The organism is Terribacillus sp. FSL K6-0262 (genome assembly GCF_037977385.1).
GTDB lineage: Bacteria > Bacillota > Bacilli > Bacillales > Amphibacillaceae > Terribacillus.
Genome location: NZ_CP150277.1, coordinates 3,282,134 through 3,339,804 on the forward strand (window position 1 = coordinate 3,282,134; position 57,671 = coordinate 3,339,804).

The 57,671-nt window shown below is 46.4% G+C and carries 59 protein-coding genes and 1 other RNA gene (2 of these 60 running past the window's edge); 44 read left to right on the top strand and 16 right to left on the bottom strand.

What is annotated here, in order from left to right:
* The 3 genes from asnS to nth all read left to right on the top strand — a co-directional run.
* A protein-coding gene (gene asnS / locus MHI54_RS16880) for an asparagine--tRNA ligase (RefSeq protein WP_095215235.1) crosses the window boundary here: on the top strand, nucleotides 1-158 show its end. 1,135 nt of this gene lie to the left of the window's left edge; the window shows 158 of its 1,293 coding nt (coding positions 1,136-1,293); its start codon lies off the left edge, out of view; its stop codon occupies nucleotides 156-158.
* 69 nt (nucleotides 159-227) lie between these two features.
* Nucleotides 228-932, top strand: a complete 705-nt coding sequence (locus MHI54_RS16885; RefSeq protein ID WP_095215234.1) for a DnaD domain-containing protein — start codon at nucleotides 228-230, stop codon at nucleotides 930-932.
* Nucleotides 933-947: 15 nt separating this feature from the next.
* Nucleotides 948-1,601, top strand: coding sequence for an endonuclease III (gene nth, locus MHI54_RS16890; protein WP_095215233.1), 654 nt, complete (start codon nucleotides 948-950; stop codon nucleotides 1,599-1,601).
* A gap of 45 nt (nucleotides 1,602-1,646) precedes the next feature.
* Here nth and MHI54_RS16895 read toward each other — a convergent pair whose 3' ends face one another.
* Together MHI54_RS16895 and recU are read right to left on the bottom strand one after the other, a co-directional pair.
* Nucleotides 1,647-4,310: a penicillin-binding protein 1A gene (locus tag MHI54_RS16895; protein WP_095215232.1), complete on the bottom strand. Its 2,664-nt coding sequence runs from the start codon at nucleotides 4,308-4,310 to the stop codon at nucleotides 1,647-1,649.
* Nucleotides 4,310-4,891: a Holliday junction resolvase RecU gene (gene recU, locus MHI54_RS16900; protein WP_233134912.1), complete on the bottom strand. Its 582-nt coding sequence runs from the start codon at nucleotides 4,889-4,891 to the stop codon at nucleotides 4,310-4,312. The genes MHI54_RS16895 and recU overlap by 1 nt, the downstream gene beginning before the upstream one ends.
* A 118-nt stretch (nucleotides 4,892-5,009) precedes the next feature.
* Between recU and MHI54_RS16905 the strand changes: the two genes are divergently transcribed.
* Complete coding sequence (locus tag MHI54_RS16905; RefSeq protein WP_340082060.1) at nucleotides 5,010-5,972, top strand: DUF2515 family protein; 963 nt, start codon at nucleotides 5,010-5,012, stop codon at nucleotides 5,970-5,972.
* A gap of 17 nt (nucleotides 5,973-5,989) precedes the next feature.
* Here the strand turns inward: MHI54_RS16905 and MHI54_RS16910 are convergent, their stop codons facing one another.
* Complete coding sequence (locus tag MHI54_RS16910) at nucleotides 5,990-6,100, bottom strand: spore protein (protein WP_143588940.1); 111 nt, start codon at nucleotides 6,098-6,100, stop codon at nucleotides 5,990-5,992.
* A 137-nt stretch (nucleotides 6,101-6,237) separates the two neighbouring features.
* Here MHI54_RS16910 and MHI54_RS16915 point away from each other — a divergent pair, with 137 nt between their 5' ends.
* From MHI54_RS16915 to MHI54_RS16960, 10 genes are all read left to right on the top strand, one after another.
* Nucleotides 6,238-6,453, top strand: coding sequence for a hypothetical protein (locus tag MHI54_RS16915; protein ID WP_340082061.1), 216 nt, complete (start codon nucleotides 6,238-6,240; stop codon nucleotides 6,451-6,453).
* A gap of 45 nt (nucleotides 6,454-6,498) precedes the next feature.
* Complete coding sequence (locus tag MHI54_RS16920) at nucleotides 6,499-6,882, top strand: DUF1798 family protein (RefSeq protein ID WP_233134877.1); 384 nt, start codon at nucleotides 6,499-6,501, stop codon at nucleotides 6,880-6,882.
* Between the two features lies 1 nt (nucleotide 6,883).
* Nucleotides 6,884-7,300 carry a cytidine deaminase gene (locus tag MHI54_RS16925; protein WP_340082062.1) on the top strand — a complete coding sequence of 139 codons (417 nt, stop codon included), beginning with the start codon at nucleotides 6,884-6,886 and terminating at the stop codon, nucleotides 7,298-7,300.
* Nucleotides 7,301-8,015: 715 nt separating this feature from the next.
* Nucleotides 8,016-9,056, top strand: coding sequence for a type 2 isopentenyl-diphosphate Delta-isomerase (gene fni / locus MHI54_RS16930; RefSeq protein WP_340082063.1), 1,041 nt, complete (start codon nucleotides 8,016-8,018; stop codon nucleotides 9,054-9,056).
* A gap of 80 nt (nucleotides 9,057-9,136) precedes the next feature.
* Nucleotides 9,137-9,547 carry a CotD family spore coat protein gene (locus tag MHI54_RS16935; protein WP_340082064.1) on the top strand — a complete coding sequence of 137 codons (411 nt, stop codon included), beginning with the start codon at nucleotides 9,137-9,139 and terminating at the stop codon, nucleotides 9,545-9,547.
* Nucleotides 9,548-9,623: 76 nt separating this feature from the next.
* Nucleotides 9,624-10,193, top strand: a complete 570-nt coding sequence (locus tag MHI54_RS16940) for an SLOG family protein (RefSeq protein WP_340082065.1) — start codon at nucleotides 9,624-9,626, stop codon at nucleotides 10,191-10,193.
* A gap of 75 nt (nucleotides 10,194-10,268) precedes the next feature.
* Entirely contained in the window at nucleotides 10,269-10,631 is a 363-nt protein-coding gene (gpsB, locus tag MHI54_RS16945; protein ID WP_095215223.1) for a cell division regulator GpsB, read from the top strand.
* Nucleotides 10,632-10,692: 61 nt separating this feature from the next.
* Nucleotides 10,693-11,066, top strand: an RNA gene (gene rnpB / locus MHI54_RS16950) — RNase P RNA component class B.
* Nucleotides 11,067-11,160: 94 nt separating this feature from the next.
* On the top strand, nucleotides 11,161-12,294 hold the full coding sequence (locus MHI54_RS16955; RefSeq protein ID WP_340082972.1) for a class I SAM-dependent RNA methyltransferase: 1,134 nt from the start codon (nucleotides 11,161-11,163) through the stop codon (nucleotides 12,292-12,294).
* 15 nt (nucleotides 12,295-12,309) lie between these two features.
* A complete protein-coding gene (locus tag MHI54_RS16960) occupies nucleotides 12,310-13,800 on the top strand; it encodes a carboxypeptidase M32 (RefSeq protein WP_340082066.1) in 1,491 nt (496 codons plus the stop codon).
* 39 nt (nucleotides 13,801-13,839) lie between these two features.
* Here the strand turns inward: MHI54_RS16960 and MHI54_RS16965 are convergent, their stop codons facing one another.
* Entirely contained in the window at nucleotides 13,840-14,370 is a 531-nt protein-coding gene (locus MHI54_RS16965) for a hypothetical protein (RefSeq protein ID WP_340082067.1), read from the bottom strand.
* Between the two features lie 190 nt (nucleotides 14,371-14,560).
* Between MHI54_RS16965 and MHI54_RS16970 the strand changes: the two genes are divergently transcribed.
* Entirely contained in the window at nucleotides 14,561-14,842 is a 282-nt protein-coding gene (locus MHI54_RS16970) for a DUF6123 family protein (RefSeq protein WP_095215220.1), read from the top strand.
* On the opposite strand, the gene MHI54_RS16975 is transcribed toward MHI54_RS16970, so the two are convergent.
* From MHI54_RS16975 to MHI54_RS16985, 3 genes are all read right to left on the bottom strand, one after another.
* Nucleotides 14,829-15,227, bottom strand: a complete 399-nt coding sequence (locus MHI54_RS16975) for a ribonuclease HI family protein (RefSeq protein WP_095215219.1) — start codon at nucleotides 15,225-15,227, stop codon at nucleotides 14,829-14,831. The two genes, MHI54_RS16970 and MHI54_RS16975, sit on opposite strands and share 14 nt — an antisense overlap.
* A 12-nt stretch (nucleotides 15,228-15,239) precedes the next feature.
* Nucleotides 15,240-15,923, bottom strand: coding sequence for a queuosine precursor transporter (locus MHI54_RS16980; protein WP_340082068.1), 684 nt, complete (start codon nucleotides 15,921-15,923; stop codon nucleotides 15,240-15,242).
* Nucleotides 15,924-16,053: 130 nt separating this feature from the next.
* Nucleotides 16,054-16,254 (bottom strand): cold-shock protein, encoded by a 201-nt coding sequence (locus MHI54_RS16985; RefSeq protein ID WP_093728398.1) that lies wholly within the window; start codon nucleotides 16,252-16,254, stop codon nucleotides 16,054-16,056.
* Nucleotides 16,255-16,635: 381 nt separating this feature from the next.
* Here MHI54_RS16985 and MHI54_RS16990 point away from each other — a divergent pair, with 381 nt between their 5' ends.
* The 9 genes from MHI54_RS16990 to MHI54_RS17030 all read left to right on the top strand — a co-directional run bounded on the left by MHI54_RS16990 (nucleotide 16,636) and on the right by MHI54_RS17030 (nucleotide 25,672).
* Entirely contained in the window at nucleotides 16,636-17,487 is an 852-nt protein-coding gene (locus MHI54_RS16990; RefSeq protein WP_340082069.1) for a DUF72 domain-containing protein, read from the top strand.
* A gap of 15 nt (nucleotides 17,488-17,502) precedes the next feature.
* Entirely contained in the window at nucleotides 17,503-18,117 is a 615-nt protein-coding gene (locus MHI54_RS16995) for an HD domain-containing protein (RefSeq protein ID WP_095215216.1), read from the top strand.
* Nucleotides 18,118-18,132: 15 nt separating this feature from the next.
* Nucleotides 18,133-19,089: a thymidylate synthase gene (locus tag MHI54_RS17000; protein ID WP_095215215.1), complete on the top strand. Its 957-nt coding sequence runs from the start codon at nucleotides 18,133-18,135 to the stop codon at nucleotides 19,087-19,089.
* An 11-nt stretch (nucleotides 19,090-19,100) separates the two neighbouring features.
* The gene (locus MHI54_RS17005; protein WP_095215214.1) at nucleotides 19,101-19,595 is read left to right on the top strand and encodes a dihydrofolate reductase; all 495 of its coding nucleotides are present in this window, start codon (nucleotides 19,101-19,103) and stop codon (nucleotides 19,593-19,595) included.
* Nucleotides 19,596-19,705: 110 nt separating this feature from the next.
* Nucleotides 19,706-19,921 carry a sterile alpha motif-like domain-containing protein gene (locus MHI54_RS17010; RefSeq protein WP_095215213.1) on the top strand — a complete coding sequence of 72 codons (216 nt, stop codon included), beginning with the start codon at nucleotides 19,706-19,708 and terminating at the stop codon, nucleotides 19,919-19,921.
* A gap of 130 nt (nucleotides 19,922-20,051) precedes the next feature.
* On the top strand, nucleotides 20,052-20,648 hold the full coding sequence (gene plsY / locus MHI54_RS17015; RefSeq protein WP_095215212.1) for a glycerol-3-phosphate 1-O-acyltransferase PlsY: 597 nt from the start codon (nucleotides 20,052-20,054) through the stop codon (nucleotides 20,646-20,648).
* 6 nt (nucleotides 20,649-20,654) lie between these two features.
* Nucleotides 20,655-22,256, top strand: coding sequence for an aminotransferase class V-fold PLP-dependent enzyme (locus MHI54_RS17020; RefSeq protein ID WP_095215211.1), 1,602 nt, complete (start codon nucleotides 20,655-20,657; stop codon nucleotides 22,254-22,256).
* Nucleotides 22,256-24,091, top strand: coding sequence for an LTA synthase family protein (locus tag MHI54_RS17025; RefSeq protein WP_095215210.1), 1,836 nt, complete (start codon nucleotides 22,256-22,258; stop codon nucleotides 24,089-24,091). Before MHI54_RS17020 ends, MHI54_RS17025 begins: the two co-directional genes overlap by 1 nt.
* Before the next feature lie 180 nt (nucleotides 24,092-24,271).
* Nucleotides 24,272-25,672: an L-cystine transporter gene (locus MHI54_RS17030; RefSeq protein WP_095215209.1), complete on the top strand. Its 1,401-nt coding sequence runs from the start codon at nucleotides 24,272-24,274 to the stop codon at nucleotides 25,670-25,672.
* Between the two features lie 19 nt (nucleotides 25,673-25,691).
* Here the strand turns inward: MHI54_RS17030 and MHI54_RS17035 are convergent, their stop codons facing one another.
* Nucleotides 25,692-26,039 carry a YolD-like family protein gene (locus MHI54_RS17035; protein ID WP_095215208.1) on the bottom strand — a complete coding sequence of 116 codons (348 nt, stop codon included), beginning with the start codon at nucleotides 26,037-26,039 and terminating at the stop codon, nucleotides 25,692-25,694.
* A 114-nt stretch (nucleotides 26,040-26,153) separates the two neighbouring features.
* Between MHI54_RS17035 and MHI54_RS17040 the strand changes: the two genes are divergently transcribed.
* From MHI54_RS17040 to MHI54_RS17090, 11 genes are all read left to right on the top strand, one after another.
* Nucleotides 26,154-26,378, top strand: coding sequence for a transcriptional regulator (locus tag MHI54_RS17040; RefSeq protein WP_095215207.1), 225 nt, complete (start codon nucleotides 26,154-26,156; stop codon nucleotides 26,376-26,378).
* A 71-nt stretch (nucleotides 26,379-26,449) separates the two neighbouring features.
* Complete coding sequence (locus MHI54_RS17045) at nucleotides 26,450-27,187, top strand: YqcI/YcgG family protein (protein ID WP_095215206.1); 738 nt, start codon at nucleotides 26,450-26,452, stop codon at nucleotides 27,185-27,187.
* 70 nt (nucleotides 27,188-27,257) lie between these two features.
* A complete protein-coding gene (locus tag MHI54_RS17050) occupies nucleotides 27,258-28,409 on the top strand; it encodes an exonuclease SbcCD subunit D (protein WP_095215205.1) in 1,152 nt (383 codons plus the stop codon).
* A 1-nt stretch (nucleotide 28,410) separates the two neighbouring features.
* A complete protein-coding gene (locus MHI54_RS17055) occupies nucleotides 28,411-31,518 on the top strand; it encodes an AAA family ATPase (RefSeq protein WP_340082070.1) in 3,108 nt (1,035 codons plus the stop codon).
* A gap of 12 nt (nucleotides 31,519-31,530) precedes the next feature.
* Nucleotides 31,531-31,779: a DUF2584 family protein gene (locus tag MHI54_RS17060; protein WP_095215203.1), complete on the top strand. Its 249-nt coding sequence runs from the start codon at nucleotides 31,531-31,533 to the stop codon at nucleotides 31,777-31,779.
* A gap of 168 nt (nucleotides 31,780-31,947) precedes the next feature.
* Nucleotides 31,948-32,469, top strand: a complete 522-nt coding sequence (gene vrrA / locus MHI54_RS17065) for a VrrA/YqfQ family protein (protein ID WP_158221498.1) — start codon at nucleotides 31,948-31,950, stop codon at nucleotides 32,467-32,469.
* A gap of 67 nt (nucleotides 32,470-32,536) precedes the next feature.
* The gene (gene msrA / locus MHI54_RS17070; RefSeq protein WP_095215201.1) at nucleotides 32,537-33,490 is read left to right on the top strand and encodes a peptide-methionine (S)-S-oxide reductase MsrA; all 954 of its coding nucleotides are present in this window, start codon (nucleotides 32,537-32,539) and stop codon (nucleotides 33,488-33,490) included.
* Between the two features lie 76 nt (nucleotides 33,491-33,566).
* Nucleotides 33,567-34,325 carry a TerC family protein gene (locus tag MHI54_RS17075; RefSeq protein ID WP_095215200.1) on the top strand — a complete coding sequence of 253 codons (759 nt, stop codon included), beginning with the start codon at nucleotides 33,567-33,569 and terminating at the stop codon, nucleotides 34,323-34,325.
* Between the two features lie 4 nt (nucleotides 34,326-34,329).
* A complete protein-coding gene (locus MHI54_RS17080; RefSeq protein ID WP_340082071.1) occupies nucleotides 34,330-35,400 on the top strand; it encodes an AbrB family transcriptional regulator in 1,071 nt (356 codons plus the stop codon).
* Complete coding sequence (locus MHI54_RS17085; RefSeq protein ID WP_095215198.1) at nucleotides 35,400-35,603, top strand: DUF6501 family protein; 204 nt, start codon at nucleotides 35,400-35,402, stop codon at nucleotides 35,601-35,603. Before MHI54_RS17080 ends, MHI54_RS17085 begins: the two co-directional genes overlap by 1 nt.
* Before the next feature lie 131 nt (nucleotides 35,604-35,734).
* A complete protein-coding gene (locus tag MHI54_RS17090) occupies nucleotides 35,735-36,286 on the top strand; it encodes a histidine phosphatase family protein (protein WP_095215197.1) in 552 nt (183 codons plus the stop codon).
* On the opposite strand, the gene MHI54_RS17095 is transcribed toward MHI54_RS17090, so the two are convergent.
* Nucleotides 36,283-37,470, bottom strand: coding sequence for a M14 family metallocarboxypeptidase (locus MHI54_RS17095; protein WP_340082072.1), 1,188 nt, complete (start codon nucleotides 37,468-37,470; stop codon nucleotides 36,283-36,285). The two genes, MHI54_RS17090 and MHI54_RS17095, sit on opposite strands and share 4 nt — an antisense overlap.
* A 234-nt stretch (nucleotides 37,471-37,704) precedes the next feature.
* Between MHI54_RS17095 and MHI54_RS17100 the strand changes: the two genes are divergently transcribed.
* Complete coding sequence (locus MHI54_RS17100) at nucleotides 37,705-37,944, top strand: ferredoxin family protein (protein ID WP_095215195.1); 240 nt, start codon at nucleotides 37,705-37,707, stop codon at nucleotides 37,942-37,944.
* Between the two features lie 185 nt (nucleotides 37,945-38,129).
* Here MHI54_RS17100 and MHI54_RS17105 read toward each other — a convergent pair whose 3' ends face one another.
* Complete coding sequence (locus MHI54_RS17105) at nucleotides 38,130-38,402, bottom strand: acylphosphatase (RefSeq protein ID WP_095215194.1); 273 nt, start codon at nucleotides 38,400-38,402, stop codon at nucleotides 38,130-38,132.
* A 114-nt stretch (nucleotides 38,403-38,516) separates the two neighbouring features.
* Between MHI54_RS17105 and MHI54_RS17110 the strand changes: the two genes are divergently transcribed.
* The 6 genes from MHI54_RS17110 to MHI54_RS17135 all read left to right on the top strand — a co-directional run bounded on the left by MHI54_RS17110 (nucleotide 38,517) and on the right by MHI54_RS17135 (nucleotide 45,705).
* A complete protein-coding gene (locus MHI54_RS17110; protein ID WP_340082073.1) occupies nucleotides 38,517-40,034 on the top strand; it encodes an FAD-dependent oxidoreductase in 1,518 nt (505 codons plus the stop codon).
* A 120-nt stretch (nucleotides 40,035-40,154) separates the two neighbouring features.
* Nucleotides 40,155-41,303 (top strand): NAD-dependent epimerase/dehydratase family protein, encoded by a 1,149-nt coding sequence (locus tag MHI54_RS17115; RefSeq protein ID WP_095215192.1) that lies wholly within the window; start codon nucleotides 40,155-40,157, stop codon nucleotides 41,301-41,303.
* A gap of 9 nt (nucleotides 41,304-41,312) precedes the next feature.
* Nucleotides 41,313-42,467 carry a glycosyltransferase family 1 protein gene (locus MHI54_RS17120; protein ID WP_095215191.1) on the top strand — a complete coding sequence of 385 codons (1,155 nt, stop codon included), beginning with the start codon at nucleotides 41,313-41,315 and terminating at the stop codon, nucleotides 42,465-42,467.
* Between the two features lie 201 nt (nucleotides 42,468-42,668).
* On the top strand, nucleotides 42,669-43,640 hold the full coding sequence (locus MHI54_RS17125; protein WP_095215190.1) for an NAD(P)H-quinone oxidoreductase: 972 nt from the start codon (nucleotides 42,669-42,671) through the stop codon (nucleotides 43,638-43,640).
* A 744-nt stretch (nucleotides 43,641-44,384) separates the two neighbouring features.
* Nucleotides 44,385-44,771, top strand: a complete 387-nt coding sequence (locus MHI54_RS17130) for a MerR family transcriptional regulator (RefSeq protein ID WP_340082973.1) — start codon at nucleotides 44,385-44,387, stop codon at nucleotides 44,769-44,771.
* Nucleotides 44,772-44,790: 19 nt separating this feature from the next.
* Nucleotides 44,791-45,705, top strand: coding sequence for a DMT family transporter (locus MHI54_RS17135; RefSeq protein WP_095215388.1), 915 nt, complete (start codon nucleotides 44,791-44,793; stop codon nucleotides 45,703-45,705).
* A gap of 204 nt (nucleotides 45,706-45,909) precedes the next feature.
* Here the strand turns inward: MHI54_RS17135 and MHI54_RS17140 are convergent, their stop codons facing one another.
* The 6 genes from MHI54_RS17140 to MHI54_RS17165 all read right to left on the bottom strand — a co-directional run bounded on the left by MHI54_RS17140 (nucleotide 45,910) and on the right by MHI54_RS17165 (nucleotide 54,680).
* Nucleotides 45,910-47,127 carry a DUF1343 domain-containing protein gene (locus MHI54_RS17140; RefSeq protein ID WP_233134898.1) on the bottom strand — a complete coding sequence of 406 codons (1,218 nt, stop codon included), beginning with the start codon at nucleotides 47,125-47,127 and terminating at the stop codon, nucleotides 45,910-45,912.
* 48 nt (nucleotides 47,128-47,175) lie between these two features.
* Nucleotides 47,176-49,095 carry a glycoside hydrolase family 3 protein gene (locus tag MHI54_RS17145; RefSeq protein WP_340082074.1) on the bottom strand — a complete coding sequence of 640 codons (1,920 nt, stop codon included), beginning with the start codon at nucleotides 49,093-49,095 and terminating at the stop codon, nucleotides 47,176-47,178.
* An 814-nt stretch (nucleotides 49,096-49,909) separates the two neighbouring features.
* Nucleotides 49,910-51,541 carry an ABC-F family ATP-binding cassette domain-containing protein gene (locus tag MHI54_RS17150; RefSeq protein WP_095215386.1) on the bottom strand — a complete coding sequence of 544 codons (1,632 nt, stop codon included), beginning with the start codon at nucleotides 51,539-51,541 and terminating at the stop codon, nucleotides 49,910-49,912.
* Between the two features lie 270 nt (nucleotides 51,542-51,811).
* Complete coding sequence (locus MHI54_RS17155) at nucleotides 51,812-53,230, bottom strand: amidohydrolase (RefSeq protein ID WP_095215186.1); 1,419 nt, start codon at nucleotides 53,228-53,230, stop codon at nucleotides 51,812-51,814.
* Nucleotides 53,223-53,957 (bottom strand): small-conductance mechanosensitive channel, encoded by a 735-nt coding sequence (locus MHI54_RS17160; RefSeq protein ID WP_095215185.1) that lies wholly within the window; start codon nucleotides 53,955-53,957, stop codon nucleotides 53,223-53,225. Before MHI54_RS17160 ends, MHI54_RS17155 begins: the two co-directional genes overlap by 8 nt.
* A gap of 18 nt (nucleotides 53,958-53,975) precedes the next feature.
* Complete coding sequence (locus MHI54_RS17165; RefSeq protein ID WP_233134876.1) at nucleotides 53,976-54,680, bottom strand: DUF5058 family protein; 705 nt, start codon at nucleotides 54,678-54,680, stop codon at nucleotides 53,976-53,978.
* Between the two features lie 371 nt (nucleotides 54,681-55,051).
* Between MHI54_RS17165 and spoVB the strand changes: the two genes are divergently transcribed.
* On the top strand, nucleotides 55,052-56,578 hold the full coding sequence (spoVB, locus tag MHI54_RS17170) for a stage V sporulation protein B (RefSeq protein ID WP_340082075.1): 1,527 nt from the start codon (nucleotides 55,052-55,054) through the stop codon (nucleotides 56,576-56,578).
* A 65-nt stretch (nucleotides 56,579-56,643) separates the two neighbouring features.
* Nucleotides 56,644-57,671, top strand: the 5' portion of a protein-coding gene (locus MHI54_RS17175) for a DHHA1 domain-containing protein (protein ID WP_095215183.1). Its footprint extends 193 nt past the window's final position; only the first 1,028 of its 1,221 coding nucleotides appear in the window; it begins with the start codon at nucleotides 56,644-56,646; the stop codon falls past the right edge of the window.

The following is a 57,671-nucleotide window of genomic DNA, read 5'->3' on the forward strand; positions in this document are numbered from 1 at the left end:
ATGCGTACAATTGGTACTTGGAATTGCGCAAATACGGCAGTGTGCCGCATTCAGGTTTCGGACTGGGACTTGAACGGACAGTAGCATGGCTATCCGGCGTGGAGCATGTTCGTGAAACGATTCCATTCCCGCGTCTTTTGAACCGTCTATACCCATAATATAATGATTATCTGACGATCCCTTGTCGAATGACGAGGGATTGTCCTATTAAAGGAAGGAGAACCCAGATGAATAACGATTTAAACTACCAAAGAATGCTGGGAAATCCATTTTCCTTTCCCGGTATGCTGATGGAACGTTATGCTGCGCTCGGCTTGAATGAGACAGAAATGATGGTCATTTTGCATATCTGCTTTTTCCAGCAGCAGGGTACGATGTTTCCGACTACAGATGAATTGGCAGCAAGAGTGACACTGTCAGAAAGGGAAGTAGCTCTTGTTTTGCGTAAGCTGGTCCAGCGGAATATGCTTCAGATCGAAGATGTCCAGGAAGAGGATGTGCGCAGCCAAGCGTACAGTCTGAATGGATTATGGCACTTGGTGTTTGCCGAAACCGTCTACCCAGAACCTGAAAAGAACACAGACAAAGAAGAAGAGGCAGCCATATTCATACTCTTTGAGCAGGAATTCGGCCGGCCTTTATCACCTTTTGAAATCGAAACGATCACCCTATGGCTGGATGAGGATATGCAGCCGCCGTCACTGATCAAAGCAGCATTACGAGAAGCGGTATTGATGAGCAAATTGAATTTCCGCTATATCGATCGTATCCTGCGGGAATGGAAACGCAAAGGCATACGAACAGTGGATCAGGCTCGTAAACACAGTAAATCATTCCATGAGAACCAGAGGCCTGCTGCTGCAGTGCAAGCAGATCAGCAAGCACCAGCCCGTGATGTGAGTATTTATTACAACTGGCTGGAAGAGGACTGAGGAGGAAAGCAGACGATGCTGAACAAAACACAGATACGGCGGGCGTTGGACGTCATGCGGGATATGTTCCCGGAGGCAGCCTGTGAGCTGGTCCACAAAAATCCATTTGAGCTTGTCATCGCCGTCCTGCTATCAGCGCAATGTACCGATAATCTTGTCAATAAAGTGACGAAGGATTTATTCCAAAAATATAAGACTCCGGAAGATTATTTGGCTGTATCCCTCGAGGAGCTGCAGCATGACATCCGTTCCATCGGTCTTTACCGCAATAAAGCAAAGAATATCCAAAAGCTGTGTCAGACATTGATCGATCAATACGATGGCATCGTTCCTGACACACGTGATGAACTGGTCAAGCTGGCTGGAGTGGGGCGCAAGACAGCCAATGTCGTGGCATCTGTTGCATTCAATGAACCAGCTATCGCAGTGGACACCCATGTCGAAAGAGTCTCCAAGCGGCTTGGTTTTTGCCGATGGAAAGATAATGTCACTGAAGTAGAAAATACCTTGATGAAAAAGGTTCCGCGTGATGAGTGGAGCGATACACACCACCGGATGATCTTTTTCGGCCGATATCATTGCAAGGCAAGAAACCCAAACTGCCTGGCATGCCCATTAAACGATATATGCCGGGAAGGGAAGAAGCGCCTCAAAGCAGAAGCAAAATAAAAAGGCAGTCACTCCAATTTGAAGTGACTGCCTTTTATAGTTTCATCATTGCTGAGACTCTGAATCGTCAGGGCTTGTACCATTTTCAGCATCTTGATTGGATTCGTCGCCCTGATCACCTTGATCGGTTTCACCTTCCGTGCTGCCAGAATCCCCAGTCTGACCAGAGTCTTCATTACCATTACCGTTACCATTTTCATTGCCATTGCCATTACTATTGCCATTATTACCATTATTGTTGGCATTGTCGTTATTCTGTCCGCTGTTTTCATCGGCATTTTGATCTTGGTTTTGGTTTTGGTCTTGGTTCTGATCATCGTTTTGATCCTGATCCTGCTCGTCCTCATTCTGCTGATCTTCTTCCGTCTGATCCTGTTGATCCTCGGCATTTTCATCCGGATTTTCTTCTTCTTCCGCGTTTTCATCTTCGCCAGGAACAGTGACGGAAGTCGTTTTCGCTTCACTGGTTTCCCCATCGACGGAAGCCGTAACCGAAATGCTATAGGTTTGTCCAGCTTCGACGTTCTCAATCACAGCCGAAGTATCCGAAGTAGTCTGGGAGCCGTTTGGATCGGCGCTTACACTGAAGCTTGCATCACCGTCATAATTCCAGCTGACATTGATGCTGTTGCTTGCTTCGTCATAGCTTGCAGAAAGTCCGGTCACCGGATCGATTTCTTCTTCATATCTTTCGGAAGTGGCACCAGGCAAGTGGCCCTTCAGGAATAACTCCGTCAAAATCTCGGAAGCGGGGGTTCCGCTGCTAGGGGAAGCAGCGGGGCGAGAGCCTTTTTCGACTTTCGCCTCCACTACGCTGCTGGGTTTTTTGAAACTTTCCGTATCCTTGCCTTCATGCACTTCAGTCATGATTTGCTTGAACAGGTATTTGGCGACATTTGTACCGATGACACCATTTCCATCCTGAATTACCTTATTACCTTTATCGTAACCAGTCCAGACGGATAGGGTGTAGTTTGTCGTCAGGCCATTCATCCAGGAATCCGGGCTGCCTTCTTGATTTTCCAGATTCGTCGTACCGGTTTTACCGGCAATATCCAATCCAGGTACATTAGCCAATGTTCCAGTACCTTCTGTCATGACAGAGCGCATCATGTCAGTGACCATATAAGCTGTGGAATCACTCATTGCAGCTTCGGAATCTGGTTTCATATCCAAAGTGCTTCCGTCGCTGAACTCGATTTTTGTAATGGCATAGGGTTCTGTATAAATTCCTTCGTTACCAAATGCCGCATATGCACCAGCCATATCGATAGTATGGAATTGAGCTGCTCCGCCTATACTATCTCCGTTCTTGATGCCATCCTTGAATTCCAGACCCAAACCATTTGCAAATTGTTCTGCGTTTTCAGCTCCAACAGCTTGGAATGTCTTGATTGCTGGAATATTATAAGATTTTGCCAATGCAGTCCTTGCACTCATCCAGCCATGGAACTGGTCGTCATAGTTGCCCGGACTCCAGTTGCCGATCGTAATAGGTTCATCATGGATTTGTTCATACGTTGATGTATAGATTCCGTTTTCAAATGCCGGGGCGTAATCCAAAATGGGCTTCATACCCGATCCTGGCTGACGTCCATCACCTTGGATAGCATAGTTGAATCCGCCGAGTTCGTTGTTCCGGTTGCCGCCGATTGCACGAATTGCTCCGCTCTTCGTATCAAGCAGGGTGATACCAGCTTGTAATTCCTCATCCGGCCAAACGATGCCGCTGTCCTCACTTAGTGCATTTTCGACTGTCTCCTGTGCATCGGGATCCAAAGTCGTATAAATCTTCATGCCGTCTAGGTTAAGATCTGTGTCATCAAATCGTTCACTAAGTTCCTTTTGCACTTGATCAAGGAAAGCACCGTATTTGTTCTGCTGCGGCTGCTTTTCAGTAAGCAAATCTTCGACTTTCGTCTTTTTCGCTTCATCGGCTTCTGCCTGTGTGATCTTTTCATGCTGCACCATCAAGTCAAGTACGGTATTCATGCGCTCCTGAGCCAAATCAGGATTTTCGAATGGGTTATATGCCGTAGGGCGCTGCGGTAATCCAGCCAGCAAAGCTATTTCCGGAAGGGTAAGATCGTTTAGATCGTCCTTGCCGAAGTACGTTTCCGCTGCCGTGGCGACTCCATATGCATACTGACCGTAGAATACTTTGTTTAAATACATTTCCAGAATTTCTTCTTTTGAATATTTACGGTCGAGCTGGAAGGCAAGCCACCATTCCTGCATTTTTCGTTTAATGGTTTTCTCGGGTGATAGGAAGGAGCGTTTGATGACCTGCTGGTCGATTGTGCTTCCGCCTTCTGCACCGAAGCCATTTTTAATGTTCGAGATCAATGCGCCGCCGGTACGGATGATATCAATTCCATTATGCTCGAAGAAGCGGGAATCCTCCGTTGCCGTGACAGCATCGATCAGCTGCTGAGGCAGCTCATCATAGTTTACTTTTCGCCTGGATTCCGATCCCAGTTCTGCAAATTCATCGCCATTCATGTCATAGACGATGTTTGAAGCAGGGTCGGATAATTTCTCTTCGTCCAATTTAGGCGCTGTTGCAGCATAGTAGGCGAACACGCTTCCGCCAGCTATGACGCATAATACACCTATCAAGACAATCGTAAGCAATATTTTCTTCCAAATAGGTCTTTTTTTCTTTTTCTGTTTTCGTCTTGATGCACGAGATTGGCCCTTTTCTGCCATTACTCCTCTTCCTCCGTTCTAAAATGAAGCTGGTCGATGATGTGCAGATAATCGACCTTTGCCTGATACTTCATCGGAATCAGAAAACCTTCCTTACAAATGATATCATAAGGGATGGATTTTCTTCCTCCATCATATTGACGTTTCCACCACGGAAAAAGTTTCTCTGCTTCGAAAAAAAATGTTTGATCATGTGCGGTGAAACGCATGATCACGAAGCAAATTCCACCATGGCTGCAGACATGCTGCATGTGGGTGATTTGGTGCTCGTGAAAATTGGAGAGAGGGAAACTGGTCTTGTTTTTCGTGACCTTCGCTTCAAAATCCACATATTTTCCACGATAGATGCCATTATAATCCGTAGTGGATGCTTGTTTGAAATACGCTTCTTTTATGACCGCTGCACTTCGTTTTGGATAATCGACTTGTACAATTTGCACAGGGGTCGGTTTTTTGTGAATGACAGCTTTTTGCCGGGCAAGATAATATTCGTTTGTTTCATTGATATCTTGCTCTAAAGTCATCCCCCTGTTGCCAAAGTCGATATGCTGTGAAAGCCTTGATGCAGCAGTCTGTCTGATGGTCTTTTTCCCATTAGGATATTGCACGTTTTTCCCCCCGCTATAGGAATGATCATACCATAATCCTTAGAATACTTCACTTTGCGTCTGTAACTCAACTAATAAAAGGGGCAATTCGATGACATTTACTGACAGAGCGAACTTGCTTGCTTCCATCGAAGAGAAAACAGCTGCTGCAAATTTAGATAATATCCGAAGAACGATGGCTTATCAAGCTTTTTATGAAGCAAATCCAGAGATACGATGGGCGTTTTTAGCCTCGATGGTTTCCAGGAATGCGGGTTGGAACATGACCGATCTGCAGCTGGATATGTACAGATGCTTATTGTCTGCCCGTATCAGAAAACAACTCTTTTCCCTATATGAGCGCGCCAATTGGCTGATATTCTCCGATGCCTATCCGCAGCTGCTGCTTTATGAGGCTCATAAGCAAGGAAAAATCGACATGATCTGCCATCTGCAGCATTTTCATGTATCCGCCTTTATGAGGGAAGCATGGCGGCAGTACCTGGATGAAAACGACGGTCAGCGTTTGCTTTACAGTTTGATCATCAATGAACAACATGTCATTGGATCGCCTGTCATCGTCCAGTCCTTTTATCAAGAGCACATCTTCAGGAGATGGCCGTATCGGCTGCAGGATTTTTTTCGTTTGAATGCAGTGTTTTTCCCGACTTTGGATGGGAGATTATATGGATTATATGCACATCATTTTACGAGTGTGGATGATCGGATACGGATGGGCAAGGAGCTGAGCCAGCTGCTCTTTCATGACCGTCTTCATCCGGAATTTCTTCAGTTTGCCAGGAAGACGCCCCATACTGCATCTCGAGATGATTATGAGCGTTACAGCCGTTTTAGAACAGCTGGCAGCAGCTCTTTAAGTCAATGCTATCCAGTCATTTCACACAAGGATATTATTCGCAAGGACTGGTACAGGAATGGGGGCATCAAGCAAAGTTGGATGATGACTCCGGCGGATAAGGATTTTCGGCCGACAGGCACCGTATTTTATTGGAAGCGGAAAGTGATGGCTTTCGCTGCTATCTTCTTCAAGAAAAAAAGCAAAGCGGTCTGGTGATCGCTTTGCTTTTGCTCTTATATGGAAGGACGATTCGGTCCATCAAGCTTTTTATCGTATCCGTCACCGGCAGTGCGGGCTGTCGGGCGTTTCTGGCCAGTCGATGTCTTCTTTTCCTGCTTTTTCATCATTCACCCTCCTTTACTGTTAGGATGGGCGAAAGAGCTCTGAATCATGCGGATGCACGCGTATTTTTTGTTGTTTTGTCAGTTGTGCAGGAGAACGCTTCCCGTGGCAGAAACCTAAAGAAAAAGGGGGCATACGGATGAACAAGCAAAATGGTGTGACGAAGGAAGAAGTGCAGCTGGCCTTGTTCCAGCTCGCCGGCACTTACAGAAGATTGGATCAAAGACTCACCGTACAGGCAAACCGTTCCAGGATGGCATGGAAGCAGCCTTTGATAGAAAGAGTGCTTGAAGTCGAGTCATATCTGGATAGAAAGCAGGTTAAATGGAGTCATGAGCATGGTAAATTAGCCTGACTGCTTGTATAATAGAACAACACGATAAGCAGAGAAGGGATTTCATTGACGACATTACGCATATATAACAAGCAGCTTTCCGGCATGCTGACCCGTCTGAAAAATCGGTTTCTTACGGAGGAGCCGCCAAGTGATAAGCATGATAGAGCCTTCTTCGATTTGGTGAAGAGGGAAACAGAACCGATGTATGAGCTGCTGCAAAAATGGCATCACTCTGCAGCAGATTTTGTCCAGCAGCGCGATGTGAGTGTGCATCCGCAGCAAATCCAATCAACAGAAGAGAATGTCCATCTGATCATCCTGCATAGCTACTACATAGATATCCGTTCCGAACGATATATGGATTATCACCAATCGATCGGTTACGTCATCCAATTGCTTGATGAAGATCTGGACAGATTAGAAGGAAACGACGGAGAGGAAGAATGACATGACGAAAGAGGAATTGATCGAATTAGCGAAGGAAGCAAGGGAAAGGGCATATATACCTTATTCCAAGTTCGGAGTGGGGGCGGCTGTCCTGACAAAGTCGGGGAATGTGTATCAGGGCTGCAATATCGAGAATGCGGCTTATCCAGTGACATGCTGTGCCGAAAGAACCGCTATTTTCCAAGCAATCGCAAATGGGGAACGGGAATTCTCGGAGATTGCCGTGGTAGCGAATACCGAGCGGCCAGTCCCGCCATGCGGTTCGTGCAGACAGGTGATGGCCGAATTCTTCCCTCATGATGCCGTTATCCACATCGCAAATATGAACGGAATTTCAAAAACAATTACAATGGAAGAATTGCTTCCGTTCTCTTTTCAGCCAGAAGATTTGTTCTCGGACGAAAAAGCGGCAAAATGACACTCGCCCAAAAGATCTAAAGCGCACAAGCTTTAGATCTTTTTTATCGAAAGCGCATAGCATCTTGAGGGATTTCAAGCATGGAGATCTGCTTTAACCTGCCATGCAACGGGCTCTGCCGGCTCTCCTTGACAGTCTCTGCAGCAAGGAGACATTAAAGGAAGCTCTTGTTGGAGAGGAAATTCCGTCTTGGCAGGCTCAATGAGGAACGGGTCCGCGTGTCTGCTCCGTCCATGAATGAAAGGGCAGGATATATTGCGATTGACGCTTTTCATCTTGAGCAGAGGAGTGACGGGGAATGGAGGGCAGAAGCTTGACGCGGGAAATTTCAGCGACCTAATATTGACTATCAATGGTGATTATGCCTGTGATACGCTTATCGAGATGGAGCTGTCAGGATCCTATACAGCTGGCTTAACATAGTTTTCTTATTCCTGTCCATTATAATAAGGCATTCACCTTGAATTTTTTGAAAAGCGTTATGGGATATAGTCGATAATTTTTTGTGCTTTCCCAGATGCGGATGCTGTGATACTTGCTCCTGCCAGCGGTATGAGTCAAACGATAAGCTTTCCACATTTCCCAATCAGGACACGCATCATATGCTGGTATTTTGCGGTTCATACGAGGCAGTGCACGGATGGGTACTATTGATGGGAATTTGACAGCCCAAACAAATCATAAGGATAGCTCCAGGAACCAGGGGGATAACAGGATGACAGAAAGATCCATACATAGCCGTAAGGATGAACATATACATATTACGTTGAACGAACAAGTGCAGGGAAAAGGGATCTCGACTGGTTTTGAGTATTACCGATTCGAGCATCAGGCTCTTCCTGGAATCAGCTTTGCATCGATTGATACTTCCACTAAGTTTCTGGATAAACAGGTGAAAGTGCCTTTTCTGATCAGCAGTATGACAGGCGGTACACCGCGTGCACATGAAATCAACAGGAATTTAGCCTTGGCAGCTGAACAAAAGGGATGGGCTTTAGGCCTTGGCTCCAGTCGGGTGGCACTGGAGAATAAAACCGCTGCTGCCAGTTTCCAGATTCGGGAACAAGCTCCGACCATCCCTATTTTTGCGAATATCGGCGCTGTGCAGCTGAATTATGGTTATGGGGCGGAAGAATGCAGTGAAATCGTTCGTTTGACAGGTGCAGACGCCATCGTTCTTCATCTCAACAGCATGCAGGAAGTTTTCCAGGATGAAGGAGATACTGATTTCAGCGGTTTATTGACAAAAATCGCAAAAGTGGCAGAAAAACTGGATATACCAATCGGGGTGAAAGAAGTTGGCTTCGGGATTGCGCCGGACACTTGCAGACAGCTGATCGAAGCAGGTGTGCAATTCATCGATACCGCTGGTGCTGGCGGTACTTCATGGATCGAGGTGGAAAAATACCGTTCCCGGAATCCGATCAAACAACGAGCTGCTTCAGCTTTCCTTGATTGGGGCATCCCTACAGCTCAAAGCGTCGAGCAGCTCAGCGGATTGTCACAGCCGCCAGAATGCCTCATCGCAAGCGGCGGAATCACCAATGGCGTGGATGCTGCCAAAGCCATCGCATTAGGTGCTGATATGGCAGGATACGGACGTTCGATACTTCCTGAAGCTGTCGATTCTGCAGAGGCGCTGATCGAGCGTTTCGAGCAGCTGGAGCTGGAGCTTCGGATCAGTATGTTCGGCATCGGTGTACAGGACTTGGAAGCTTTAAAAAATACGGACAGGTTAATCAGGGTAAACACCTGAAAATTAGGTTGTTGTCATAGTACATGTTCTTTCGCCCTTTCATATGTTATAGGGAATCCAATACAGAAAGGGGAAAGAACATGCGTAAAAGACATTGCTGTCCGCAGATGCAGCCGCAGCATACTGTACACTGCGGTACGAAGACATTTGTCGAACCTGTCATGAATAATGTACAACACACATATTCCGAAGAGGTCATTGAGCATATACACCCAGTCCACACAACAGTGGTCAACCATCATAAAGTAAAGAATGTCCATGCATATCCGCATACGACTTCTTTTGCGAATGAGCAATCAGTGGAAGAAACTCATCTCAGCCCGACTCATAACTCTCCGCCTCGTCCGAATCCATGCCATAATTGCGGACCTATGAAGCATATGCAGATGCACATGCCGCAGCAAGTGAGCCCGCAAACGTATCAGCCAATGCCGGAGCAGCAGCCGCAAATGGCACCTAAACCAAAACCATCTCAGAAAAAGTGGTATTGATCGTTATCGAGCTGGCGTATGCCGGCTCTTTTATGTTTAGATAGAAACAGCAAAAGAAAAGGAGAGCATGTCCCGGATGAAGAATTTATACGTCACAGGATACAAGCACTATGAAATGGGAATCTTTAAAATGAGTGATCCGCGTGTGCATTATATCAAGCAAACCATACGGGACAAGCTGATCGGTCTCATCGAATCCGGATTGCAATGGGTGCTGCTGTCGGGCCAGACGGGTGTGGAGCTGTGGGCAGCGCAGATCGTGCTTGATTTGAAGGAAGAGGGGTATGACATCCGGTTGGCTGTCATACCGCCCTTTGATAATCAAGATGCGCGATGGTCGGAGGAACTGCAGGAAGACTACCAGGAAGTGATCATGCTTGCTGACTTTTACCAGCCCATATATGATGGGGACTATAAAGGCCCCTATCAGTTCAAGGCACGAGATAAATGGATGCTGTCGAAAACCGAGGCGGCACTTGTCATGTATGACGAGAACCAGACAGGCAGCGTGGATTTCTTCCTCAAAGAAGCGCAGAGCTATCAGGAAGCCCATGATTATGAGCTTTACTATATAACTGCCCTGGATTTGCAGGACACGGTCGAGCGGGAACAAATGAACGATCCATCCTATTGGGATCAGACTTGAGAAGAAAATTGACAATCCCGGTTGATTTTGAAAGAATGTACTTATATACAATCGTATAAATGAGGTGACTTGTGTATGGCATTGGCAAATATCCAACTGACACAAAAAGATATCTTTGAAAAGAACTTTAAAACCGCTATGCGCGGTTATAATCAAGATGAAGTCGATGAATACCTGGATAAAATCATCCAGGATTATGAAACATTCCAAAAAGAAATCGATCGATTGAAAAGTGAAAATGAGCGATTGAAGCAGCAGCTCTCAAACGAAAGCAGACCGCAATCGAGAGCGGCACAGCAGCCGAAGGAACAGGCAGCACAGCCTGCAGCTGTACGGGAGACACAAACGAACCATCAGGTGAATTATGATATACTGAAACGCTTGTCCAATCTGGAAAAGGCCGTTTTCGGCAAAAAGTTCGCCGAGAATGATGTTTGATGCCGGATGGTCTTGACTATTGTCGCCTAACCTCGTACAATAGGAAAGCAACTTAAAATGAATGTTTGAGTAATCGCTGCAGCAATGCAGAGGAAAGTCCATGCTCACACAAGCTGAGATGCTTGTAGTGTTCGTGCTTGGCGAATTCATAAGCCAAGGTAGCAGCAATGCTAACGGCAGGCAGAACGCCTAAGTCTTCGGATATGGCCGACATGTCTTGAAAGTGCCACAGTGACGTAGTCAGCTTGGAAACTTGCTGAGTGGAACGAGGTAAACCCCGCGAGTGAGCAACCCAAATGTTGGTAGGGGCACCCTTGATTATGGGAATTCAACCTAAAAAGGGACAGGCGATGAGCTTGTAGATAGATGATTACTGCCGTTGTACGAGGCTGACCACCGCTCGCAGTGCATCGGTACAGAACATGGCTTACAGAACATTCATTTGGTCCACTGTATACAACGAACAGCCCTTTCTAACTGGTTTCAGCTAGAGAGGGCTTTTTAATACATAAAAGCGAGGTTTTACATGATGAACAGGCAAGTGACCCTGATCGCCACTGCTGCGATGGGATTGGAAGCTGTCGTTGCACGTGAAGTGAAGCAGCTGGGCTATGAAGAAGTGCAAGTCGACAATGGGAAGGTTTTATTCAAGGCAGATCCATCTGCCATTGCCCGTTGTAATCTTTGGCTGCGCACTGCCGACCGCATCAAAGTGCTCGTCGGTGAATTCAAGGCAACTACTTTCGATGAACTTTTTGAACAGACAAAGGCGCTGCCGTGGGAGGAATACATACAGGAAGATGGGGAGTTCCCAGTCATCGGCAAGAGTGTCAAGTCAACGCTTTACAGCGTACCCGATTGTCAGCGCATCGTGAAGAAGGCCGTAGTGGAACGATTGAAACGGAAATACGGCATTGCTTCCTGGCTGGAGGAATCCGGTCCAAGACACCGAATCGAAGTAGCTATCTTGAAGGATACTGTTAGCTTGACATTGGATACGAGCGGTACCGGTTTGCATAAACGCGGCTATCGCGTTGGACAAGGTGAAGCACCAATCAAGGAAACCCTTGCAGCTGCGATGGTGCTTTTGACGAATTGGCGTCCGGAATTCCCGCTGCATGATCCATTCTGCGGCAGCGGCACGATTGCTATCGAAGCCGCACTGATCGGTCAGAATATCGCACCTGGTTTCAACCGCGAATTTGATGCTGAAAATTGGCATTGGGTGAAATCCGATCTTTGGGAAAAGGCCCTTGAAGAAGCAGAGGATTTGGCCAATTATGACCAGCAGCTCCAAATTTCCGGTTCGGATATCGATCATAAAATGGTGGAAATCGCGAAGGCAAATAGTATCGAAGCAGGCCTTGGGGAATTAATCAACTGGAGACAGATGCAAGTGGCAGATTGGAATCCGAAGCAGGACAATGGCTATATGATAACGAATCCGCCATATGGGGAAAGATTGGGAGATCGCCCGCAGGTGGAAAAAGCCTATAAAGAGCTTGGCGGTATCATGCAGGATAACCCGTCCTGGAGCGGCTATATCTTAACCTCGCATGAAGGCTTCGAATCCTTCTATGGCAAGAAGGCAACTAAGAAACGCAAGCTTTTCAATGGTTTCATCAAAACCGATTATTATCAGTATTTCGGTAAACATATGTAAAAGGGAGCGGATGGTATGTCAGATGCAACACAGCAATATTGGGACTTGATCAAGGAACAAAAAGCATATGAAGAGGCGATAGCCCTCATGCATTGGGATTTACGGACAAAAGCACCGAAAGCCGGCATGGAATACCGTGCCGAGGCGATCAGCTATTTATCGCAGCAGGCGCATCGACTTTCCACATCTGACAAACTAAAGGACCTGATCGACGAGCTGAAGCAAAGTGCAGAGGATGAGATTCTCATCAAATCCCTGGCTGAGAGCGAAAAGGAATACAACCGCAACAGGAAGATCCCTGAAGAAGAGTATAAGGCTTATATCATGCTTCAATCCAAAGCTGAAACTGTATGGGGAGAAGCAAGAGAGAAGGGGGATTTCCGGTTGCTCCAGCCGTATTTGGAGGAACTGATTGCCTATAAGAAGAAATTTGCCTCCTATTGGAATGCCGATCAGCATCCTTATGATGTCCTGCTGGACTTATATGAACCAGGCGTGACAATGGAAACATTGGATGAAGTGTTCCCGGCATTGCGGAAATCACTGACGAATTTGCTCGGACGAATCAAGCAATCTGAAGTGAAACCCGATGTGAGCGTCCTCCAGACACATTTTTCGAAGGAACAGCAGAAGGCATTCACCCTCTCCGTCCTGGAAAAAATGGGCTATGATTTCGAGGCGGGAAGATTGGATGATACCATTCACCCGTTTGAAATCACGCTGAATCCAAAAGATGTCCGCATCACGACACGTTATGATGAAGAAGATTTCCGAATGGCAGTCTTCGGTACGATCCATGAAGGCGGACATGCACTCTATGAGCAGAATATAGCCGAAAAACTAGCTGCCACTCCTTTGGCAGGTGGTACGAGCATGGGAATCCATGAATCACAGTCATTATTCTGGGAGAATTTCGTTGCCCGCAGCGAGGCATTCTGGAAAGGTCATTTCGAGGAATTCAAGACGTATGCACCTGCTTCTTTGCAAGGAATCGATTTTGATACCTTCTATCAGGCAGTCAACGAGGTGAAGGCATCCTTTATCCGTATCGAGGCTGACGAATTGACATATGCTTTGCATATCATGATTCGTTATGAATTGGAGAAGGCTTTATTCAAGGATGAGATTACGGTTGCCGAGCTGCCGGCAATCTGGAACAGGAAAATGGAGGAATACCTCGGTATCGTTCCGGAAAGTGATTCCCAAGGCGTACTTCAGGACATTCACTGGTCCGGCGGTGATTTCGGCTATTTCCCATCCTATGCATTGGGTTATATGTATGCGGCGCAATTCCATGCGAAGATGCAGGAAACCTTGGATACCGATCAATTGATTGAACAAGGCGAGTTTGCGCCGATCAAGCAATGGCTGACGGAAAAAATCCATCAATACGGGAAAGCGAAGAAACCGTTGGAACTGCTGCAGGATGTGACAGGCGAGGGTTTGAATGCCGATTATCTCGTATCCTATCTGACGGAGAAATACAGCAAAATCTACCAGCTATGAAAAAACGATGCAGAGTCTATCTGCATCGTTTTTCCTTTATTAGCTTAAAGCAGCGGCCATGTCTGGTACTTGCAGACCGGCATCTTTATAGATACCTTCCAAGTCGGACTGGAAGGTATCGAAGTGCTTCTGAGCTGCATCGAAGTTCGGCTCTGTTTCAGAAGCGTCGATTGCTTTGCTCACTTCCTCGAAATAAGCTTTCAGCGAATCCAAAGATTTGGTGAATGTTTCTTTCTGTTCATCCGGAAGATTGCTTTCCAGATCATAATCAGCAAGCTTTGCTGCACCTTCATCTGCTGCTTTCTTAGCTGCTTCAGCAGAAGTCTTGATTACATCGTCTGTGGAAGCTTCATCAGCCAGAGCAGTCTGATAAGCTGCAATCGGTGCGTAATAAGCACTGAAATCTGCTGTGAAATCCATTTGTGTACGAAGAAGTTCTTTTTTGACATCGGTCGTTTCTGTTTTTTCTGAACCGCTGTCAGATTCGCTTTGTGATCCGGCACTTGAACAACCTGTTGCAAAGATGGCTACGATAGCCGTTAACGCAAGCAAGTACATGAGCTTTTTCACGCTAACATCCCCTTTCTGATTGGCTTTATTAGTTTAATGCTAACTTTTTGAATTGTAAATACTTAGTAGAAATGTTCAAAGAATAGGAAGAATCTGATAAATGGAGAAAAAGGGAATTTTCAAGATTCGGTTGAAACCGGAAACAAGAATGCTATAATTAAAAACGGATTCTGATAAAGGGGTTTTGCACTTGAAGAAACAAAGCTTGGCGTATTTTTTGGATGATTTATGGGCGAAAGGCTTTAAACTGACAGATGAAGATGTACAGTTCATCTATTTCGGAAAAAACTATGCAAATGCGCCTGATTGGAAAGTGGTAGTCGCACTTCAGGTCACACTTAGATTCCAGCATGCATTTGACGGCAGCTTCTACTTAAGTGTACTGGATTTGATCGGGGAAGAAGGGGTGCAGACAAAAAAACAAGCAGAAGATCTGCTTGCGAGAAAAGGGTTCCAGCTTACTTATCAATGAGTCTGCGGATTGCTTCCCGTGCAAGCTGATCGGCTGCTTTGTTTTGTTTTTCCGGTATCCATTTGATGAAAAAATAAGGAAATACCCGGCTCAGCTCCATTATTTGTTCTAATAATGGACGGAATTCTTTGTTCTTTGTGTATTCCTTATCGATTGCCTGTACGGCTGCCTGGGAATCCGAACGTAAGGAAATGATGGCTTCAGGGTGCTCTTCACGACAGATTTCCAAAGCCTTGATGATGGCCCAGAATTCAGCTTGATGATTCGACATCATCCCTAGCGGAATGCTGTATGTCTTGCGGACACCTTCTTTTATGACCACGATCCCAGCTCCGCTTTCCCCTGGATTGCCGCTGGAAGCACCATCGGTATAGACCTCGATCAATCCCCATCCCTCCTAATCGTTGATATTCCTGTACATTCTTTTTGCTCCGTAAAGGAACGGTGTAGAGATGATGCTGACCACAAATTTCAGCACATACGTCGAAATGAAGATTTCCAGCCAAACGGAGCCTTCATAAGCCCCGGCGAAAGCAATTGTGCAGAAGACGAGTGTGTCAAGCAGCTGACTGAGCATCGTGCTTCCATTATTTCGCACCCAAAGGAATTTATCATCAGGGAGCATACGTTTGACCAGTGCATACAGCCAAACATCGACATATTGACTGATGGCAAATGCAATCAGGCTTCCCAGTGCAACTCGGGGGATGAATCCGAATATCGTACGGAGGGATGATTGGGCAAAGTCGCTTGGCGCTGGATCAAACAATAGCACAAACTGCATGATGACAGTCATGATGATCAAGGTAGCGAAGCCGAGGCCCACAGCTTTCCTGGCGATTTTCTTCCCATAGTTTTCGTTCAGTATATCTGAAGCCAAGAAGATGGTTCCATATATGATGTTACCCATTGTTGCAGTCAAACCGAACAGCTCGATTGTCTTCGTCACCTGTATATTTGCCAATACCGTCGCCATGCCTACCCAAACGAACAGCCCAAGGCGTCCGAATAGCCGATACATGATCAGCAGCAGGGCGAAGTTGATGATGGAAAAAGCAATCCAAAGTAAATCGTTATGCAATGCGGCTCCTCCTAGTGAAATTTACTTAGACAATGGAAGAGTATACGCGCTTTTCCCAGAGCATGCAACTTATGGAAGGATTCCGTATACAGAAAAGCGGCAATCCCGAGGATTGCCGCTTGCGCTTATATTATAGTTTTACTACGTTAGCTGCTTGAGGTCCTCTTTCTCCTTCAATTACTTCAAAGGATACTTCCTGACCTTCTTCAAGATTCTTGAAGCCTTCTTCCTGGATGGCGGAGTAATGTACAAACACATCGTTACCGTCCTCTACTTGAATGAACCCGTAACCTTTTTCAGCGTTGAACCATTTTACAATTCCGTTTGGCATATTCCTTATCCTCCTAAAGACGTTTCACAGAAAACGCATGAGATAATACAAAAAAGACGTGCATGAATTGAAAAAGGCAGTCTGCTAGAGGGGCGGAATTACTTTAGCTCCTCTAACAAGCTGCCGACGTTCGTATTCCGCTCATCTTGTTTGCTTGTCACAAATATAGCTTATTTTGAAAAATGCGTCAAGTAGGGAAAAACGAGGATTTGTTGGGAAAGTAATCGCTTTCCGGGTGAATTGAAATGGTTTATCGCCCTTTCTTTCTTGTCAATTTGCGACAGGAACGCGTTTTTTCGTCAAGAAAGGATCTTCGTTGAAGGGGAGTAAGGATTCCATTACAATGTAGTTGATCGTATTTTGTCGGAAGGAGGCAGACGGTTGACCATTCAAATTGGCGTTACCGGATGGGGTGACCACGACAAACTTTATCCAGATACAAAAGCAAGACAACAAAAATTAAAAACATATGCGACACATTTTGATGTTGTCGAGGTGGATGCTTCCTTTTACGCTATTCAGCCAATCAGCAATTATGTGAAATGGGTGCAAGAGACACCGGACAATTTTTCATTCATCATCAAAGCGCATCAGGATATGACCGGCCAAAGCCGAAAAAAAATGACTCGCTCGGAAGCAGCTTCCTTATTCGATGACTTTTTAGCATCGATTCAGCCTGTCGTGGAAGCTCGCAAGCTGGCTGCCATCCTCTTCCAGTTTCCTCCTTGGTTCCAGGTGGAGAAGGCGAGCATCAGTCGGCTGCGTTATATACGTGAGCTTACAAAGGGACTGCCGGTAGCGATCGAATTCCGACATCAGTCTTGGTATGCAGAGGAATACCGGGAAAGAACGCTCGGCTTGCTGCAGGAACTTGAATTCATACATACAGTTTGCGATGAACCGCAAGCAGGGAGCGGCTCTGTCCCTGCTGTGCCGGTTTCCACGAATGAGCAGCTTACACTTGTCCGTTTCCACGGCCGCAATGTTCATGGGTGGAACCAGAACGGGCGGGAGGATTGGCGTAAAGTACGTTTTCTTTACCGATATAATCAGACTGAATTGACAGAATGGCGGGAACTCGCGCTTGCCTTGGAACAATCGAGCAAACGTGTCATTCTGCTATTCAACAATAATTCAGGCGGCGATGCCAGCGATAATGCCAAGGATATGATGCAGCTCCTCGGCCAGAAGCTGCCGGATCCACCGCCGGAACAACTGAACTTATTCGATTAGGAAGGGCGATGAACGATGGAGCAAATGGAACAACTGGAGGAGATGGAGCGTTATGCATACACCATCTTCCGTAAAGATGCGACAGGCCATGATTTCTATCATATGAAACGGGTAGCCAAGATGGGAAGGAAAATCGCATTTGCCGAAGGTGCCGATCCGTTCCTGACAGAAGCGATCGGCTGGATGCATGATATTGGAGATCATAAGCTATTTGACGAGCCTGCAGATGCAGTGGCCGAGGCTCAGGGATTCCTGCGCCGTATCGGAATGGAGGAGGACATCATACAGGAGATCTTCCTGGCTTGCCGGAAGATCTCGTTCAGTAAAGGACGGATTCCGGATTCTTTGGAAGGAAGGATCATCCAGGATGCGGATCGTTTGGACGCGATCGGCGCCATCGGGATTGCCCGGACATTTGCTTTCGGGGGAGCAGCCAGCCGTCTCATCCACTGGCCGAATGACCCAAAGCAGTCGAGTGTCCAGCATTTTTATGATAAACTGTTAAAATTGAAAGAAACACTGCATACGAAAACAGCTGTACATATTGCTGAATCCAGGCATGCTTTCATGCAGGATTTCCTGGATCAGTTCTTTGCGGAATGGGATATGCCGTGTGACGATATACGATAAAGGAATGATATTTTTATGAAAACTTCTGAACAAGCCTATCTGGATTTATGCAGATATGTTTTGGAAAATGGCACCAAGAAAGAAGATCGTACAGGCACGGGCACTGTCTCGGTTTTTGGCTATCAGATGCGCTTTGATCTCCAGCAGGGCTTTCCATTGCTGACAACCAAGCGTGTCCCATTCCGTCTGATTGCAAGCGAACTGCTCTGGTTCCTCAAGGGAGATACGAATATCCGTTATTTGCTGGAGCATGACAATAACATCTGGAATGAATGGGCTTTTAAAAACTGGGTGGAAAGTGATGCGTATGACGGTCCGGATATGACCGATTTCGGCCGCCGCTCCCTGCAGGATGAAGAGTTTCGGGTCATGTATGAAAGTCAGATGGAGAAATTCAAGCAGCTGATCCTGACCGATGATGCTTTCAGCGAACGCTTCGGACATCTTGGAGATGTATATGGCAAGCAGTGGCGGAGCTGGGAAACGACAAAAGGGGACAGCATCGATCAATTGCAAGATGTAATTGAAACCATCAAGAAAAACCCGGATTCAAGAAGATTGATAGTGTCCGCATGGAACCCAGAGGATGTCCCGACGATGGCACTTCCGCCATGCCACACGATGTTCCAGTTCTACGTAGCCGACAATAAGCTTTCCTGCCAGCTGTATCAGCGCAGCGGGGATATCTTCCTTGGCATCCCATTCAATATAGCAAGCTACAGCCTGCTTACGCATCTTATTGCCAAGGAATGCGGATTGGAAGTAGGGGAATTCATCCACACGATCGGTGATGCGCATCTGTATTCGAATCACCTTGAACAGGTGGAAACGCAGCTCGGCCGCACACCGAAAGCATTGCCATCCTTGGAAATCAAGGAAAGCTTCAGCTCCGTGTTTGATGCGTCGATGGAGGACTTGGAAATCATCGGATACGAACCGCATCCGGCAATAAAGGCACCTGTTGCCGTTTAAGGAGGAACAGTATGATTTCGCTGTTATTTGCAATGGATCAGAACCGGGGTATCGGATACAAAAATGACATGCCATGGCATCTTCCGCGTGACTTGCGTTTTTTCAAAGAGAAGACGACCAATCAAATCATCGTAATGGGGAGAAAGACACTAGACTCGATGAATGGTGCATTGCCGAATCGGGACAATGTCGTCCTTACAAGGGATAAAGCTTTTAAATCAGAAGATGTCACTGTCCTGCATGATGTCGACGAAGTGAAGGAATTAGCGGACAAGCATCCTGAACAGGAAATCTTCATCATCGGTGGAAGTGAGATATTTTCACAGACATTGGATATTGCTGACCGTATCTATATGACATATATAGAGGAAAGCTTCCCGGCAGATCGCTATTTCCCCGACTTTCCTTTGGATGATTGGGTGGAAACAAAGCGTGAAAAAGGTATAAAGGATGAAAAAAATCCCTATGATTATTACTTCATCCAATATGATCGGGTGAAGAACTGAAATGTTATATGTATTCCTGCCACCTGCTTGCTTTTTCCTGTTGATTGCATTGACAATCTATTATCCAGTTTGGAGAAAAAAGTGAAGCAGTGCAGAAAGAAGGTGAATGAATGCGGTCTTTTTACCATTTTATGATGACATACCGGGGACGGAGAAAGCCGACGGATGAGAGTAAACTTGCCGACTGGATATTTATGGACCATAATTTTCCGAAGCATAGCACATCTTATGATGAAATCAGTGAGTACTTGGAATGGAATAGCCCTTTCCATGGAGCATTGCAGGTTTTTGATCGGCTATGGCGGACATATGAAACAACAGAATAAATGAAAAAAATGCCTGTATCACCAGATACAGGCATTTTTTTCTGGCATCCCAGGTAAAATTTCGGCAAATTACATTGAAAGTTCAGGAATTTATTTATACTATGGAAATATCGCTAGGTGGTGTAAGTTTATGGAATATATCGGTTTGGCTTTAGTGAGTGTCATATTGGCTTATTTGCTCGGAACGCTGAATGCAGCCTATTATATGATGAAATGGAAGCATGGAATAGATATCCGGACGATTGGCAGCGGGAATGCCGGCGCGACGAATGCAGGCAGGGCAATGGGCAAGAAAGGTTTCTTTTTGGTACTTATATTCGATTTAGCGAAGGGGATGCTTGCTGTCCTGTTCGTTCGCGAGAGCGGACAGACGGAGCTTATTGCAGGTTTGAGTGTCATTGCAGCAGTATTGGGTCACATTTTCCCGGTTCAGCTCCGTTTCAAGGGGGGCAAAGGAATCGCTGTGTCCCTGGGGGCACTTATCATCTTTTCCCATCAAGCAACCCTCCTGCTGCTTGCGATCTTCCTATTCATCTATCTTATCGTCAGAAGATTCAGCATCTCCGGTCTGCTCGCCTATGGCTGCACAGCCGTCCTGCTTCCGATTTTACGTTTCGATATGCTGACAATCGCTGTTTACGTTGTAGTGACTGTCTTTATTTTGGCAGCCCATCGTACGCATTTGAAAGCTGCCTGGAGCTATTTGCTATTACGTAACGAAAGGTGATATACGATGAATTCGACGCAATTACAATACAAAATCGCAACCGAACCATGGGAATTCGAACAGATACACACCCTCAACTACCGGACGTTCACCGAAGAGATTCCCCAGCACGAAGTCAATCAGGAACGCAGGAGAATCGATCGGTTCAATGAGGAAAATACATATATTATCGGAATTGACGACAAGAAAGTCGTTGCAATGATTGCCATCCGTTCCACCAGACCATTTTCGCTGGATGAAAAATTGGACAGCTTGGATCGCTACCTGCCTCCTCATGCAGCCAAATGCGAAATAAGGCTGCTCGCCGTGGAACAAGCATATCGGGATGGATTCGTATTCTTCCGGCTGGCTGAGGCCCTCATTCGATACTGCCTGGAAAATGGTTTTGATATGGCCGTGATTTCCGGGGTTTTACGCCAGCAGAAGTTATATAAACATATGGGGTTCGTCCCATTCGGACCATTGACGGGCGCCGGGGCTGCCCAGTTCCAGCCGATGTATGTGACCGAAGCATTGTTCCAGAAGAAAGCACGGGCCTTTCAGCGCATACTTCGCAACGGACAAGATCCGATCAGCTTTTTGCCTGGGCCGGTGCCGATGGCAGAGCAAGTGAAAAAAGCGATGGGAGGGACGGCATGCTCCCATCGCGCGCCTGCTTTTCTTGAACAGCTCGACCAGCTTCGCACGAAGCTAAGGAATATTACACAAGCAGCTCATGTCCAGATCCTGCTCGGATCCGGTACATTGGGAAATGATGCCGTGGCAGCCCAGCTGCGCAATCTAGATCAGAATGGCCTCATCCTTGTAAGTGGAGAATTCGGTGCCAGACTGACAGATCATGCCAGGCGGGCGGGTCTGCGGTTTGCCACAGTGGAAATCCCATGGGGGGAAACCTTCGATTATGAGCATGTATCGACACAAGCAAAAGCAAGTGGCGCTGCTTGGATTTGGGCAGTCCATACGGAAACATCCACAGGGGTGCTGCAGGACATGGACCAGTTGAAAAATATAGCAAAGAAGAACGGCAGCAAATTGATCCTTGATTGCTGCAGCTCCCTTGGCAATGTGCCGATCGATTTACGGGGCGTTTATATGGCAACTGCCGGCAGCGGGAAAGGCCTGGCTTCCTATGCCGGTTTAGCTTTCGTCTTTTATCATCATCCAATCCCCATTTCGGATAATATCCCGCGTTATTTGGATTTGGGTCTCTACCATGCACATGAGAGTGCCCCATTCACTCACTCTTCCAATCTGATAGATGCTTTATCGGCAGCAATCGAGCAATGGGAGAACCAGGAACTGATAAAGCGAGTTCAGGAATTGACAGGGAAACTGATCGCATTATGCAGGCAGAAGGGACTGAGAATCTTGGCAGAAACGGAGTTTGCACCTGGCATTGTCACCATCGTCCTGCCCGAAGCGCTTCGTGCGGACGTCATCGGCCGGGAAGCCGCCCGAAAAGGTTATTTGATCAGCTGCAATAGCAGTTACCTCATCGAACGCAATTGGGTGCAGCTTTCCGTCATGGGGCATCATCAGGAGGAGGATTTGGAACGCGTCACTGATACACTTTCCAATCTGATCGGAAAGAAGGAATCATTCGCTTGATGAACTTTTTCACAACCGCCAAGGGATTCTGTTCGATAGGAGCAGCTTTCCTGTTAGGCAAGATGTATGTAATTTGCATCATCTATTTTGGGCTGCCTTTATATGAACCTTTCGACTACATCCAATTATTCCTGTCCTGTTTGTCGTCGATCGCCCTTTTATTTTTACTGCTGTATCTGTTTGCAAGAAAACTGCGGGCTGGTGCATTCCTGCTCCTGCATATCATTTTAACCGGGATTCTTTATGGTAACTTGCTGTATTTTCGATTTTATATCGACTTTGTCACGCTGCCGATACTATTCCAATTCAAGAATGTCGGTGGCCTTAGCCAGAGCACGGCTGAGCTGATGGATCCACTCGATCTCATTCTGTTCGCCGATACATTGTTCCTGCTATCATGGTGGATTCTCAAAAGACCAAAAGCCCTCCCTTTCAAGCGCAAGCAAAAAGGGCTATTGGCAAGCCTCACTGCTCTGCTGATCGGGATCAATGTCGGAATCTCCCATATCGGGGCGGGGGACCAGCATGATGGCAGCCATAACCGCCCAGCGATGGTGAGTGCGCTCGGACCTGTTTATTATCACGGCTATGATATCTATCAAACCGTGCGTGCTGAGCTCAGCAGTACGTTTGCGACCAAAAAGGATTATGAGAAGGCTGCAGCGTATCTGGATTCTGCCGACACCGATATCGTGTCCCCGTACTTTGGTGCTGCAAAAGGAAAAAATGTCATCCTGATCAACCTGGAATCAACGCAGCAGTTTGTCATTGGCAGGGAAGTGAAGGGGGAGGAAATCACCCCCTTCATGAACAGCTTGATGGAGGACAGCTTCTATTTCGACCAAATCTACCATCAAACCGCGCAAGGGAAGACGTCGGATGCTGAATTCATGTTCGATCAATCCTTTTATCCACTCGCCAGCGGTTCCGTTTATGTGAGGCGTCCGGAAAATGAATATATCGCCATGCCGGAAATTTTAGGGGAGTCTGGTTATCAGAGTGCTTCCTTCCACGGCAATGTCGGCAGTTTTTGGAATAGGGAGGAAGCATACGATGCTTTCGGCTATGATGCATTCTTCTCCAAGGATGCTTATGAAGTGTCGGCTGGGAATTCGGTGAATTACGGCATCAAAGATGAAGCCTTCCTCGATCAGTCAATCCCTTATCTCCTTGAATTGGAGCAGCCATTTTACAGCAAGTTCCTGCTGCTTACCAATCATTTTCCCTTCCTGTTGGATGAAGAGGATGTTTTACTGGACGAAGCGGAAACAGGGCTGAATGTCGTGGATCGCTACTTCCAGACTGTTCGTTACCAGGATGAAGCGCTCAAGGGATTCTTTGCCGAATTGAAACGCTCTGGATTATACGAGAATTCCATCATTGTCCTCATCGGCGATCATTATGGAATCTCCGAAAACTATTATGACGGGATCGCATCCTATCTGGATGAGGATTTGTCAGTGCCGGAGAAGATCGATCTGCAGCAAGTACCACTGATCATCCATGTACCTGGCCAGGAGGGGGGAACCTTCCATAGTCCTGGTGGACAAATCGATATACAGCCCACAATCCTGCATCTGCTTGGAGTGGATACAGCCGACTTTCCGAATTTCGGCCAGGATTTGCTTGCAGACGAGCGTGATCCCTTCGTTGTCTTCCGCGACGGTGATTTCGTGACAGAAGACGTCATTTATACGGCACAGCTTTGCTATGATAAGGCCTCTATCAAGCAGACAAACATGAATAGATGCTCCCCGTATTTTGATAAACGGAATAAAGAACTATATTATTCGGACGCCATCTTGAATGGTGATTTGCTTCGTTTCGCTGATTGAATGAAATCCGCTCCGCCAAGGGGCGGATTTTTTATGGTACAGCCTGCGATGAGTGAGAATCTTCTCCTTTCCTTATCCCTTAGATGCAGCTTTTATATTTACATAATGTTTCCAACATGCTATTGTATATAGGTTCTATTCACACTAAGTTCATAGGAATTATATAATTTGATAAGGAGGATGATCAAATTGGACTTATTCACGTTTGTGAATATCATTATTTTATTAGCCTTATTGGGTGTGCTCTTTTATATGCAGAAGAAGCACATTTCCTTTTCCAAGCGCGTGCTGACCGGGCTGGGACTCGGGATCATACTAGGCGTTGTACTGCAGCTGATCTATGAGCCCGATTCCGAGACCCTCGTCATGACGAATGACTGGTTCGGTTTGGTGGGAAGCGGTTATGTGAAGCTTTTGCAAATGATCGTCATGCCGCTTGTGTTCATTTCGATTGTAGCTGCGTTCACCAGACTTGAAAAATCATCGAATATCGGGAAGATAAGCGGACTTGTCATCGGGACTCTGATGGTGACGACCGCCATCGCTGCAGCAATCGGTATCGCGTCGGCTGCAGGATTCGATCTGAAAGCAATCGATGTTGCAACTGGTGATGCGGAGCTGACACGCGGGGAAGAATTGGAAAGCAGCTTGACAGAAGTGCAAAGCACAACTGTACCGCAAAAGATATTGGAATTCCTGCCAGCCAATCCATTCTTGGATCTGACCGGGGCGCGAGCCACTTCCACGATTGCGGTCGTCATCTTTGCAGCGTTTGTAGGGGTAGCCTACCTTGGGGTGAAGAGGAAGAATCCGGAGCAAGCTGCATTCTTCCAGAAAATGATCGACTCGCTGCATAGTCTTGTCATGCGTATCGTTACATTGGTATTGCGCCTGACACCTTACGGAATTCTTGCTTTAATGGCAAAGACAGTGGCAGGGAGCGACTTCCAAGCCATCGCGACACTGGGTAAATTCGTCATCGCTTCCTATGTTGCGCTGCTTGCCATGTTCCTGGTTCACTTGCTCATCCTGACCATAATGGGACTCAGTCCGAAACAATATGTCAAAAAAGTCACGCCAGTACTGGCATTCGCCTTTACTTCCCGTACAAGTGCGGGTACCTTGCCGCTGAATGTCGAGGCGCAAAGGAATAAATTAGGTGTACCGGAATCGATCGCCAATTTCTCGGCCTCCTTCGGTATCACTATCGGGCAAAACGGATGTGCGGGTATTTATCCAGCCATGCTTGCTGTCATGATTGCACCTACCCAAGGCATCAATCCACTATCCCCATCCTTCATTGCGACGTTGATCGTTGTCGTCATGATCAGTTCATTCGGTGTTGCCGGTGTCGGAGGGGGAGCCACTTTTGCTTCTTTGATAGTCCTGTCCACGATGAATCTGCCGGTTGCTTTGGCAGGTGTATTGATCTCGATCGAGCCGCTGATCGATATGGGGCGGACAGCGCTGAACGTAAGTGGATCCATGGTCTCTGGATTGGTGACAAGCCGTACGCTTGGGGAATTGGACACAAAAACATACCGTTCCACTGAAGCTGCCGCGGATAGCGCAGCAGGCTGACTGCAAAAAACCGCTCCTGTCAGGAGCGGTTTTTTCCATGCAATGAAATATCTATTATATGGTCGAACGGGATGCGGAGCGGATATAAAACGTCCTTTGTATCCAGAAGCAAATATCGTTCAGATCGTTTCAGACCAGTCACGATTCCGCGGGCATTTTCTACTTGGCGCCCTTTTCTATACAGCATACATACCTTCGTTTTCCCCACCTCGATTTCCCGTACCTTCTGCTCCAGCTCTTCCAGCTGCTGCTCATCCATGATCGGCGGCTTTGCCGTCCCGATTTCCCGTCCCATTTGCTGCAGCATTTCCACATGCTCTGGAAGCATCAAAGATGTCCATTTGATTTTACCGCGATCATTCACCATATGTCATTCCTCCTGCTATCAGCATAATCGAACACATGTTCTTTTTCAAGTGACACGGAACATACGTTTGTATATAATGTTTGTATGAACTCGGAACAGAAAGCGGGGATCCCAATGGACAGAGCATCACTGATAAGATTCATGGAACGGCAGGTCACGATGATCTATATGGCGAAAGATGGCTCCTTGACAAAACGCCAGGTCAAGATTGAAAAGATCAATGAAGCATCCGTTACAGGATATTGCTATTTACGGAAGCAGCTGCGCACCTTCCGGATGGATCGCATCCTTGCCATTCAGCCAATCAAACACCATGACAGGTGGCGCATGTCTTCTTGACCCCTGTCATGCACCACTGTCTCCTTTCTGAATAGATTACTAGGGAAACTCAGGGAAAAGGAGAACATGCGATGACTATTTTATTCGATGGCAGCGATGCTCATCATGCCCCCTTGGCTTCTTGGCAGCAAGAAGCACTTGTTGCATTACATAAAAAATTATCCGACCAGCAATCCAGATTCCCTTGTATACCGGCGGCAGTCGGCCATCGGCTTGGCCAGTTCCGTTACGGTTTTGCGGGCGATCCCACTGCAGCAGATACAGCTGGGCAGCTGGCAGATTTATTGACAATATACGGACGGCAATCCAAGGAATTCGGTCATTATACTTCCCTGATCGTTTTTTTCGATACAGCCAAACAGCAGCGGCTTGACCTGGATGTACCTGCATATTTCCGTATATTCTGGGATTTGCTCAGCAGGACAGCGGCATTTGATCCATCCGGATGGCCGGATGATATTCCGGAAAATCCGGATGAAGCATTGTGGGAGTATTGCTTCGGCGGAGAGAAATATTTCATGTATTGCGCAACGCCGGCGCATCAGCAAAAGAAAAGCCGGAAATTCCCTTGTATGATGCTTGCCATCACGCCTAGATGGGTGCTGGAGGAATTCAAATCGAAGCCAAGGGCTGCCGCAAGCATCAAACAGAAAATACGAGGACGGATTACAGCTTACGATGACAATGACATCCATCCGGATTTGAACGCATACGGCAATCCGGATAATCATGAATGGAAGCAATACTTCCTACATGACGATAATACATCCCCTTCCAAATGCCCTTTTCATAGAAGCAAGCGAGACTGATGGATTCTGCCGGTTCTTCCCATACCACCCATTTACAAATCATGCTAGAATAATAGCAGGAGGAATACGTATGAAACTATTGCATACCGCTGATTGGCACCTGGGTAAGATTGTCAACAGCGTACATATGACAGAAGATCAGGCTTTCATCTTGGAGCAGATAAAAGAGATAATCGATAGAGAACAGCCCGATGCGGTCATCGTTGCGGGCGATTTATATGATCGGGCCATCCCGCCGCGCGATGCAGTCGAATTGCTGAATGATACTTGGAACTGGCTGGTCGGTGAGAAGGAAATTCCGGTGTTGTCGATCAGCGGCAATCATGATAGTCCGGATCGCCTTGATTTTGGCAGTCAGCTATTCAAAGCAAGCAAACTATTCATCGAAACGAGGCTGCGGCCCGGATTGAGTCCAGTCACTTTGGAGGATGGGCACGGACCAGTGCATTTTCATCTGATTCCCTATACGGAACCAGCGGATGTGCGGGCATTTTTCGAAGATGACAGCATCACGACCCACCAGCGGGCAATGGAGCGCATCATTGCCTTTATTACCGATACGTACGATATGACAGAGCGGCATGTGTTTATCGGACATGCCTTCCTTGCCGGGGGCATGGAATCCGATTCGGAAGAGAGGCTGTCGATGATCGGGGGGAGCCCATATGTGGATGCTGCCCTGTTCGAACCTTTCACATACGCAGCCTTCGGTCACCTGCATCAAGCACAGCGCATCGGCAGTGATCATATCCGCTACAGCGGTTCACCGCTTAAATATTCCTTTTCGGAAGCGAACCACAAAAAATCGGTGACGATGGTGGAACTGGATGATACCGGATTCCGATCATTCGAGAAAATAGACCTTATCCCAAAACGGGACATGCGGGTGGTGGAAGGATATTTCGATGAGTTGATGGAAGGGACAGCCGGGAACAAAGATGACTATCTGCATATCAGGCTGCTGGATGATGGACAGCTGCTGGACCCGATGGGCAAACTTCGCAAACTCTATCCGAACATCCTGCGCTTGGAGCGCAAAGCAAGGACCGGGACTAGCTCCATATCAGATATCAAACAAATCAAGGAAAAACAACGCATGTCACATATGCAGCTGTTTGCCGCCTTTTATGAAGAAATGAAGGGTGAAGCAATACCTGAACACCGCCAGAAGCATATGGAAGCAATCATCCAGCGCCTGGTCGAGCAAGAGAGGAGAAGCTGATATGCGTGCCATCACTTTACAAATGACCGCTTTCGGTCCTTACCATAAACCTCAGACCATCGATTTCCGCGAACTTGGAGCAGAATCCATCTTCTTGATCACGGGTCCGACCGGGGCCGGGAAGACAACGATCTTTGATGCTATCTGCTACAGTCTATACGGACGGGCCAGCGGAAGTGATCGAGATCAGGATTCCCTCCGCAGTCATTTTGCTGCACCAGGGGAAACGACGGAAGTACGCTACCGTTTTGCCCTTCGGGGTACAGAATACGAGGTCATCCGCTATCCGAAGCAGCAAAAGAAAAAAGAGCGCGGCGAAGGCTTTACGGATGATCCTGCAAGAGCGGAATTCTATGAATGGAAAGACGGGGAAAAGATACTGATTTCCTCCAGGATCAAGGAAGTGAACGAGGCCATCGAGGAGAGGATCGGTCTCGATTATGAGCAATTCCGCAAGATGATCATGATTCCCCAGGGGGAATTCCGTAAGCTCATCTCGGAAAACAGCAAGGAAAGGGAAGAAATCCTCCAGAGGATCTTCCGCACATATTTCTATGAACGAATGACCGAAGCGCTGAAGGACGAAGCGAAGCAATTAAAGGAAAACCTGCAGCAGACGGAATGGAAGGAACAGCAGCAAATCGGCAAAATCGAATGGCGTACACAAGCACCAGCGGAAGCTGACAGCGTGCCTGAGACGATGAAGAAACTGCAGCTTGAACTGGAGGCTGTTGCTGCTGTCATCACGGAAGGTGAGCAAGAGCTTGTAAAGCATAAAAAAATCTGGCTCGAACGCCAGCAGCAATATTATGAAGCCAAACAGCTGCTGGACACATTCGAGCAGCTTGAACGAGCGCTGCTGCAAAAAGAACAGCTTGAACAGCGGTTGCCTGCTATCGAACGGAAAAAGCAGCAGCTTATGAATATGGAGCGGGCCAGCCGCCTGGTCCCGTATGAACAGCAGCTTACTGCCAGGAAACAGGAATGGCAGCGCCAAACAAAGGAACAGCAGGAGAAGCAGGAAAGAAAAGAGTCGATAGAGCAGCAGTTCATTGCGATTGAATCTTCTTATAGACAAGCAAAGGAACAGGAGCCGCAGCGCCTCAAACGGCAGGAACAGCTTCAGTTGGAGAAGCAGCAGCTCGCGCAGTGGAAGGAATATGAGAAACGAAAACTGGAATTGGATCGTATCCAAAAGACATTGGAAGACAAACGGCAGCGATTGCTCAAGTTAAAAGAAACACATGCCGAGAAAAAGAATCGGCAAAGTGAACTCGAACAAGAGATAAGCGGGGAAGCCGTTCTGATTCAGGCGTTCTTTGAGGAACAAGGGGTGCTGGAGAAACTCGAACGCCAGCTGGAGGAAGCCGCACGGTTGAAAGATTCTTTCCGTCAGCTGCTGGAAATGCGCACCGTCTATCAGCAGACCAAGCAGCGCTTGCAGGAAAAAGAAAATGATGTACACAAGCTTCGGCAGGAAATCTCGGAGCTGGAGGAAGCCCAAACTGCCCATCACGCTGCCCATCTTGCCGGACAGCTGACAGCCGGGGAGCCTTGCCCTGTTTGCGGCTCCACCAATCACCCCTCCCCGGCCCAGACCAGTGCCCATGTGCAATCATTCGAGCTGCTGAAACAGAAGCGAATGAAGCTCGATGATACCCAGCGTGCATATGATGAAGTACAGAGAAAATATGTGGAAGCCAAATCGAATGGGCAGGCAATCCGTCAGGTGACCGATGAGCTTTATCGGAACATCACCGGGGAAGCGTCATTCGATCAAACAAAACTGAAAGAGCTGGAAGCAAGCATCCGGGCCGAAAGAGATAAAACGGCTGCCTCCTTACAGACCAAGCAAGCAGAGAGAAAGCAAATCGAGCAGAAAAAGCAGACACTAGACCGGCTTAAACAAACGCTTGTACAAGAGGAGGAGGCAGCGGAAGATCTCCAATCCGAGCTGCGGACACTGGAAGAAACATACCATCGTACTGAAGCTGAAGTGAGTTACCAACGGAAGCAGCTTCCCGCTGAGCTTCCGGATCATGACAAATGGGAACGGAAAATCAAGCAGGAGGAAGCTGCAATCGAAGCTGCGTTCAGGGAATGGGAAGGATTGCAGCACCAGTATGAGGAGATTTCCAGAAGCAAAGAACAAATAGCGGCAGCCTTTGAATCAACCGCTAAATTCACAGCTGACCTGGAACAGACGTACCGTCAGGAGGAGCAAGCTTTTCTTGTTAAGCTTGAAGAAGCCGGTTTTGCCGATACGGAAGCATATCGGATGGCCAGAGGTTCGGAGGATGAATTAAGGGCAATCAAGGAAGAGGTTGAGCAGCATGCCCAGCAGCGCCGCAGTGTCGCCGAACAGATAGAAACCTTGCGTAAGCAGACGGATCAGCGTCAAAAGCCGGATCTTGCTGTATTTGAGCAGGCTGTGACGGATGCAGAACAAATATTCGAAGCGAAGAACAGCCGCCTGAATGAGGCAAAGAGCTACGCTTCCCATCATGAAGCCATCATGGCATCTTTGAAACAGCTTCAGGAAGAAGCAGCCGATCAAAAAGCTCAGTATTATGATATCGGCGAACTGGCTAATCTGGCCAAAGGCGACAACAGCCTCAGGCTTTCCTTTGAACGCTACGTGCTGACCAGCTTCCTGGATGAAATCATCCTGCAGGCGAATATTCGATTGGAGGAAATGACGGATCATCGCTATCAGCTGAAGCGAAGCGGACAAATCGCCAAACGCGGCGCCCAGAGCGGGTTGGATCTTGAAGTGATCGATCATCACACCGGTCAGGAACGGCCAGTCAAGACATTATCCGGCGGTGAAGGCTTCAAGGCGGCACTCTCTCTCGCACTCGGAATGTCCGATGTTGTCCAGGCGCATGCCGGCGGGGTGGAGTTGGAGACATTATTCATTGACGAGGGCTTCGGGACACTTGATGAGGTGTCACTGGAGCAAGCAATCGACAGCTTGAAAGGGCTGCAGGCCAGCAATCGCGTACTCGGCATCATTTCCCACGTACCGCAGCTGAAGGAAGAGATCCATACCAAATTGCAGATTGAAACCACCCCGACGGGATCATCTGCAAAATTCATTTTCCAGTAAGGAGGAAACGATTTGGGAACACCACTCAATTTTGACACTGTCCTGCGCACAGAAGGCAAAGAAAAACGAATTGATAGCAAAGAAAATATTTTTCAGCTGGAGCTTCAGGGGTATCACTTATTTCCCCTGCATCAGGCCATCGATATCAAGCGAGCGAAAGATACGGATGAAATAGGAAGAGCGATCATTGTCGAATTGACGTTGAAAGAGGAAAGGACTATTTGTACGTATCAGCTTGTTTCGTTATCAAGCGTCAATTAACGACAAAATCATTGGCCAAAAAAGAGATTGAAGGAGAATCCTGCGCTTGCCCGGGAAATAGCAGGCCTATCGGGGGAAATATATTGCCTCCGTGGGGAATAGAATGGAACAGAATGCTTCTTGCTTGCGTACACTGATAGAAATATTGACGTGAGAAGAGGTATGAGAATGGCAAGAAATCTATTCGGTCCCAATGCCTTTGGGCGACGCAGCCAGCCGCCTGTCAGGAGGAATCCGTTCCTTCCCGACCAAGGAGGTTTCCAGCAGGCTCCGCCTTCAAACGGCGGACTGCCTGACATCCTGCAAAGGATCCTGAACCGTGGGAATAGAGGGCAGGCTCCGGGCAGGCAAGCCCTTCCGACAGCAACCAGCAGCCCTTCCGGCGGAATATCGTTACTTGACATGCTGAATCATACGCAAAATGCACTGAAGGCGGCGGAGTCCTTCATGCCGATGGTACAGGAATATGGACCGATGGTGAAGAACCTGCCTTCCATGCTGAAAATGATGAAAGCCTTGAAGGACATCGATTTTGATGAAGAGGAAGCGGCACCCGAGGCGGAAGAAAAAGATAAAAGCAAGCAAGAAAACCAAAGACGATCTTCTGCCCAAAAGGAAGCGGGGAAACCTGCTAAGCAGGAGACGAGGCGAAGCAAGTCCGGAGAGTCCCTTCCCAAATTGTATATTTAAGCGTGCCACTTGATTTTTTTCCGCAAAAGAGGAAAATATATAGCATACATTGAAGGAGGGATTTATTGTGGCATTACAACACGCTACTTTTGCAGGAGGCTGTTTCTGGTGCATGGTCGAACCGTTTACGGAACGCCCTGGTATCGAATCCGTAGTCTCCGGTTATACAGGCGGCGACAAACCGAATCCCACATATGAGGAAGTGTGCTCGAACACGACCGGCCATGTCGAGGCTGTCCAAATAACTTTCGATCCGGATATTTTCCCTTATGAAAAGCTGGTGGAGACGTTCTGGCAGCAAATCGATCCGACCGATGCAGGCGGTCAGTTCCACGACCGTGGTGAATCTTATAAAACAGCGATTTTTTATCATGATGAACAGCAGCGTCAAGTGGCAGAAGCATCCAAAGCGAAGCTGCAGGAGAGCGGGCGATTCGAAAAAGATATCGTCACCCCGATCCTGCCGGCCAAGCCGTTTTACCCTGCAGAAGAAAAGCATCAGGACTATTACAAGAAGAACAGCTATCATTATAAGATGTACAAGCGCGGTTCCGGCCGGGAGGACTTCATCAAGCAGCATTGGGGTACCAAGAAGGACAAAGCAAAGCTGAAAGAAATCCTGACGCCGATTCAATATCATGTCACGCAGGAGAATGGAACGGAACGTCCTTTCGATAACGAGTATTGGAATAACACAAAGGACGGAATCTATGTGGATGTCGTATCGGGTAAAGCTTTGTTTTCTTCCAAAGATCAATACGATGCCGGATGCGGATGGCCAAGCTTCACCAAACCGATCGATTCATATGAAGTGAAGGAAAATATGGACCTTTCACATGGTATGATCCGTACGGAAGTCCGGGCGAAGGAAAGTGATTCCCATCTTGGACATGTGTTTGAGGACGGTCCCAGGGAGACCGGCGGGCTGCGATACTGCATGAACTCTGCAGCTATGAAATTCATTCCTGTCAGCGAAATGGAAAAAGAAGGATACGGAGAGTATTTATATCTCTTTAAGTAAATAAATACAGCAACAGCTATGCTCTTGTTCGCTACATGAAGGAACAAGAGCATTATTTTGGACAAGGAGTATGAGAATGGATTCTACATTATTGATTGAATATGGCTGGATTCTTCTGGTCCTGATTGGACTGGAAGGACTGCTTGCGGCCGATAATGCGCTTGTAATGGCGCTCATTGTAAAACATTTGCCTGTTAAACAGCAGCGAAAAGCTCTATTATACGGTCTGGGCGGAGCGTTCATCTTCCGATTTGCCTCCCTGTTCTTTGTCAGCTTCTTGGTGAATATCTGGCAGATCCAGGCTTTAGGTGCGCTTTATTTACTGTATATTTGTATCTCGAACCTTATCAAACTGAAGAAAAACGGCGGAGAGGAAGAGGCCGAGAGTCCATTCAGCAAGAAAAACTCCGGCTTCTGGATGACTGTACTGAAAGTGGAACTGGCGGATATTGCTTTTGCAGTGGACTCGATCCTGACAGCCGTGGCACTGGCAGCATCCTTATCGCCTACGCCGCTGCCGCATATCGGAGGAATGGACGGCGGACAATTTTTGGTCGTGTTGGCAGGGGGGATGATTGGTTTGATCCTCATCCGGATTGCAGCTTCTTATATTGTAAAGATCCTGGACAAGCGTCCAGGGCTAGAAGCAGCAGCCTATTTAATCATTGGCTGGGTCGCTATCAAATTGGCCATCCACACATTGGCGCATCCGGCTTTGGAAATCATACCAGAGCATTTCCCTGACTCTGCAGGATGGAATGCGACATTCTGGATTGTGATGGCTGTCATCGCCATCGGTGGCTGGTTCTATAAACCGAAAAGCGAAAGGTCCTGATTCCATGCGGGGAAACGGTCCATTACGTTCCATCTTGAAGTCTTATCTGATTGCCGTCATTGGCGGCGGTCTTTTCACTTTGCTGCACTTGCCGCTGCCCTGGATACTCGGCCCGGTAGCCGGTCTTTTGCTTTCCAAAATCATTTGGAATAACCAAACGGCTGCTTCCCAGCCGCTCCGCAAAATAAGCTATTGGCTGCTTGGTATCCAGATCGGCAATACGTTTACAGTACATACATTCCACAATGTACAGCCTTATTTATTGATCTATACGCTTTTGACATTACTGTTGATTGTCATTTGCATGATCAATGCCTACGTGGTCAGTAAATGGGTGAATGTCGATATGAAAACGAGCATGCTCGGGAGCATACCAGGCGGTTTGTCTGCTGTGTCGGCACTCAGTGAGTCCATGAAGGCAAATACGGGACTCGTGACGATATTTCAGACGATACGTCTTGTCAGCATCCTTTTCATCATCCCGTTCGCTGCCACGCACATGTTCATGGACGGCGGGGCCCAAGGAGCAGTTCAACTGCCGCAGACGGAGCAAGGAGCCTGGTGGACGATTGGATTATATGTCCTCATGTACATCATCGCCCGTATGACAAACCGATTCATCCCATCATCTTTAGTCATCGTCCCGATGCTGCTTACAGCGATACTGCAAGTCAGCGGAATGCATCTATATCAGTTCCCGCACTTATTTTTCGTGGCTGCCCAGTTGACAATCGGTGTCTATTTGGGTCATTCTATTTCTATAAGGGATTTAAAGAAAGCAGGCAGGCTTTGTCTCTATTATACGGGTCTGTCCTTGCTGCTTATTTTGCTTTGCTTCGGGCTTGGCTATTTATTCAGCTTGTTCACTTCACTGAACATGGCCACTTCTGTACTCAGTATGGCCCCGGGCGGGCTCGTGGAAATGGCATTGACGGCCCAGACGACAGGCGGGGATCCGTCCATCGTCAGCTCCTTGCAGACAATCAGGCTGCTGCTTGTCGTCCTTGTGCTGCCGCTTCTGCTGCAATGGACATTACCGAAGCTTGAGAAACACCAACGGAAGGAAGAAACATGATGATACACAAACATTGGCAAGATGCTGAAACTATCAAACAAGTGGAATGTGTCCACACGAATGCAAAAAAATACGTAGTGAACACGACGCTTACGCAAGGCAAAATCTATGATGTCAAAAATGAAACGGAAGAATTCATCTTTATTGTCGACAATACGAATCGTGTCGGTGCTTTCCGTAAGGATTATTTCAAAGAAGTGTAATAAACTGGCAAGAAAAAGGCTAACCTAGTAGAGGTCAGCCTTTTTTTGTTGACTCTTGTTTTACAAAGCTTGTAATTGTTCGATGGTTAACCGATAATAAGGCTAAGCATAGCTAGAAGGAGATGGGGCTTGTGAAAAGGATCATTCTTGTTCGTCATTGTAATGCAGAAGGACAGCACAAAGACTCGCCGCTGACATACGAAGGTATTAGCGAAGCCCGGATGCTCGCGGCTTTTTTGAAACGGCTGGATTATCCGATCCAGCGTATCCTCTCCAGTCCCTTCTTCCGGGCCGTCGAGACAATCAAGCCTTTCGCTGATGCTGCCGATATCCCGATAGAACTGGATCGAAGGCTGCAGGAGCGTATTTTGAGCGAAGAGCCTGTCGATGATTGGCTGGAAGTCTTGGAAGAATCATTTGCTGATTTTGATTTGCGGCTTCCTGGCGGTGAATCATCGAATGACGCCAGAAAGCGGGTACGCAGCCTGCTTGATGAGCTTGAGGCAGAAGAGCAGCTTGAGAACGTCGTTTTGGTGACTCACGGCAACCTCCTTGCAATTTTACTAAAGGAATTCCAGACGGATATTGGGTTCTCCCATTGGAAAGGCTTCACGAACCCCGATGTGTTCCTGGTCCAGCGTGAAGCTGGCAGCTATATGGTGGAACGTATCTGGAATGCTTAAATTTTCTCGCTCGTAAGTACGACCATCAATAGGATGGGCAGTTTTTCATAGATTGTATCGACTTGTTCGATGGGCAGGGGATTTTTTCCTCTGCCCAATTCCATTGTAAAGCCCGGCCGCCTGTAAGAAGCAATGTACCAATCCTTGAAGCCAGCGTAGTTATCCAGTTCCTTTACACCTTTGTATCCGCTGAGCTGCTCCATCTGTGATACCATCCTCGCAGCGCTTGGGGGCTCTTTTTCCTCAAAGCTCCAGTAAATTTCCTCTCCTTGCGTGTGCAGCGCAACGACTGAATCAAAATCTCCTGCCTTGACAAGCTCATACATACCGATCGATTCCGGTTCAGTCAATGGAGTCCGGCCCGGGAAATCACGGGGACCTGGAAGCTTCGGTTTCCGCACCTGCTCATATTCCCATTTGGCGGGATATTGCTTATTCAAATCGACTCCGATTATATTTGCCTTCCATCCTTTGAAATCATCGGAACCTTCATTCAAAAAAAGGACAAGTTCTTCATACTCATGTGCCGTCCTGCTGCCATGGATGACAAGATCGACTCCGTCCGGGTTCACCATCGGAACGATCGAAAGCGTCACATCCTGATATAATTTGCTTGCCGGATAACCGAATAGCTTCTTATCATGGGTGACGGCCAGCAAGTAGTCATTGACGAAACGCATCAGGGCCAAGGAAGTGATCCATTCATTACCGTGGAAACTGGCGTTTATATGAATATGTCTCTTTCCCTTGCCGATTTGCAGCTCTGTCACCGGTTTCCCCAGTATGGACTTGTAAATCGTACGCATCCTCATAAAAGGGAAAAGCTGGTGAAGGAATTGGATATCCTGAAGACAGATAGCATAATCGTAGGGCTGTCGGAAGCATGTCACTGGCTGGGTCACCCGTTGAGGATATGTGAGTTTTTCGCCGGCAGGGAAATAATCAGTATCATACAGCAGGTGGACAAGCCGGAGAGGAAAATGAAAGGCAGCTGCTAATTCCGCGTCTGTCATATCCTTATCCAGGATGACAGATCTGGGAGCATAGCCAGGCACCTGTATTGGCTGTTGCGGCTTTACATGGGTCGAAAGAAACGGATTCGCTGCAAAAAGTACATATGTCGGAAGGTGGAACAGTGTCGCTATCGTGCTCAATTGACAGCCTTTCTGCAGTGTCAATTCCATCTGGATCGCCTCCTTTTGTACATTGTATGTCAAGTATGAAGTAATTATGGGGATGGGGCAAGCTGTCAAATTGTTGAGTACGCCCGTTGTTATTATCGAATATTGTTGTTATAATTTGAATCGATAGGGTATAAATACATATAGTTCGTTTGTATTTTGCGAAGTCGCAGTATACCTGGAAAGAAACCGAGTCTAATGGCCGGTTCATTCATAGTAGTAGAGGAGGCTGTACACATGGCTTTTGTCATCACTTCCCCATGTGAAACGGAAAAAGCCGGCGAATGCATGGAAGTTTGCCCGGTTGACTGTATCGCGGAAGGCAAAGATATGTTCTATATCGATCCTGACATTTGCATCGATTGCGGTGCTTGTGAAGCGGTATGCCCAGTTGAAGCGATCTTCATGGAAGATGAGGTACCAGCGGAAGAAACCAAGTACATTGAAATCAACCGCAAATTCTTCCAGGAAAACTAAGCAGATCCACTGCCAAGAGGCAGTGGATTTTTTGTTATCTTTAAAGGGGTCATCCGCTTTACGTCTGATGGCAAGCATGAACCATAGCAGCCTGACCTTCTTTAAAATCGGCTGATCAGGGAAGGGGCAGCTGTCAAAGACCTGAATAAAGCCGACTAAAAAAGCCCGGCAGTGAAGCCGGGTTTTCATCTTACTTCAAAACGTTCAAAACCTTGCTGTTTTTCTAAGTATACGACATCCACCTTCTTAACCTTCACAAACCGATTAGGGCCCTTCCTTATTTCATTGATGAACTTTTCCACACGCTCCGGATCTCCCTCGACATACACTTGGACTGTCCCGTTGGCTTCATTCCGTACATATCCCGCCAACCCGAGATCACGGGCTATTTCTGCTGCTGACAGACGGAAGCCGACGCCCTGGACTTTCCCGCCGACTACCATTTGTACACATTTCATCTCTATACCGCCTCCTTACAAAAAGTCTTCCCTGATAGCGTATACAGAAAACATCTGATTAACACGTCATTTCTTTGGCAAAAATGGTGCTATTACAACACATGGAGGATAAGAATGACACATAATAAAAGTTATTGGCGTGAAAAGACGGAAATTCCAGAGTTTGAATCGCTGCGTTATGACACCGAAAGCGAAATCGTCATTGTCGGCGGAGGCATCACCGGCATCGTTACGGGATATATGCTGGCCAAAGAAGGTCGTCAAGTGACCATCCTCGAGGCAGATAGTCTTTATAGCGGTACGACCGGCTATACGACAGCAAAGCTCACGGCACAGCATGGGCTGATTTATGATGAATATATCCAGCATTTCAATACAGATACGGCTAAGACGCATTATGAAGCGTGCATGGACGCAATCGCTTTTGTCAAGGAAACGACAGCGGCACATGGCATTGATTGCAATCTGACGAAACAGGATGCCTATGTCTATACCAAGGAAAAGCAAAACGTCCATAAATTGGAGACAGAGCATGAGGCATATCAGAAGCTTGGTATACAGGGGGAACTCTCGGACACCATACCGCTTCCCTTTGAAATAGAAAAGGCATTGATCATGAAAGACCAGTACCAGTATCACCCGCTGAAATTCCTCAATGGTTTGCTGCATGTATTCCTCGATAATGGAGGGAAAGTATATACCGATACTCCGGTTGATACAATCGAAGAAGGAAAGGATACGACCGTTGTAACGAAGAACGGGTTGAAAGTGACGTGTAAGAAGGTTGTGGTCGCCTCCCATTTCCCTTTTTATGATGGACAGGGCTTTTACTTTGCCAGATTATATCAGGATCGCTCCTATGTGGTGGCCGCAAAGCCAAAGAACCCTTATCCCGGCGGCATGTATATCAATGCCGACACGCCTTCCCGATCCATCCGCAGTATCGAAACAGAGGAACATGGCACCTTGCTCCTGATCGGCGGTGAGTCCCACCGTACAGGCGAGGGGCATCCTGAAGAAATGTATTATAAAGAATTGACGGACTTCGCAGCTTATCTGGGCACGGAAACACCAATCTATATGTGGTCCGCACAAGATATCGTCACATTGGATAATCTCCCTTATATAGGATATATAAGCAAAGGCAACGATAATATCTTGGTCGCCACAGGCTATCGTAAATGGGGCATGACCAGCAGTATCGTTGCCGGGTTGGAAATAGCATCTCTTATCGATTCAGGTATCAGCCGCTACAAAAATATTTATCAGCCATCCAGGTTTCACGCCGACCCGGATTTGGGTAGTGTAACTAAGAATGTAATGGAAGTGGCGAAGGAATTCATAGTTGGGAAACTGGAACAGCCCTATGAATATGTCCCGCACCTGAAGCGGGGCGAAGCAACCAAAGTCCGGTTCAACGGTCTGCTCCTTGGTGTCTATAAAGACGAAAACGGAGAAATACATCAAGTGGATACGACTTGTACCCATATGAAATGTGAGGTTAATTGGAACAGTGCAGAATCCAGCTGGGACTGTCCTTGCCATGGATCACGTTTTACCGGTACAGGCGAAGTGATCGAAGGCCCGGCCAAAAAACCGCTGAAAAAATTGGATCGAGGGCTGAACAGTTAACAACTTGTTTACACTATCTCAAACCTTCCTTTACACCATATTATTTTTAATCGCAGCATCGTTAGCATATAATTGTTAACGAACGTACCAAGAAATGTTGATGTCACAGGAGGATGAGTCATGAAAATTGTTGTAGCTGGTGGAGATGGTTTCTGCGGATGGCCGACAGCACTTTATCTGTCCAAACAAGGTCATGAAGTAGCAATCGTCGATAACTTGGTAAGACGTAAGTACGATGAAGAATTACGATCCAATTCCGTAACACCAATTTATTCCTTGGAAGAGCGAGTCGCAAAGTGGAAAGAGAAGACCGGCAAGGAAATCAAAACATACATAGGCGACCTGAATCATTATGATTTCCTGGCTGAGGTCTTCCGTCAGACGGAGCCTGATGCATTTGTGCATTTTGCAGAACAGCGATCGGCTCCGTACAGCATGATCGACCGTGAGCATGCTGTATATACGCAGCAGAACAATGTGATCGGCAACTTGAATGTCCTTTTTGCAATCAAGGAATTCGCTCCATCTTGTCATCTGATCAAGCTTGGTACGATGGGAGAGTACGGCACCCCTAATATTGATATCGAAGAAGGCTATATCGAAATAGAGCATAAAGGCAGAAAGGATAAACTGCCATTCCCGAAACAGCCGGGATCTTTTTATCACTTATCCAAAGTGCATGACAGCCATAACATCATGCTCGCCTGCAAAATCTGGGGCATACGCGCAACAGACCTGAACCAAGGCGTCGTGTATGGTCTCCATACAGAAGAAACAAAGCTCGATCCGGTGCTGGCGAACCGCTTTGATTACGATGGTGTCTTCGGCACTGCGCTGAACAGATTCCTTATCCAGGCGGCCACAGGGCATGATATCACTGTCTATGGCAGCGGCGGACAGACACGGGGCTTCTTGAATATCACCGATACGATCCGCTGTGTGGAAATCGCCGCGGAAAATCCTGCTGATGCCGGAGAGTTCCGGGTATTCAATCAATTCACGGAAAGCTTCTCCGTGAAGGAGCTTGCTGAGAAAGTACAGAAGGTGAGCCGGGAGCAAGGACTGGACCCTAAAATCACATCTATCGAAAATCCGCGGGTGGAAGCAGAGGAGCATTATTATAATGCAGTGAATACGCGCCTTCGCGATCTTGGCCTTGAACCGAATCTCCTTACGGATGACGTGCTCCGCGGCATTCTGGAGACGGCTATCGAGCATAAGGACCGGGTAATCAAAGAAAACGTGCTTCCGACGGTTACGTGGAGATAGGGGCATACGGTGAAAATCGTCATCATCACCGAGACATTCCTGCCATCCACGGACGGTGTCGTCACCCGGCTCACCGAAGCGATCAAGTTCCTCCGCAGCCAGAAGCATGAAGTCGTCGTCATCGCTCCCGATTTAGGTGTTACCGAATACGAAGGCGCGCTTGTCGAAGGAGTAGGGACGGTGACGATGCCATTTTACCGTTCCAAGAAGTTTTCCTTGCCGACAAGACGCATCAAGACTTTACTTGAAAAGCATCAGCCGGATCTCGTGCATGTGGCGAATCCAGCCCTGGTCGGGATAGCAGGAATCTATTATGCGCACAAGAAGGGTTTGCCGCTATTGGCATCCTATCATACGCATATACCGAAATACCTGGATTACTATAAGTTCTACAAACCCTTGAAACCATTATTTTGGTGGCATTTCCGCAAGCTTCATAATACAGCTGACTTGAATCTGTGTACGTCGGCTGCCATTAAACAGGAGCTTGACGAGCATGGCTTCGAGCGTATGCATGTCCTGCGCAGAGGCGTGGATGTGGAGAAGCGCCATCCGGCTTATTATTCACAAGGCATGCGTGAGCGGCTTTTGCAAGGGCATCGCGGGAAAAAATTGCTCATATTTGTAGGCAGGCTGGCAATCGAGAAGGAAATCCATAAGATTCGTCCATTGCTGGATGAGCGGGATGATCTGGCATTAGCCATCATCGGCGATGGACCAGCCCGGAAAGAACTGGAGAGGGTATTCGAAGGGACGAATACATTGTTTACCGGCTTTCTCCATGGGGAAGAGCTGTCGCAGGCATTCGCTTCTGCCGATGCCTTTATTTTCCCGTCCATTACCGAGACGCTGGGTTTGGTCATCTTGGAAGCAATGGCTTCCGGTCTCCCTGTCCTTGCAGCCAAAAGCGGACCAACATTGGAACAGATCGAGGAAAGCAAAACAGGATTCCTTTTTGAAAACGAAAATGTCGCCAGCATGAGTCACGCAGTCGGTAAACTGGATGATCAAGAATTAGTGGCAAAAATGAAAAAGAATGTGCGAATGGAAGCGGAGAAGCATTCCTGGAAAAATGCATCCAGCGAATTATTCGATTTCTATTTAGCAACCATCCAAGCAAGAACACCCGTATATCAAGCAGTGCAGAACCCGAGCTCCAGATAACGGAGCCGGGTTTTTGCATGTTTAGGAGTTTTATCTTATGGTAAACAATAAGAAAAAGCACATGAAATGAGGTTCACAGCATGAAATTCTTCAAAGGGCTGCTAATTGGGACCTTGCTGTCTATTCCATTCTGGATAGTGCTGATTTATTTACTTTTTTTCCGTAAAGGTTGACAATAAAAGAAGAAAGGGAGTATTAGATATGAAAGCAATCACACTACAAGGTTTTGGCGGCACAGATCAACTTAAGCTTCAAGAAACCGAAAAACCAACCATCAAACCGGACGAAATTCTAGTTGCTGTAAAGGCATCGGCAATCAACCGTGCGGATATCGAAAAAAGAAAAGGAAATTACCCTTCCAGTGATTATGATCCGATTTTGGGATTGGAAATTGCTGGTGTTGTGGAAGAAGCAGGAGAGGAAGCAATCGGCTGGGAAAAAGGAGACCGTATATTCGGCTTGATTCCCTCCGGCGGCTACGCAGAATATGCTGTACTCAACAGCAAGCTGGCCATGCCGATTCCCGAGCACTTGAGCTACGAGCAAGCAGCAGCTGTACCGGAAGTATTCCTGACAGCTTATCAGACACTGCATTGGCTGGGTGAATTGAAACAGGGGGAAACCGTCTTGATCCATGCCGGCGCAAGCGGAGTCGGAACTGCAGCCATCCAGCTGGCTAAACAAGCAGGTGCAACAGTTGCAGTTACAGCTGGATCCCAGGAAAAACTTGATTTCTGCAAGGAGCTTGGTGCCGACATCACAATCAACTATAAAAAAGAAGACTTTGCTGATAAATTAGCCGAAACCGGCGCTGATATCATTTTGGACTTTATTGGAGCGTCATATTGGGATCAGAATATCAAGACACTGAAAACGGATGGCAGACTGATCCTGATCGGATTCCTGGGCGGTACAGAACTGGAAAACGCATCGATAACGCCGCTGCTTGCAAAACGCTTACATGTGAAAGGAACATTGCTAAGTACAAGGAGCGTTGAATATAAAGCAAAATTGACAGCAGATTTGATCGATAATGTATTGCCGTTATTTGAATCGCAAGCAATCAAGCCGATTGTCGGCAAAGTATTTCCGTTGGCAGAAATAGCTGAAGCGCATGACTTTATGGAAAGCAATCAGAACATAGGTAAAATCGTATTGCATGTAGCAGATTAATATGTAATATATAGAATCAGACTGCGTAAAGCGTTTGCTGTGCAGTCTGATTTTTTTGTTTTGTCTCACTATCTCAAGAATACTTAGATTATGAGACATAAGATGACGGTTTTCAATTACTTCCGATAATATATATTATGTAAACTAAGGAAAATAAAATAATTAAATGTGTAATACTTGAAACTATATTTGTACCTCTTCTCCATCATCATTCGATATGTACATGCTGCAGTCATGCCGCTATGCAATGTTGATACTATCGTCAGATCTTCTGAGCTATTTACAGCTTTATATTTGGGCATCTGAATTCACTTCATGATCTTATTGCTACTAATTATTCGGCTATATAAATAATACTTTAGCCAATATCATTCAGATTCCTTAAATCTCAAACCGCATTAGTTTCTTCTACGGAATGCAAATTACTGGTAATGCTGTGACAAGTTGATCCTGCATATAATGATGATTTTATAGGATTTTTACCTTCGAATCAGTTGATCATTTGATATGTATCCTGAATATGCACTGGAAACTTTTGTAGAGTTATTGATGTAAATCTGTCTCTTTATACTAACCCAAAAACCCCCTTTCTATCAGTGCATCCGCGAAAATGATGTCGCAGCAAACACATATTGGTGTCCTTGTATGCATTCTTCCTGCTGCATACTTTTCTTGGTTTATAAAGCTTGACTTGAAGCTAACTATAAGGAGTAATATAGAGCAGGATGAAGTGAGGTGAAAAAGATGTGTACGATAACGGAAGCTGCAGTAAAAACAGGATTTTCAACCGGTACACTCCGTTATTATGAGCGAATCGGACTTGTGAAAAAGCCGCAGAGAAAGCCAAATGGCGTTCGTATATATACAAAAGGAGATATACAGCTGCTGCAAGCCCTTACCTGCTTAAAAGAAGCTGGTCTCTCATTGGGTGAGATTGCTTCCTTTATGAAAGATAATGACTGGCATGAATTGGGGTTCTTGGACGGAGACGATATCTCCAATCGCAATAAAGTGCGTATCCTTGAGAATCATTTGCAGAAATTAGATGCCGAAAAGCAGCGTTTGGAGTCTGCTATAGCTTTAACACAGAAGAAACTGGCCAAATACAGCAAACTGTTTAACGAAAAATAGAAGAAATGAAGGAATGAACATGAATCAAGTAAGAGTAGTTGGTATGATAGCAATCATCAGTATTATATGGGGATATTTATGGGTAACTGTAAAGATTGGTTTAGAGGATTTCCCTCCCTTCTTATTCTCCTCCTTCCGTCTCCTGATTGGAGCGGCAGTGCTGGTAATGGTTTTATTGGTAAAGAAGGTGGACATTTTACCAGAAAAGCATGAGTGGAAACCCTTTTTTATACTTGCTGTATTGATGTGTATCGGCTATTACGCGCTGTCGACATTCGGTATGCAATTTGTCGACTCTGGTGTATCGTCTGTTCTCGTATACACGATGCCGATCATCGTCAGTGTGATGGCGCATTTTATGCTGAATGAGCGACTAGTAATGAATAAAGTAGTCGGATTGCTAATCGGAGCTGCTGGTTTAGTATGTATAATAGGTACAAAGCTATTTCATTTGTCCTTTGATCTTACGTTAGTAGGAGAAGCAATTATAGTGGTTTCAGCCTTTTTCTGGGCAGGAGCCAATATCTATACAAAGAAAGTCGGTGGCGCACACCATAAAATTAAAATGACAATGTGGCAGATGCTGATTGGAGCAGTTCTTCTATTCATTATTTCTTTTGCAAGTGAACATGCCGCGATTGCAAATTTAACAGTATCCACTCCTTCCTTGCTCGCATTGCTTTACAACGGGATACTAGGTTCCGCTGTTGCATTCGTAGGCTGGAACTGGGTATTGAGTAAAATCGAAGCTTCCATAGCGTCCATTTCACTCATGTCCGTGCCGCTGCTAGGTTTATTTTTCGGCTGGCTGCAACTGGGCGAAGAAATAACACCCAATATCATCCTAGGTGCCGTACTAGTTTGTATCGGTATTCTGCTTACATCGATTAAGATAAAAAGACAAACTATAGTGAAAGAGAAAAATGCAGCTTAACTTCTTAACTTATAGAAAGAGATGTGTTATTAAGTACACATCTCTTTTTTATTTAGCTCTTCCGTTCATGAATCTTCCTTATACCTCAATCCATGCAAAAATTAAGATCGCCCTATTGTGCATTACTCAGGAATCGATGGGGAAACACGTATTTTCCTAAACTAAAAAAGGGTGAATCTCCATGATTTCACCCTTTCGAAACAATTACTTATAAATTAAGTACTCTTTTCTTACCTTTATAAATTCATATAGTTCTTTCTGATATTCTTTCGTGATTTCGGTAACGGAGGCTCCTTCTAGAATCATTGTTCTGACCCAATCGTTTCCAATCAATTTATCAAAGAAGTTGTTTGAAAGAAATTCGAAATCGTCTGGATACATGTCGTGAATTGTTTTAATGATGTGAAGTCCTGTAGTTACCGCATCGAATGCAGCGCGGTCTGTTACATATATTTCAACACCATGGCTAAGTTTTCCAGCATGTTTAGAAGATGTCGGTGTAAAGGATGCCGCCCTGAATGTCACGCCTGGCAGACTAAGTGCATTCAATTCTGAAGCAAGATCCGTGCTGCTGATGAAAGGTGCACCGATCAGTTCAAATGGCTTGGTTGTTCCCCGCCCTTCTGACAGGTTTGTTCCTTCAATCAGACCGGTTGCAGGATAAACAAATGTTGTTGAAACTGTTGGCATATTTGGTGACGGCAGGACAAATGGAAGTCCTGTGTCTTCGAAATCCATGGACCGCTTCCAGCCTTTCATTTTGACGACTCTCAAATCTGCTCCAATATTGAATTCTTCGTTGAAGAAGGAAGCAAGCTCTCCGACTGTCATACCGTGCTTTGTTGGAATTGGATACATCCCTACAAAGGAAGAGAAATCAGGCTCGAGTACAGGACCATCAACTGAAAGTCCGCCTAGAGGATTCGGACGGTCAAGCACGACAATGGGAATGTTGTTTTCTTTTGCTGCTTCCATGGCATAAGCCATCGTGTAGATGTATGTGTAGTACCGTGTGCCGACGTCCTGAATATCAAAGACTAGCACTTCTACGTTTTTGAGCATTTCAGGTGTTGGTTTTCTTGTTTGTCCGTAGAGGCTGTATACAGGTAGTCCTGTTTTTTCGTCAATATAAGATTCAACATATTCCCCTGCCTGAGCATCACCGCGTACGCCATGCTCGGGACCGAATAAAGCTGTCAGTTCGATATCAGGATCTTCGTGCAGCAGATCAACAATGCTGTTCATTTTTGAGTCGATACCGGTCGGATTGGTAATTAAGCCAACTTTTTTGTCTTTTAAAAGTTCTTTCTGATCATCTAAAAGGACCTCAACACCAGGCGTTACTTTACTATCTTTCTTCCTCTTATGGGCAGCAACCTCTTTTTCCGCAGGAAAAGCACTTAAAGCCAGCAGCAGAATCATTACCATCAACAATACTCTTTTCAATGGAACTCCTCCCCTTTATTCGGATTATTTAAGCAGCTTCCCTGAACGAATATCGAGTCCATAACCATATGGATAAAGAACCTCTTCAGGTTGAGTGACAGATGGAATATCTACTGGTAATATACCTTTTGGCTTTGATTCACCAAAAATCGTTTTAATGCCGGCAGGAATGTTCGGCTGTCTATATGCACCATTTGAATAGCCTTTAAAACCATAGACCGCAAGCACAGCTTTTGCTTCTTCAAAATTTCCGACATCATAAGGATTGCGCAGACTCATTAACACGAACTTTTTATTCTTTGCTTCAGCATCTTTCATGACAGCTCTTGGAAAAGCTGTTGCCCATTTGCTTGAATCCTGAATACTGTCATCAATGACGCCATCATTTACAGCAGGATCATTTTTCACAACATAGGAACCGGTAATAACATAGTCTGCTTCATCAACCATGGCTGCCACCTCTTCATTGAAGGACTTTTCCGAGAAAGCATAGCCAGTAACTTCAACATCTTTCTTCTTGCCTTTTAATTCGTTTATGCTTCTTGTCATCGCTTCTACCTGATCATCAAATGGAGCAAGCACGAGAACCTTCTCACCTTTTTTTGGTTTGAAAGGGAGTGTTTTGTCTTCGTTTTTCAAAAGCGTAACAGCATCCTCCGTCATTTTCTTTTCTTGCTTCAAATGCTCCTTGTTGCCTACTACTTTTAATGAGTTAGTTACTTTTTCTTCAATTGGCGTTTTGTCAGGATCCAAAATACCGCGTTTTTCTTTCAATTTTAGAATTCTCTCAACCGATGCATTGACTTGCTCCATCGGGAGTTCTCCGGATTCGATTGCTTCTATTACTGCGTCATAAACGGAAGCCAAATTCTTTTCCATTTCCAAAGAGTTCACTTGTGCAGGCATCAACGCAATATCTACACCTGATTTTAAAGCTAATACGACGGCTTCTTCCTGGCCGAAGTTATCTGAAATCGCTTTCATATTAAGGGCATCTGTGACAATGACACCTTCAAATCCCATTTCCTCGCGTAGCAATCCTGTCAACACTTTTTTGGAAAGTGTGGCTGGAACCAAAATCTCCTGACCGTCTTTTTTGCTGATATACGTTGTATCATCAAAAGCAGGAAATTGAACGTGAGCTGTCATAATCATATCTACACCTTCATCAATTGCATTCTGAAAAGGCAGAAGCTCTACAGTTTGTAATCTATCCTTGTCATGTGTAACAAGCGGCAAACCGTAATGACTGTCAGTAGCGGTATCGCCATGTCCTGGAAAATGCTTTGCTGTTGCAGCAACATTTTGTCGTTGCAGTCCTTGTATAGTCTCAATGCCTAACTTTGAGACAAGCTCTGGATTAGAGCTGTATGAACGGACACCGATTACAGGATTATCAGGATTGTTGTTTACATCCAATGAGGGGCCGAAGTTTACATTTACACCAAGAGACGATAATTCTTCCCCAATGATTTTGCCAGTTTGATAGGCATATTTCTCACTTCGTGTTGCACCTAACGCCATGTTGCCTGGCAGATTCGTTCCCGTTTGCAGGCGTGTCACGATTCCGCCTTCCTGATCAATGGTGATGAAAAGCGGTAGTTCCGGGCTTGCATTTTGCAAGCCATCTATCAAACGGACCGTTTGCTCCGTACCCACGACGTTTTCAGCAAATAGGATAACGCCCCCTAAATGATATTTCTGAATGATGCTTCCCACTTCATCGTTCATCTCTGTAAAACCTGTTGCTTTGCTTTCCCCTTGCTCTTGCCAGTTTCGAAAGTCCGGCATAAGCATTTGACCCACTTTTTGCTCGACAGACATTCCATCAACGATAGCCTTCACATCTGTTTCAGCCTTCACATCCGTTGGTTTGATTCCAACTAAAGCTGTAACTGAAAGTGCCGCAACCAAAGCGGCTGCCGCCCATTTCTTTTTGAACATATCCCCATCCCCTTATGAATTATTTGATGGTAGAGCTTTGTAATTAGCTATCACTGCACCCCGGTTGTTTCCTATAGCGTAAAAGGGATTGCATTTTTCAGCAGGATTCATAGTCGTCGAATGTTTTTTATTCTCAGTCAGGACACTTCCCAAGTCTTATTACGTAGAACGGTCTTTCCGTAGTGTGCTGTTGACATTAGAAAAATAAAATATCAATTATTTAAAGCTGTGCCTAAAAGAAAAAAGTCGTTGCACAAGGATAATAGGTTAAGAGGAGCCGATCGATACAATGAGTAAGCCCGAATGTTTATATCGACACTCTCTTTTACAAGATTGAGTACTTAAAGGATTTCTTTGTTTTGTAGGAATAAGAGGTAGCGAATGAGCCATCGACCAGATTTCCATTGGCTATCAAGCTTGCAATTAGACACTTAACAGTAATGCTGGTGTACCGCTTACAAAAGCGGAGTATTTCTGGTGGATATTGAGCTATTCAAAAGCTTGGTGCTTTCATAAAGTGGGAAGCGCTTCAAATATAATCAATATTTTGAAAACTGCAGGCAGAATGGCAGCAAAAGGAAGATACTAAAGCTATGAGGTAGTATTGCCTGTTCTATGATTACCTCCATTTCTAGTTTTGTCCCAAGTTTAACACACTCCATTATAAGATGGTTCAATATTATAGCTTCTTTCAAATTCAGGAAAACTTGCCTATTACCTTTTATATAGCACTGAATGTTTACATACATAAACACTTCCAATTAAAGAAACAAGAAGAGCTGTTATTTGAATACGCAGCTCTTCTTGTTTTTATCTAATTCTTCAGTTGTCTAATTATTTTTGTCAGTTGATTAAAACGATCATCCAAATCCTCGTACGCCGTATCTCCAGGTGTCAGCATACTCAGCTTACCCAATACTTCCTGACGCTCGTTTTCCAGCTGCATCAGCTGTATACCGTCCTCCGTCGTCGTTGTGGCTGCTGTACTTAATTTTTTGTTTAGTTTACCATCCTGGATGATCAGCTGTGTATCTGTCACTTTCTCCCGGAAATAACGATCATGGGTGATGACAAGCAATGTTCCGCTGTAAGCTGCAAGTGTCTGTTCCAGCTGCTCACGGGACGGGAGGTCCATGTGATTTGTAGGTTCATCCAGCAAAAGGACATCCTTGTCAGTCAATATATGCTGCATCAGCTTCAATTTCACTCTTTCCCCCATACTCATTTCTCCAATCGGGAGGGTCCAGCTGTCTATTTCAAAGCCAAGATGCAGAAGCAGTGTCTGGACCCTTCCCCTGTCGGCAAACGTCTGCTGATGAAATATCTCGGCCGGTGTCTTTTCCAAAGGGAGGTCATGAACATCTTGTGAAAGGTAGCCGATGTTTGCTGATGGGGAAATCCAAATCTCTCCTGTGTAAGGTTCATCATCCGCAATCATGCGGAAGAAAGTTGTTTTTCCGGAACCATTCGGTCCCTGCAAGCTGATTCTTTCACCGTGCATGATGGTAAAATTGGCATTCCGGAATAATGTTTTCCCATCAAATTGCTTGGTTACGTTTTTGCATTCCAAAAATCGTTTGCCGGTTCTGCCGGCAGTATGCAGCTCAAACGATACAGCTCGCTCCGGCACGATGGCCTCGGCCTTTTCTTTTTTCAGTTCTTTTTCCAATCGTTTTTGTTTGGATTTTACTGCCTTATCCATTCTTTTGGCCTTTTTTCGGTAGTACTCTTTGGCAAATTCCTGTTTGGTGGATTGAGCATGTGCTCTTGTGCTCCAGTTTTTCAGGGAAGCGATTTGTCCTTCTACTTGCCGGATGCGTTTTTGCTGTTTGTCATAGGCATACTGCTGGGCCGCTTTTTCCTTTTGGCGATGATCTATATAGGCAGTATAATTTCCCGTGAAAGTATGAAGATCTTGATCTTCGATAGCCCATATCTTTACAGACACTTGATCGAGAAAATACCTGTCATGTGACACAATCAGTATCGTTTTGTTTGATTTTTGGATTTGTTCTATCAGCAGCTGGACACTATCTTCATCCAGGTGATTAGTTGGTTCATCCAGCATCAAAACTTCCGCTTTACTCGAAAATCCGTGCGCAAGCCTTGCTTTCAGTTTCTCTCCGCCACTCATCCGATGGTAAGGAACGGATGGAACTCGCCACTTACTGAGTAAAATAGCTGCTTCAGACCCAAGTGAGTCGGAAGAATAGCAGTCACTCTCCTGTTCGACCAATTCTATCCCGAGGGAATCCGCCTTCCATAAGGACCCCTCTGTCATTTGCTTGGTTCCAGCCAGCAATTGCAATAATGTGCTCTTTCCAGCGCCATTCCTTCCAGTTATCCCGACGATATCACCTTGATGGATTGCTGCATTCGCCCCCTGTATAATGGGACGCTCTCCGTACATATAGCTGACTTGCTGTAATTTGATCAGTTCTTTCACATGGATCCGCTCCTTTTTCATAGGAGGACAGAAAAAAATCCTCCCAAAATAAATTGGAAGGATCAGCCGTACCACAAAAGCACATACATCCGTCAAGAGCTGTATGTTACCGTTTATTTTAAAGATGGGCAGACTAATCCTATTTTGTACGCGTTGAAAATATCTTTTTCAATTCGTGAGAAAATAAGATTAGTCAATCATTGTCCACCCATCATCCTCTCGTCTTCGTTGCTTCCAGTATACCAAAAGCAAATCGGAAGTCAATTGCACTTAAATCAATTGCTCTTTCCGTTCTGTTCCTGGTGCGAGTATGCTCTCCTCAAGACCGGCCTGATAAGGTCTGCCGGAAGTCGCTTCCGCAAACTCCGCTTTCGCTTGCTCCACAAGGGCTGGTTCGGTCAGCAGGTCATATGCGGTCAAAGCCATGATTCGCGCAGCATAATGCATCCCTTTTAGTCCGATGCTCGTTCCAAATACTGCAGTTGCTTGCCAAGCATGCACCTGGGTGCCGATCGGGCCGCATGTCGTGCCGATACTGGCCAAAGGTGCAATCCAGCTGACATCAGCCACATCCGTCGAACCAGGCATAGTGGAGTCTTTCAGTTTCACATCATAGAAATTCTTTGTCGGAAGGATATCATTCGGATCAAGCTGCAGCTGACGGCGGGATGCCTCGATCAGCTTGGGATCCATCGATTTTCGCAGTATGGCAGCATATGCAGTTTCATCCGAGGTGAAGCTTTCCATTGGATAATCCTCCATATTGCGGTAATTCAATATATCCAATGTGTCATTAGTCAGCATATGATAGCAATTGGCCAATAGTTCATGTGAGGTAGACGTTCCAGTGATCAATGCCGCCCCTTTGGCTATATCATGCAAACGGGAAAGCATATCCTCCACTTGGTCGCGGTCGGACCCGCGCAGATAATACCATACTTCCGCCTCATCAGGTACGATATTCGGTGCTTGGCCGCCGTTTGTGATGGCATAATGGATTCTCGTGCCGTCAGCCAGATGCTCCCGGAGATAGTTCGCGCCTATATTCATGATTTCCACTGCATCCAGTGCGCTTCGGCCTGCGTGAGGGGCGCCTGCCGCATGAGCAGGTACACCGTGGAAACGATATTTAATCGAAATCATTGCCTGGGTGCTGTAATTCTGGACCACATTACTTGTACTTGGATGCCAGGTAAGGCAGCAGTCCAAGTCGTCGAATACCCCTTCCCTCGCCATGAATGTCTTGCCGGAGAGTACCTCTTCAGCCGGGCAGCCATAATAGCGAATCGTGCCGCTCACCTTTCCTTGATCGATCAGCTCCTTTAGTGCCAATACAGTCTCGACACCTGCAGTGCCGAGTAAGTGATGACCGCAGGCATGGCCGGGGCCGTTCTCCACGACTGGATCTTTATAAGGCTTACTGGATTGGGACAGACCTGGCAATGCATCGAATTCACCTAGGATGCCGATGATCGGATGGCCTTTGCCATATTCTGCATAAAAGGCTGTCTGCATACCGCCGATGCTATCTGTGATAAGGAAACCTGCATCGGAGAGGATCTTCTTCTGAGCCGCACTCGCATATGTCTCCTCATAAGCGATTTGAGGGTTTTGCCAAATATCAAGGGCAAGGCTTCCTATGACATTCTCCAGCTCTTTCAGGATCGTAAGCAAATCTTTTTTACTCATGGATCATCTCTCCTTCATCGGGACTTTTCTTTACTTGCTTGTTTTCCAAAAGGACACAAAGAATCACTGTAAGGAACATGCAGACCAATCCTTTGAAGAATACTGGAATCGGCAGCTGTGTCATCAGGATGCCGAAAACGATGCCGATGGCGCCGAACAGAGGCTTTTTCATGGATAATTGTGCGATCATCCCCCCAAAAATGGCAGGAATGATGTAGGTGAATGCTGCTTGTAAGGACTCCGGTATGACAGAAAGGATATAGGAACCAGCCAGGATGACCGGAATGAGTACAGCTATATTCATAAAGCTGGCAGCGGCAATAGCCAACGTGGCTGCCACTTCTCCTTTCCTCGTACCAGGATCTGCTCCGATAACCTGCTGAGCAGCTGCTGCAGAGGGCAAACACATATTGGCTATATTCCCGGTGAGGAAACTCAAATAAGTACCGGAAACACCAAGGGTTGCATAATAACTGACGGGCTCTACCACCCAAGCAAAACCAACCAAGGCGATATATGCGAGAAAGGCTGCGAAAATGGCCTGCCAGCCCGGGTGATAGCCTTCGACGAACGAGAGATAAAGCGGCAATGCTGCCGATAAGACAATTACACAGCCGATTGTAAGCCTTCCCCAAAAGTGGGCATTCGTATGGAAAGCATCAAAGGTCTGCTCCTGTGTTTCGATGAGGCGTTCCTGTACTGCTACCTGCTCGGCTGTTTTGGCCATCGTTTTTCCCTCCGTTTCTTATCCGATAAAGTAGCCGACTGTCAGGCCGCCGACGATGGCAAATCCCAAAGCCCACTCTTTCAGCCAATTTTTCTGCAGTTTATTGGCTGCCAGCAAGGTGACGATCGTTAGGAGGACACTGGTCATGATGACAAGAGAGTGACCGCTGCTCTTCACTGCTTCATTAGCTGCAAAATAGCCGAAGGCACCAAGCATGGCCGCTGTTGAAATGATTACCATCTTCTTCGTGCCATTTTTCCTTGAGGTGATTTTCTTTTGGAAGGTGCCCAATGACTTCGTAAAGAAAAATGTGACGATCAGCCAGCCTGTACCGCCGATACACAATGTCCAGGCAATTGTCGTGAAAGCCTCTGGCCCGAAGCTGGCTGATCCTAGCTCCGTGCCATAAGCACTGGAGGCCATTTGGGCACCGAGTGATTCTGTTGCCGATGAGCCAATGATGGCACTGCGCATCATCGTAAGCGGATTGCCGATCAATGTCATCAGCGAGACAGCAATGATGATATTACCCAATGACGGGCCGATAGCTGCAATAGCACCTGTTTTCATTGCGCTCCGTGCTTCCTGCTCCGTCATGCCAACTGCAGCCCTGGCTCGAAAGGCAGATCGTACGAAGACAATACCTTGAAACACGACAATACTGACGACAAGCAGACAGAACAGCCATAAGATTCCGCCGTTCATGATTTCGGAAATCGGCAATGGATAACCCCCTTTTAATATTCTGATTATTATGTTAATTACGATTCCGAAGTATGTCAAAACCTTTATGAAAAACAGGATAAATTGAGTAAGGGTATAGGGAAATCAATGCGGAATCTTACCTATTGCTTGTCAGATTCTTTATCATGCATGCATTGATCAAGTAACGGGCTTACCTATAATTTAGAATGGAATGGATTCCATGTCTATCGCTCTTTTTTAGCTTTCCTTTCGATAATTAAGTTAGCCTAGTTCCAAAAAACATAAAGAAGATTATGATGCCGTGCTTTGTCTGTCTGTTTTAAGTACATAAACATAAACCCTCTTTTCTCCACATACATCTAAAACATGGACAAGTTGAGGTGACAAAAGTGGGAAAACAATCATTATTGAAAGGTACGATCATTCTGGCTGTGGCTGCCTGCTACAGCAAACTGATTGGATTCATAAACGGGATCGTTTTGTCACGGCTGTTAGGACCCGAAGGAATCGGGCTTGCCATGATGGCAATGCCGGTAACTGGTCTCTTGATTGCAGTAACCGGTTTTGGGCTGGAGGTTGCTGTCGCCAATCTGGTGGCAGAGAATAATGCGACGAATAATCGGACAAGACTGCGGCACGTCCTTTCTGTTTCCTTTTTGATTACAGGAACATTGAGCATCTTTACATCCTTGCTGTTGCTTGGAGTGGTTCACTTTGCTCCTGGAATTTTGTTTGCCGATGAGCGGGCAATCTACACATTTACGGCAATCATACCGATCATCCCGATTGTTGCGATATCCTCCATTTTGAAAGGTTACTTCCATGGGAAACAGTATATGTCTCCTGGAGCCTTCGCTTCGATCCTGGAACAGAGCGTGCAGCTGGTTGTGACGTACATGCTCGTCCAATATCTGCTTCCATATGGGCTTGGCGTGGCAGCGGCCGGTGCAGTGATCAGCATGATCATCGGGGAAGCGATATCTTTGGGAGTATTGATGATCGCCTTCAACAAGCAGAAGGAATTCAAATGGCGTTTCCTGCATATCATCGGGGATCTCCTCCGGGATGGCAGACAGCATACCCGCGACCTCATCAGGGTTGCATTGCCGAATACCGGCAGCCATTTAGTCAATAGCTTTGCAGGCGTGCTGCTGCCGATCATCATCACCCACAGCTTTCTCACAGCCGGGCTGACTGCCGAGACTGCCACCGAAACATATGGTCTTTTAATGGGCTATGTCATGCCGCTCGTATTCGTCCCGACATTCATCACACACTCTTTATCGACAAACTTGCTCCCTTCCATCAGTGATTTGTATGCGCGCCGTCAATTCCAGGAAATGTACAGCAATATAAACCAGGTGATAAACGTCACGATGATGATCTGCATCCCTTGGGCACTGTTTCTTTATTTCTTCGCAACCGATTTGACGGGCTTGTTCTATCATTCAGAAGAAGCGGGCCTGCTCATCCAGAAGATGATCTTTTGCTTTATGCTCAGCTACTTGCAGATTCCGCTCCAGGCGGTGCTGATCGGAATCGGAAAAAGCAGTGTCGTCCTTTATAACAATCTGATTGCCGCACTTGCCAGTCTGCTGATGATTTACTTTGTCGCATCGCAGCCGAGCATGGGTGTGAATGGCGTCATACTCGGAATGAACCTGGGAGAGGTACTGGGCACAGTGCTCCATTTCGCCAGCCTTTATCAGGCTGTTCGTTTCCCTTTCAGCTTTGCCCGCTTCTATAAACTGCTTTTGGCCATCACCTGCATGGCATCCTGCGCGATCTTCTTGTATATGACGCTTGATTCTTATATTTCAAATGGCTATGTGCTGCTAAGCAGCGTATTGGTCATATCTGCCGTCTTTTATTTGCTCCTTCTCCACCGCTTTCGCCTGTTCAAACAAGAACAGTAGCAGAATCATGCTTGAAGCCGATAATTCCGCTAGGTTATACTAATACTAGTAATTGAGGTGAAGAGATGTATAAATTATTGACACATAATGACCTGGACGGTGTCGGCTGCGGTATTTTGGCGACACTTGCTTTTGGGGAGGATGTTGACATCCGTTATAATTCCATCAGCAGTCTGAATGAAGAAGTGAAGAAATTCCTTGCCGATGAAACCCAGCATGAGAAAGAACTATGGGTGACGGATTTGGCGGTGAATGAAGAAAATGAAGCCGCGATCAGCGAATTCATCCTATCTGGCGGCAAGGCCCGCCTTATCGATCATCATAAGACAAGTGAACATCTGAATGCTCATGATTGGGCGTGGATCGCGACTAAGCAAGAAGATGGAACGCAGACTTCAGCAACAAGTATGCTGTATGACGTCCTGGTGGATGAAGGACATCTGGAGAAAACAAAAGCGGTAAGCGAATTTGTCGAGCTTGTCCGCCAATATGATACATGGGAATGGGAAAAACGGCAGAATGAAGCTGCCAAGCAGCTGAATGCCCTTCTCTTCCTGCAAAGCATCGAGGAATTTGCAGGTGAAATGATAGAACGCCTGCAGCACAGTGCATCTTTCGTTTTCAGCGATTTGGAAGAAAAACTGCTGCAAGTCCAGGATGCCCAGACAGCACGTTATATTCGCAAGAAAAGGAAGCAAGTCGTGCCTGTCAAAATAGATACATATCTAGCGGGAGTCGTTCATGCAGAGTCCTACCTCTCTGAATTGGGAAATGATTTGGGTAAGACTTTCCCGCATCTTGATTTGATCGTCATGGTGATGATGGGTACCAAACGCTTGAGTCTCCGTACGATTCACGATGATATCGATGTATCAGCCATTGCGGCGAAATACGGTGGCGGCGGTCATCAAAAAGCTTCCGGAGCAACATTGACGGAAGATGCTTTTGAGCTGTTCGTAAAGAATGCTTTCGATTTGCAGACATTGCGGCCGGATGCTGCCGATAACCGTTTCAATGTGCCGGAAAACGATCTGGGAACGTTATATGCAAATGAGCTAAATGACAAATTCCTCATCGTCCAGCAAAATCGGAA

What these genes read in the sequence shown, in the direction of transcription:
- MHI54_RS16885 (WP_095215234.1), top strand. Translation starts at nt 228, where the DNA reads ATGAATAACGATTTAAACTACCAAAGAATGCTGGGAAATCCATTTTCC.
- nth (WP_095215233.1), top strand. Translation starts at nt 948, where the DNA reads ATGCTGAACAAAACACAGATACGGCGGGCGTTGGACGTCATGCGGGAT.
- MHI54_RS16895 (WP_095215232.1), bottom strand. Translation starts at nt 4,310, where the DNA reads ATGGCAGAAAAGGGCCAATCTCGTGCATCAAGACGAAAACAGAAAAAG.
- MHI54_RS16905 (WP_340082060.1), top strand. Translation starts at nt 5,010, where the DNA reads ATGACATTTACTGACAGAGCGAACTTGCTTGCTTCCATCGAAGAGAAA.
- MHI54_RS16910 (WP_143588940.1), bottom strand. Translation starts at nt 6,100, where the DNA reads ATGAAAAAGCAGGAAAAGAAGACATCGACTGGCCAGAAACGCCCGACA.
- MHI54_RS16915 (WP_340082061.1), top strand. Translation starts at nt 6,238, where the DNA reads ATGAACAAGCAAAATGGTGTGACGAAGGAAGAAGTGCAGCTGGCCTTG.
- MHI54_RS16925 (WP_340082062.1), top strand. Translation starts at nt 6,884, where the DNA reads ATGACGAAAGAGGAATTGATCGAATTAGCGAAGGAAGCAAGGGAAAGG.
- fni (WP_340082063.1), top strand. Translation starts at nt 8,016, where the DNA reads ATGACAGAAAGATCCATACATAGCCGTAAGGATGAACATATACATATT.
- MHI54_RS16935 (WP_340082064.1), top strand. Translation starts at nt 9,137, where the DNA reads ATGCGTAAAAGACATTGCTGTCCGCAGATGCAGCCGCAGCATACTGTA.
- MHI54_RS16940 (WP_340082065.1), top strand. Translation starts at nt 9,624, where the DNA reads ATGAAGAATTTATACGTCACAGGATACAAGCACTATGAAATGGGAATC.
- gpsB (WP_095215223.1), top strand. Translation starts at nt 10,269, where the DNA reads ATGGCATTGGCAAATATCCAACTGACACAAAAAGATATCTTTGAAAAG.
- MHI54_RS16955 (WP_340082972.1), top strand. Translation starts at nt 11,161, where the DNA reads ATGAACAGGCAAGTGACCCTGATCGCCACTGCTGCGATGGGATTGGAA.
- MHI54_RS16960 (WP_340082066.1), top strand. Translation starts at nt 12,310, where the DNA reads ATGTCAGATGCAACACAGCAATATTGGGACTTGATCAAGGAACAAAAA.
- MHI54_RS16985 (WP_093728398.1), bottom strand. Translation starts at nt 16,254, where the DNA reads ATGCCAAACGGAATTGTAAAATGGTTCAACGCTGAAAAAGGTTACGGG.
- MHI54_RS16995 (WP_095215216.1), top strand. Translation starts at nt 17,503, where the DNA reads ATGGAGCAAATGGAACAACTGGAGGAGATGGAGCGTTATGCATACACC.
- MHI54_RS17000 (WP_095215215.1), top strand. Translation starts at nt 18,133, where the DNA reads ATGAAAACTTCTGAACAAGCCTATCTGGATTTATGCAGATATGTTTTG.
- MHI54_RS17005 (WP_095215214.1), top strand. Translation starts at nt 19,101, where the DNA reads ATGATTTCGCTGTTATTTGCAATGGATCAGAACCGGGGTATCGGATAC.
- MHI54_RS17010 (WP_095215213.1), top strand. Translation starts at nt 19,706, where the DNA reads ATGCGGTCTTTTTACCATTTTATGATGACATACCGGGGACGGAGAAAG.
- plsY (WP_095215212.1), top strand. Translation starts at nt 20,052, where the DNA reads ATGGAATATATCGGTTTGGCTTTAGTGAGTGTCATATTGGCTTATTTG.
- MHI54_RS17020 (WP_095215211.1), top strand. Translation starts at nt 20,655, where the DNA reads ATGAATTCGACGCAATTACAATACAAAATCGCAACCGAACCATGGGAA.
- MHI54_RS17025 (WP_095215210.1), top strand. Translation starts at nt 22,256, where the DNA reads ATGAACTTTTTCACAACCGCCAAGGGATTCTGTTCGATAGGAGCAGCT.
- MHI54_RS17030 (WP_095215209.1), top strand. Translation starts at nt 24,272, where the DNA reads ATGATCAAATTGGACTTATTCACGTTTGTGAATATCATTATTTTATTA.
- MHI54_RS17035 (WP_095215208.1), bottom strand. Translation starts at nt 26,039, where the DNA reads ATGGTGAATGATCGCGGTAAAATCAAATGGACATCTTTGATGCTTCCA.
- MHI54_RS17040 (WP_095215207.1), top strand. Translation starts at nt 26,154, where the DNA reads ATGGACAGAGCATCACTGATAAGATTCATGGAACGGCAGGTCACGATG.
- MHI54_RS17045 (WP_095215206.1), top strand. Translation starts at nt 26,450, where the DNA reads ATGACTATTTTATTCGATGGCAGCGATGCTCATCATGCCCCCTTGGCT.
- MHI54_RS17050 (WP_095215205.1), top strand. Translation starts at nt 27,258, where the DNA reads ATGAAACTATTGCATACCGCTGATTGGCACCTGGGTAAGATTGTCAAC.
- MHI54_RS17055 (WP_340082070.1), top strand. Translation starts at nt 28,411, where the DNA reads ATGCGTGCCATCACTTTACAAATGACCGCTTTCGGTCCTTACCATAAA.
- vrrA (WP_158221498.1), top strand. Translation starts at nt 31,948, where the DNA reads ATGGCAAGAAATCTATTCGGTCCCAATGCCTTTGGGCGACGCAGCCAG.
- MHI54_RS17075 (WP_095215200.1), top strand. Translation starts at nt 33,567, where the DNA reads ATGGATTCTACATTATTGATTGAATATGGCTGGATTCTTCTGGTCCTG.
- MHI54_RS17080 (WP_340082071.1), top strand. Translation starts at nt 34,330, where the DNA reads ATGCGGGGAAACGGTCCATTACGTTCCATCTTGAAGTCTTATCTGATT.
- MHI54_RS17085 (WP_095215198.1), top strand. Translation starts at nt 35,400, where the DNA reads ATGATACACAAACATTGGCAAGATGCTGAAACTATCAAACAAGTGGAA.
- MHI54_RS17095 (WP_340082072.1), bottom strand. Translation starts at nt 37,470, where the DNA reads ATGGAATTGACACTGCAGAAAGGCTGTCAATTGAGCACGATAGCGACA.
- MHI54_RS17100 (WP_095215195.1), top strand. Translation starts at nt 37,705, where the DNA reads ATGGCTTTTGTCATCACTTCCCCATGTGAAACGGAAAAAGCCGGCGAA.
- MHI54_RS17105 (WP_095215194.1), bottom strand. Translation starts at nt 38,402, where the DNA reads ATGAAATGTGTACAAATGGTAGTCGGCGGGAAAGTCCAGGGCGTCGGC.
- MHI54_RS17110 (WP_340082073.1), top strand. Translation starts at nt 38,517, where the DNA reads ATGACACATAATAAAAGTTATTGGCGTGAAAAGACGGAAATTCCAGAG.
- MHI54_RS17115 (WP_095215192.1), top strand. Translation starts at nt 40,155, where the DNA reads ATGAAAATTGTTGTAGCTGGTGGAGATGGTTTCTGCGGATGGCCGACA.
- MHI54_RS17125 (WP_095215190.1), top strand. Translation starts at nt 42,669, where the DNA reads ATGAAAGCAATCACACTACAAGGTTTTGGCGGCACAGATCAACTTAAG.
- MHI54_RS17130 (WP_340082973.1), top strand. Translation starts at nt 44,385, where the DNA reads ATGTGTACGATAACGGAAGCTGCAGTAAAAACAGGATTTTCAACCGGT.
- MHI54_RS17135 (WP_095215388.1), top strand. Translation starts at nt 44,791, where the DNA reads ATGAATCAAGTAAGAGTAGTTGGTATGATAGCAATCATCAGTATTATA.
- MHI54_RS17140 (WP_233134898.1), bottom strand. Translation starts at nt 47,127, where the DNA reads ATGATTCTGCTGCTGGCTTTAAGTGCTTTTCCTGCGGAAAAAGAGGTT.
- MHI54_RS17145 (WP_340082074.1), bottom strand. Translation starts at nt 49,095, where the DNA reads ATGTTCAAAAAGAAATGGGCGGCAGCCGCTTTGGTTGCGGCACTTTCA.
- MHI54_RS17155 (WP_095215186.1), bottom strand. Translation starts at nt 53,230, where the DNA reads ATGAGTAAAAAAGATTTGCTTACGATCCTGAAAGAGCTGGAGAATGTC.
- MHI54_RS17160 (WP_095215185.1), bottom strand. Translation starts at nt 53,957, where the DNA reads ATGGCCAAAACAGCCGAGCAGGTAGCAGTACAGGAACGCCTCATCGAA.